Raw genomic sequence first — 57,671 nt, 5'->3', positions numbered from 1 at the left:
CCTGTCGCTATACGGCGGCCAGCGCCATACTGCTGATTTTCGCCACTATACTGCTTGATTACGCACTCGCCATCTATATTGAGATAGTCTCAGTCATGTCTGTGAGCCTGATGCTACTGTTTTTCAGCATATTGCAGGCGATACGCGGCAATAAACTCGCCAAACTCTACACAGTATCCTGGAGCGGGATGACGCTGGGGATCTTCGTCTCCTGTTTCATGTATCTGGGTATTTTAAAGCTACCCCTGATGCCACAAACGCCGGTGCTATTGGGGCTCACCTTCGAAGTCGTATTTATGGCGGCAGTGTTGGCGATACGCTACAACGATGAACGCAAAGCCAAGCAAAGAATTCAACAGGAAGCTCTGAGACAGGCGGAACGGATCCGCGAAGCCAGAGAAGAAACCCTTAGAATGGAAGCCGAGAGTAACGAGAAGCTGGAACGTATGGTACAAGAACGCACTCTGGAGCTGGAAATAGCGCTCAGAGAGCTGAATGAGGCCAACCAGAAGCTCACCGAAAAGGCCACTATAGATAGCCTTACCGGGGTCAAAAACCGCTCCACCTTCGACAAGCGTCTGCAGGCCGAAGGGCGCATCAGCCGCCGACAACAGACGCCGCTGGCACTGCTGATACTGGACATAGACAGATTCAAGACCATTAACGACACCCATGGCCATTTGGCCGGCGATCAAACCCTTAAAAGTATTGCCAATACCCTCAAGAATATCCTCAGGCGCCCAAGTGATCTGGTATCACGTTTTGGTGGTGAGGAGTTTGCTATTATATTGCCTAATACTGATACTATCGGGGCCCTGAGTGTGGCAGAACAGATACGTCACGCCATCTCGGCCTTGGATGTCAGCTGGGATAAACAGACAATCCCTCTGACCGCCAGTATCGGCGTCAGTGTCGCCATTATAGAGTCGGATATGCGCATCACCCAGTTGCTGGAGCAAGCCGACAAGGCACTGTATTGCGCCAAGAATTCAGGCAGGGATCGGGTCTACGCCTTTGATCCCGAGCAAGATACCCTTTCAGATCCAGCCAGGAGCCCAAAGTGAACATAATTACCAGTGCCTACCCACAGCGTCGTATGCGCCGTATGCGCAAGCATGAGTTCAGCCGCCGCCTGATGGCTGAGAACCTGTTGACAGTCAATGATCTCATCTACCCCATGTTTGTGCTCGAAGGTAACAAGCGTACCGAATCTGTAGCCTCCATGCCGGGCGTTGAGCGTTACAGCATAGATCTGCTGCTCAAAGAAGCCGAAGAGCTGGTAGAGCTGGGTATCCCTTTGATTGCCCTCTTCCCGGTAACACCGGCGGAGAAAAAGTCTCTGATGGCCGAAGAAGCCTACAATCCTGACGGTTTGGTGCAACGAGCCGTTCGAGAGCTCAAGGCCGAGTTCCCTCAATTGGGCGTGATGACAGATGTCGCACTGGATCCCTACACCACTCATGGACAAGACGGCATCATAGATGAGACCGGTTACATCATTAATGACATCACCACAGAAATTCTGGTGAAACAGGCACTGTCCCACGCCGCAGCCGGTGCAGATATGGTAGCCCCTTCAGATATGATGGATGGCCGCATAGGTGCCATACGTCAGGCACTCGAAGCCGCAGGCCACGTCAACACTCAGATTATGGCTTACAGCGCCAAGTATTCCTCCAACTACTATGGCCCCTTCCGCGATGCGGTCGGCTCTGCCGGCAACCTCAAAGGCGGTAACAAGCACAGCTATCAAATGGATCCGGCCAACTCGGACGAAGCATTGCATGAAGTCGCCCTGGATATTCAGGAAGGCGCCGATATGGTGATGGTGAAGCCAGGCATGCCTTATCTGGATATAGTGCGCAGAGTCAAAACCGAACTGGGTGTACCGACTTTTGCCTATCAGGTCAGCGGTGAATACGCCATGCATATGGCAGCAATTCAAAACGGCTGGCTGGCAGAAAAAGCCATAGTGATGGAATCTTTGCTGTGCTTCAAACGTGCCGGCGCCGATGGCATTCTCACTTACTTTGCCAAGCAGGCCGCCCAATGGCTGAAAGACGCCAAGTAAATTGAACTCCAAAGCCGCCTTCAAGGCGGCTTTTTGTATTTGTCTCATTCCCGGCAAGAATCCACTCCCTCGTTGAAAAACCTCTTTGTTCAGATCAAAATTATTTAGTGATCTTGCTAACATACATAGTGTTTGTCTCTTTGCGATATCCCTCACCAATGGTTGAATCAAGGTATGGAGTCACCCCACCCGAGGTAGTATGATGCACCAGAATGTAAAAGCGTTACTCGCCACCACCGCGTTATTCTTCAGTTGCCAGGTTATGGCCAATGGCGGTTGTGGTTTCGAAGACAAACAGGAAGGCTTTATCGCCACCTGCAGCGAGGAGAAACAGGAAGTGATCTTAACGGGCGCAGTCGAAGCACAGAAACTGGTGACAGAATTACCCGAATTCAGCAGTGGCTATCAAAGTTATCAGGTAGAAGCAGAGGTATTGGCTCCAGTAAAAGCGGTCAAGAAAGCCACAGAAATTGTCGTCATCATAGGTACATGGTGCCCGGACTGCCACAGAGAAACACCGCGCTTTATCCGCATCATGGAGCAAGTAGCCAACCCTAATATCCAAGTGCGTTATATCGGGGTAGATCGCCAGAAACAGGATCCGGAAGGCTTGGCCGCTCAATATGACTTCCAGCGGATCCCAACCTTTATTGTGCTTCAGGATGGCAAAGAGATTGGCCGTATCGTTGAACGCCCGGAAGTATCTCTGGAGCAGGATCTAGCCAAGATCCTCGAGTAATCTTTCAAGCCACTATGCCGCATAACCTAAGGTGCACTCGGACTGTAGCAACAAAAAAATGAGATAGTAAAAAGGACCTGGTTAAGGTCCTTTTTTAATTGTGCTTATTCTGCAAACTGCCGTTTAGCCAACATCTGCAGCACCCCTTCACGCAAAGCGCCGCCGGATAAATGCAGGCGTTCAATACCCAAAAGTTCAAACAGCGCCAGCAAGATGGCAACTCCGGATGCAAAGGTCGGCGCCCGCTCGGGACAAAGGCCACTTATGCTATCCAAAGTTAGGCTCTCCTGCGCAAGCAACTCCTGTTTCAACGACTCCAGTACCGTCAGGGTCAGGGTTTCCGACTCCTGCCTGTGCTGCAACACTTCAACCACTGACTGCACTGCTCCGGAAGCACCGACCACCGAATGCCAGCCCAGCGCTTTCAAAGTCGATTTGTGTTCAGCCAAGGCCTGCTCCACCTTGGCTCGCACATCGTCAAAGTCCAGCGGTTGCAGGGGGGCAGAGGTGAAAAAGCATTGATTATAGGTGACACAGCCTATGGGCAGACTGGTTTTAAACAGCACCTTTTCACCGTCACCCACAATAAACTCGGTACTGGCGCCACCTATATCTATCACCAGGCGTCGCCCTTCACCATGAGTGGTCGCCACCATGCCTTGATAGATAAGTTCGGCTTCGCGCATACCGCAGATGATCTCTATCGGGTGCCCCAATATTTGCAGGGCACGACGATTGAATTCATCTGAATTACTGATACATCGAAGAGTTGCGGTAGCAATAACAGCCACATTGGCATCACCAACTTGATGCTCGACAAGCATATTGGCGAACATCGCCAGGCAATCGAGGCCTCGTTCGAATGCCGCCTGATTAAGACTGCCATCGGCCTCAATTCCCTCGGCCAACCTCACCTTACGTTTGTATTTGGCAAGAACCTTGGGCTGGCCGCCGACGGTACGGGCAACCAGCATATTGAAGCTATTGGAGCCAAGGGTTATGGCGGCGTAGGCGGGTTTCGGCATTCAGGAATGTCTGCGGGTCCTGTCGTGACGAGGTGGACGACCACCGCTACGATGAGCTCCCTGAGGACGTCCCTGACCGCGATCGCGGGTATTACGCGGTCCGGCATGCTTACGATGGATACGAACCGGTGCAGGAATATCATCGAGCAAGGCTTCGGCATCGTAAGAGGTTACCGGAATCGAGTGCTTGATATAGTCTTCGATAGCCGGCAGGTTGAGGGCGTATTCTTCACAGGCAAAGCTGACTGAAACCCCTTTGGCACCGGCGCGGCCGGTACGACCGATACGGTGAACATAGTCTTCACAGTCATCAGGCAGGTCGAAGTTATAGACATGGGACACATCAGAAATATGCAGGCCACGGGCTGCGACGTCTGTGGCCACCAAAATATCCAGATCACCCTTGGTGAACTGCTCCAGGATCTTAAGACGTTTCTTCTGTGGCACGTCACCGGTCAGCAGACCGACTCTGTGACCATCTCCTTCGAGCCAGCCCCAGAGGTTCTCACACTGATGCTTGGTGTTGGCAAAGACTATCGCCTTATCCGGCCAATCTTCCTCTATCAGGGTAAGCAGCAGTGGGATCTTGTCCTTCATCGAAGGATAGAACAGCTCTTCCTTGATGTTTTTTGAGGTCTTCTCTTCCGGTGCAATTTCGACTTTGACCGGATCATTCATATGGTCATAAGCCAGCTCCTGCACCTTCATCGACAAGGTAGCCGAGAACAGCATGTTGAGCCTGTCTTTGGCATCCGGCATACGGCGGAACAGGAAGCGAATGTCTTTGATAAAGCCCAGATCAAACATGCGATCCGCTTCATCCAACACTACCGCCTGAATGGAACTGAGGTTGACAACCCCTTGACGCACATAATCTATAATGCGTCCTGTAGTACCAATCAGGATATCCACGCCCTTGTCCAGCACCTTGCGCTGGGCATCATAGCCTTCGCCGCCATAGACAATCCCCACCTTGAGTTTGGTGTGTTTGGACAGCAAGGTGGCATCTTTGGCTATCTGAATCGCCAGTTCCCGGGTTGGTGCCATAATGATGGCTCTGGGCTGATTAAGTTGGCGTTCGGCGGGAATATCGGTTGAAAGTAAATGGTTAAAAGTTGCTACCAGAAAGGCCAGGGTCTTGCCCGTACCTGTCTGCGCCTGACCGGCGATATCCTTGCCCTGCAAAAGTACCGGCAGGGAAAGTGCCTGAATAGGCGTACAATATTCGAAACCGTTTTCTGCAAGCGCCTGAATTACTTCAGGATGTAGTGGCAGTTCGGCAAATTTTTGTTGAGATAAATGTGTTTCGCTCATAGCGCAAGCATACCAGTTAGGGTTGCAATAAGATACTCGATCGTTTGAAATAGCGACAAGAAAAAAACGGTGACTTGAATTGCCGTTAATCCAACCCAATATACAGGTTAAGCCATTAACAGACCAGTAATGGCAACCCAACTGGAGAACATCATGAGCGATAAAATTGTGTACCTGAGCGACGACAGCTTTGAAAATGACGTCCTGAAATCAGAACTGCCTGTATTGGTAGACTTCTGGGCCGAGTGGTGTGGCCCATGTAAAATGATCGCTCCCATCCTGGACGATGTTGCCGAAGAATACGCTGGCAAACTGACCATCGCCAAATTAAACATAGATCAGAACAACGCTTCACCTGTTAAATACGGTGTTCGCAGTATTCCTACCCTGTTGCTGTTCAAAAACGGTGAACTGGTTGCCAATCAAGTTGGCGCCCTGTCCAAGACTCAGTTGAAAGAGTTCATCGACGCCCAGATTTGATCACTCAAATCAAATAAGTGACACCCGGCACGCCCTAGAAATAAAAATGTGCCGGGTTCAGTTAAACTTCTGGACGCCCTGTCCTGATAGTGCTACTTTAATAACCAGATTCTTTCTACTAACCCACTTCTCGCTGTTCAATCAACATCCATCAAGTCCAATTTGAGAGATTGAGCGCGTAAGCTTTGTCGCGTGAAACAAGACCCACCAAAAATGAATTTAACTGAATTAAAAAACAAGTCTATTGCAGACTTAGTCGCACTGGCCGAAGAAATGAAGCTGGAGAATATGGCTCGTGCCCGCAAGCAGGATATCATCTTCTCTATATTGAAAGCCCATGCCAAGAGTGGTGAAGACATCTTCGGCGGCGGCGTTCTGGAAATACTTCAGGATGGATTTGGTTTCCTGCGCAGTTCCGATGGTTCGTATCTGGCCGGTCCCGATGATATTTATGTTTCGCCAAGCCAGATCCGTCGTTTCAACATGCGAACGGGTGACACCATTTTCGGCAAAATACGTCCCCCAAAAGAAGGCGAACGCTATTTTGCTCTGTTGAAAGTCAACGAAGTTAACTTCGACAAGCCTGAAAACTCCCGCAACAAGATCCTGTTTGAAAACCTTACCCCACTGCATGCAGAAGAACGTCTGCGTATGGAACGTGGTAACGGTTCCACCGAAGACATCACCGCCCGAATTCTGGACCTCTGCTCACCCGTGGGTAAAGGCCAGCGTGGTCTGATTGTTGCGCCACCCAAAGCCGGTAAGACTCTGCTGCTGCAGAACATTGCCCAGTCCATCACCTATAACAACCCTGAAGTGGTGTTGATGGTACTGCTGATCGACGAACGTCCTGAAGAAGTGACCGAAATGCAGCGTCTGGTTCAAGGTGAAGTGATCGCTTCCACCTTCGATGAGCCTGCAAGCCGTCACGTACAAGTTGCAGAGATGGTTATCGAAAAGGCCAAGCGCCTGGTTGAACACAAGAAAGACGTAGTGATCCTGCTGGACTCTATCACCCGTCTGGCTCGTGCTTACAACACGGTTGTACCTTCATCCGGTAAGGTACTGACAGGTGGTGTAGATGCCAACGCACTGCACAGACCCAAGCGTTTCTTCGGTGCTGCCCGTAATATCGAAAACGGTGGCAGCCTGACTATTATCGCCACTGCGCTTATCGATACCGGCTCCAAGATGGACGAAGTAATTTACGAAGAGTTCAAGGGTACAGGTAACCAGGAACTGCATCTGTCACGCAAGGCCGCTGAGAAGCGAGTATTCCCTGCCATTGATTTCAACCGCAGTGGTACCCGCCGTGAAGAGAAACTGACCACGCCGGATGAGCTGCAGAAAATGTGGATCCTGCGTAAGATCCTCAATCCTATGGATGAAGTCAGCGCGATGGAATTCTTGATCGACAAACTGGCAATGACCAAGACCAATGAAGAGTTCTTCACTGCGATGAAGCGCACCAAGTCTTGATGCAAAAGGCAACGGTCCTCATAGGACCGTTCCTACTCTGAAATCCATTAACACCATTCAGTCAAAGTTTGCTTAACTGAATGGTGTTATGTCAAACAGGTTGAATCTTACAGGTCGAGTGCCAAGATTTTCGAGCGGCGCTGGTAGTTGTAAAGCTGCTTCTTCTTGTTAGGCAAAGCATCCACCTCCACCAATTCAAAACCATGCTCCAGGAACCAGTGAATACTACGGGTCGTCAACGCGAATAACCTGGAGTAACCACGTACCTTGGCCTGGCCTATTATGTTTTGCAGCAGCAAGCTACCGCGATCGGCATCGCGATAGTCAGGGTGTACCACCAAACAGGCAAATTCGCCGGCATTGTCCTCTTCAAAGGGATAAAGCGCCGCGCAGCCTATCACCAAGCCATCACGCTCAATAAGCATAAACTGCTCTACCTCTATCTCCAGTTGTTCGCGGGAGCGACGCACCAGGATACCCTGCTCTTCCAACGGGCGGATCAGGTTGAGTATGCCGCCAATGTCGGCAATGGATGCACGCCGTAAGCGCTCGGCACTCTCAGTGACTATCTGGGTACCTATACCTTCACGAGAAAACAATTCCTGCAACAGGGCGCCATCTTCCAGATAGCTGACCAAATGGCAACGGGGTACGCCACTGCGACAGGCATCAATACTGGCCTTGAGAAACGCCATGGTGCCGACGCAACCTTCACCTTGACCAGCCAGTTTATCGAGAATTTTCTGGGCATCGTTGGGCATCAGCTCGGCAATCACATCACCATTACGGTCCAAAATACCGTTCTGGGAGCTGAAACCTATCATCTTGTCGGCTTTGAGCTTGATTGCTACTTGAGTCGCTACCTCTTCAGCGGTGAGGTTAAAGCTCTCGCCGGTGACCGAAGCAGCTATCGGCCCCATCAGGATGATGCAGTTATTTTCCAATTGCCGCTTAAGCCCTTGAACATCAATACGGCGCACCTTGCCGGAGAGGCAATAGTCAATGCCATTGTCGACCCCCAAAGGCTGGGCGATGACAAAATTACCGCTAACCACATTGATCTGAGCTCCCTGCATAGGTGTGTTCGACAAGCTCATGGACAACCTGGCTGTAATATCAAACTGCAAAGAACCGGCCACCTGCTTAATCAGCTTGAGAGTGGCTTCGTCGGTGATCCGTACACCTTGATGATAGGCGGGCTCAATCTGATGATGAGCCAAGGATTCATCTATCTGCGGCCGGGCGCCATAAACCAATACCACCTTGATCCCCAGGCTATGCAGCAAAGCAACATCATTGATGATGGAACGAAACTTAGGCTGAGCCAGCGCCTCCCCTCCTAACATCACAACAAATGTCTTACCCCTGTGAGCATTGACATAGGGAGCAGAATGACGAAAACCATCAACCAATTCTGTGGTACGCACCTTGGGATTTACCTCACACTCGTTAAAACCGGCAGAAATGAATGCCACACCTGTGGCACGAACAATATGTTAATGCATTTAAATTCACTTAAAAAGCATTTATTTGCACATATGGCTATTTTAAGCCCTAACCATTCACAAGCAGGATAAGCAATCTCCAAATGCTTTTCCCAAAGACCACTATCGAGTCAATATTCGCAGCCAGGGTTCCAGTTACTGCAAAGAAAGGTATAGCAGGGATCTGTTGAGAATGTATGAACCTGTAGCGACCCGGAACCTGCGCCATAAGGTTTGTTATTATCGATGGGCAAATAGACAGAACCTGCAACTCAACCTGCCCCAAACAAGAAGAATTACAGGTAAGAGATATGGATACGGCGAATATAAAGTACAAAGTCAAACCTCGAGTACCGACGTGCTGCCGGCGGGCTCGTAGCTGGGAAGGAGGGTTTCTGCAAATATCGATGCAACTGCCGCCCTATTATCAATTTTGAATTCAAACGCGGATCAAAAATCAGCCTGATTGCTGTACCATATAGCCACAGTTACAGAGGCGATATCGAATAGGGCATCACAGCATCGGCCCGGTCTGATTGACATCGGCGACTGACATCTTTAAAACGTCACCCAACTTGGCGATAGCGCTACGAGACACAGCAAGGACATGGACTGATGGGACAGCTTATAGGAAATTTCTTCTCGGTAGTTTGGCGAGTTCTCGCTGCCGTTTTTGGTCACTGGCAAGCGCCGCCCTGGATGCATTGGTGCATAAAACATCCCTTTAAAGCATTGGGAAGCCTACTGCTGCTATCTGTATTGACTGTGCTTTGCTGGGGCGGCTGGTATTGGTACCAGCATTTACCCAAGCCCTATACCCTGCACTATACGCTCAAGGCGCCGCGGCTGACCGATTACCACCAAGCCAAACCTCAGGTCGCTCCCTTGACCCTGACCTTCAGTGGTTCGGTCGCGCCTTTGGATGTCATAGGCAAACCCGTCTCCAAGGGCGTCAGTCTCAGCCCCCAACTCGCCGGGCAGTGGCGCTGGGCCAGTGACAAGCATCTGCAATTTACTCCGGATAACGACTGGCCGATTGCGGAAAAGTTCGCGGTCAGCCTGGATAAGAAACAGCTGCTGGCAGACCATATCTTACTGGATAAATACCAGAGCGAATTCAGCACAGCCGCCTTCACGACCACCATTTCTGACGGACGCCTGTACCAGGATCCGGCCCAGCCGAGCATTCAAAAGCTGGTCGCCACCCTGGCCTTCAGCCACCCGGTGGACACGGCTTCGGTCAAACCCCAACTGGCGATATTGCTGAGCCCCGGCTTGACCTACAGCGGCAATGGCGATACCGAAGTCACCTTCGATGACAAGCATCTGTTCGCTTACATACATTCTCCTGCGCTCGCCACGCCACTTGAGCAGAGCACTGTAACCCTGGAAGTCAGCAAAGGGATCCAGGCGGCTAAGGGCGGCAACAAGGCGGGCAAGAGCCAATGGCAAGTAGAGGTTCCCGGCCGTTATCAGCTGAGCTTTAAACACCCTCAGGTCAACTTCGCCTACAACGACAAGGATGAACCCGAGCCGGTACTGACAATGGAAAGCTCACGTCCGGTCAACGACGAAGCGCTTCAAGGCAAGGTACATGCCTGGTTGCTGCCGGTGAAAAATCCCAAGGGAAGCCGTCACTGGTATCAGGAAAATGTCACCGAACAGGTATTGGCCAAGGCCGACAAACTGACCTTGACCCAGATCCCCGGTGCCGAAGGCCTCAACCAGTTGCACAGCTTCAAGCTGAAAGCTCCGGTCGATCGCTACGTGGCGGTAATGGTGGATAAGGAAGTCGAAGGCCAAGGGGGTTATCTGTCCCGCGATGCCGTGCTGACTGTGCTGCGAATGCCGCAATACCCCAAGGCGCTCAATTTCCTCGGCGAAGGCTCCTTGCTGACGCTGGACGAAGATCAACGCCTCGGCTATCTGGCCCGTGGGGTGCAAAAGGTACAGATTGAGGTCGCCCAGCTACTACCGGACCAGCTTAATGCCCTGATAGATCAAAGCTCGGGCAGCTTTGCCGAGCCCTACCTCAACAACACAGATTTCGACCGTTTGGTCACCCGCCAGGTGTTCAAGCAACAGCTTGCCGGGCGCGATCCCAGCAAGACGCTCTACGGCAGCGTCGACCTCAAGCCCTTCTTCAAGGACAAGCGTGGCATCTTTGTGGTCAAGCTGACTCCGGCCGATGAAAGAGACAGCCAAACCTTCGACTATTACCAAACCGAGGCCCACGAGCTGCGCTTTGTGGTCGTGACAGATCTGGGCATACTCGCCAAACGCAGCCGTGATGGCAGCCAAGATCTGTTCGTGCAATCACTCGGCAAGGGGACTCCGGTGGCCGGAGCCCGGGTGGCCGTCATCGGCCGCAACGGTTTAGCGGTAGCCGAGGCTTTGACCGATGAACGCGGTCATGCAAGCTTTGCCAAGCTTGGCGATCTGCGCCGGGAAAAGACCCCACTCTACTATCGGGTCGAAAAGGATGGCGATCTCTCCTTCTTGCCGCTGGCTGATTGGCGTCGCCAGCTCAATCTGTCCCGTTTCGATACCGGCGGCAGCTACGAGAGCGACGATCCCGGCGCCCTGAGAGCCTACCTCTTCACCGACCGCGGGCTGTATCGCCCCGGTGAGACGGCCCATATCGCCAGTTTGGTGCGGGGTCAGGACTGGAGTACCGCCCTGGGTGGCCTGCCGGTGAAAATGCAGATCACCGACCCCCGCGGTGTAACCGTGCTGGATCGCACCTTCAAACTCGATGGCAGCGGCTTTGACAGCCTGGATTTCAGCGCCGGTGAAACCGCGGTTGCCGGTGACTATCTCGCCACTCTGTCCCTCATCAAAGACAGATACCGCCTCACGCGCCTGGGAGATGTCACCTTCAAGGTGCGCGACTTCGAGCCGGATCGCATCAAGGTGCGAGTCTCTCTGGGCACCGACAAGCAATTTGAAGGCTGGCGCAAGCCGCAGCAACTCAAGGCCGAGGTCTTGGCCGAGCAACTCTTCGGTGGCCCGGCGAGCGATCGCCGAGTCAGCGGCGAGATGGTGCTGTCACCAACAGATATCAGCTTCAAAGCCTGGCCCGGCTATCGTTTTGGGGTATTGGGCAAGCTCAAGGAATCGTTCCGCGAAGACTTGAGCGAAACCACCACAGACGGCGAAGGCAAGGCCAGCCTGGACTTGGCGCTGGACCGCTTTGCCGGCAGCACTTACAAGCTGCACTTGCTGGCTCGGGTATTTGAAGCCGGCTCAGGCCACGGTGTCAGCGCCCAAGACCAGCTACTGGTATCCGATGCCGACTGGTTACTGGGCTACAAGAGCGATGGCGCTCTGGACTTCATCAGCAAAGACGGCAAGCGTGTGCTCAACCTGCAAGCCGTTGGCCAGAACCTTCAAGGTGTGGCTACTGAGCTCAAAGTCGAGCGTATCGCCCGGCGCTGGGTCTCTGTGTTGGTGAAACAGAATGACGGCACCTACCGCTATGAATCGCGCCGCAAAGACAAACTACTGGGCAGCACTGCCCTGAGTCTGGCCGCAAGCGGTGGCCAATTGGAACTCGACACCAGGGAGCCGGGTGACTACCGCCTGCGGCTGCTGGATGAAAACGGCCGCCAGTTGAACCAAATAGATTACAGCGTTGCCGGCAACGGCAACGCCAGTCGCACGCTGGAGCGCAACGCCGAGCTGGAACTGACGCTAAACAAGGCAGAATATCTGCCGGGTGAAAGCATTCAGGTAGCGATCCAGGCCCCTTACAGCGGCGCCGGACTCATCACCATAGAGAGAGACAAGGTTTACGCCTTCAAATGGTTCAAGGCCGACAGCACCCGTTCGTTGCAGAGCATTACCCTGCCGCAAGGCATTGAGGGCAATGCCTATATCAATGTGCAGTTCCTGCGGGCACCGGACTCGGAAGAAGTCTTTATGAGCCCGCTGTCCTATGCCGTGAAACCCTTTAAGGTGGATCTCGGTGAGCGGCGTCAGCCCATCGCCCTGAGCCTGCCGGAAAAGGTTAAACCCGGGACGCAACTGGATATCGACCTCAAGCTGCCAAGCAAAGCCAGAGTCGTGGTATTCGGGGTTGATGCCGGTATTTTGCAGGTGGCCCGCTATGAAGCGCCGGATCCACTGGCGCACTTCTTCGACAAGAAGGCTCTCAGCGTAGATTCGAGCCAAATTCTCGACCTGCTGCTGCCGGATCTCAAGGTACTGATGCGCCAGGCCGCCCCCGGAGGTGACGCCGCCGCGCTGCTGGCAGCCAACCTCAACCCCTTCAAACGCAAGCGCGCCAAGCCTGTGGTCTACTGGTCGGGTATTCGTGAGTTGGCCGCCGGAGAGCAGCGGCTGCAATATACTGTGCCCGACAGCTTCAACGGCAGTATCCGCTTCTTTGCCGTCAGTGCCACCGAAGGCGGCATAGGCACCAGCGAGGCCAGTGTCGCGGTCAAGGCGCCTGTGGTGATGAGCCCCAATGTGCCGGCTTTCCTGGCACCCGGAGACAGCGCAGATGTTACTGTGGGACTCTATAACACAGAAGCCGAGGTGCAGGATGTTACCCTGACCCTCAGCCTGAGCGGCGCCCTTCGCAGCGACCTGCAACCGCAGCAGTTCCATATCGAACCGGGCCGAGAGGCCACGGCGCACTTTGCCGTCAAGGCAGGCGAAAATCTGGGTCAAGGGGAGCTCCACTGGAAGCTGGCCACCAGCGAAGGCGAGCTCAAGATCAGCGAGAGCATCTCGGTGCGGCCGTTAACGCCCCACCGTTTAACCCTGGCCACGGCGGTGCTCGACCGCTCAGAAGCCAAGCTCAAGCTTGACCGTCAGCTGTTTACGCCGTTCAGCAAGGTGGAAGCGGCTCTTGGCAACAGTCCGCTGGTTTGGGCTCAGGGGCTGAGCCACTATCTGGACAACTATCCTCACGCCTGTACCGAGCAGTTGGTATCCAAAGCCGTACCTGCGCTGCTGCTGGGCAAGCCCCAGGATAATCTCAATGACTTTAACCAACTCATTGGTCAGTTGCGTAGCCGCCAGAACAGCAGCGGCGGCTTCGGTCTCTGGGCCGCCAACCCGATAGTCGAGCCTATGGTGGCCTTGTATGTGGTAGACATGCTGCTGGACGCCAAGGCCCAGGGTTACCCCGTGCCCCAGGATCTACTGGACAAGGCCAACAGCTATCTGTCGAGCGTGAGCTCCGGCCCCAGCAGCGGCTTGGATGAGCTGCGCGAGCGTGCCTATGGCGCGTATCTGCTGGCCCGCCAGGGGGTGCAGGTGAGCGGCGCCCTCGCCGACATCCGCGAGCGTTTGCAGCGCTACTATCCCAAGGATTGGCAAGCGGACATCGCCAGTGCCTGGCTGGCCGCCAGCTTTACCCTGATGCAGCAGCAACAGTTGGCCGAGCCGCTGTGGCAGGCGCAGAAGTGGCAGCTGCTTGAGGACAAGCCCCAGCGCCTAGGCCTCTACCTGGATCCCATGGTGCACGATGCCCAGCTGCTGACACTCATCGCCCGTCAGGCGCCACAGCGCCTGGATGACCTGCCGGAACAGCTGCTGCCGCGCATGGGCCAGTGGCTCAGCGAGCAGCGTTACAGCTCGCTGTCTGCCGGTACTCTGGTGCGGGCACTGACCGCCCTGGATAACTCCCGCGGCGATCAGGGGCTGGCCATGCAAGCCTTGGTCGATAAGGCCTGGCAGGCACTGAGTCTACCCAAGGCCCAGCTGCCCCTCGGCAGTGAAGAGGTGAAATACCAGAAAACCGGCAGCAATGATGCCTTCTATCTTCTCAGCCAGCAGGGATTTGACCAAAGCCCGGCCAAGCCTTTCAGCCAGGGGCTGGAGGTGAGCCGCGACTATCTGACCCAGGAGCTGCAACCTCTTGGCAAGGTCAAGGTCGGGGATGAATTCCTGGTCAGGCTGCGGCTGCGCGCCACAGATATGGACCAGTTGCAGCAGGTGGTAGTAATAGATCTGTTGCCCGGCGGCGTGGAGCCGGTTTATCGTGACAAGGATGACAGCTTCGACGGCTGGCAGCCGCCTGTGGGGATGGCTCAGCACAGCGACTGGTCGCCACAGTGGCTCAATGTTCGTGAAGACCGCCTGGTGCTCTACGGTACCGCCTGGCGCGATGCCAAAACCTTTGTCTACAAGGTTCGGGCCACCAATGTCGGCCAGTTCCAGGTGCCGCCCGCCTACGCCGAGGGGCTGTATGATCCCCTGGTTCAGGCTCAGGGCCCAAGCGGTGAGTTGGTGATCGAAGCGCCATGAAACGCCGCTATTTGTGCCTGCTGGCCCTGGCAGCCTTGCTGCTGGGGCTGAGACTCTGGCCGGCACAACCTTTTTCAAAGCTGGCGCCCAGCTCCCGCATGGTATTGGCCGCCGATGGCAGTCTGCTGCGGCTGACGCTGGCCAGTGATGGCCAGTATCGGCTCTGGCAACCCCTGGAAGGGGTTTCAGACAACATGGTGCAAGCCATCTTGCTCAAGGAAGACCGCTATTTTTACTTCCACCCCGGCATCAACCCGGCGGCCACCGCCAGGGCGACAGTCGCTACCTATCTTAAGGATGATCGCCAGGGCGCTTCGACCCTGACCATGCAGCTGGCCCGGCGGGTTTACAACATCAACAGCCGCCAGGTGGCCGGGAAATTGCAGCAGATGCTGGCGGCGCTCTGGTTGGAGCTGCGTTACTCCAAGCATGATATTCTCGAGGCCTATCTCAATCTGGCGCCCATGGGCGGCAATATTGAAGGTGTCGGCGCTGCCAGCCGCATCTACTTTCATAAAGACGCCGGTGAGCTGTCACTCAGTGAAGCCCTCAGCCTGGCGGTCATGCCGCAAAGCCCGGCGCGCCGCGCCCGTTTCGGCGCCGACTTTCAGGATGCCCGCGACCGTCTGGCGTTGCTCTGGCAACAAAGCTATCGCGACGATCCCCGCAACAACGGCCTGTTGACCCTCACCGCCATCGGCCATGACCGCACTGAGCTGCCATTTCTGGCGCCGCACTTCAGCCGCCGCCTGCTGCGGGACAATAGCGACACCCTAATTCACAGCACCCTGGACGTCAGCCTGCAGACCTTGCTGGAACGGCGCCTTGGGCTGTATATCGAAAGCCAGCGCCATCTGGGGGTCAAGAATGCCGCCGCAATCCTGGTGGACAGCCGCGATCAGAGCATCAAGGCCTGGATAGGCTCGGCAGACTTCTTCGATACCGATATCCAAGGGCAGGTGGACGGCGTCAGCGCCCGCCGCTCGCCGGGTTCAACCCTGAAGCCATTTCTGTTTGGCCTGGGCATAGATCAGGGGCTCATACACCCGCTGAGCATACTCAAGGATGCGCCCACCGCCTTTGGCAGTTTCCAACCGGAGAACTTTGACCACAGATTTACCGGCCCCATCAGCGCCCACGACGCCCTGGTCAAGAGCCGCAATCTGCCGGCCGTGTGGCTGGCAGGACAAGTGAACCAACCCAATCTCTACGGCTTCCTGCGCCAGGCCGGCATTCAGGGGCTCAGGGGTGAAAGTCATTATGGTTTATCCCTGGCGCTGGGCGGCGGCGAGCTGACCATGGCGGAGCTGGCGCGGCTGTACCTGATGCTGGCGAGCCAGGGCCATGACTATCCACTGCGGGATCAACAAAGCCAGCCCATCAGCCCGCAAGGAAAGAGCTTGTTGAGCCCGGCCGCCGCCTTTATGGTGCGGGACATACTCAAGGACAACCCCCGCGCCGACGGCCTGCCCGGCAGCAACTGGACCGTGGCCTGGAAAACAGGCACCTCCTGGGGGTATCGCGATGCCTGGAGCGCCGGTATCACAGGCCCCTATGTGTTGGTGGTCTGGGTGGGCAACTTCGACGCCACTCCCAACCCGGCCTTTGTCGGCGTCCGAACCGCCGGGCCCCTGTTCTTCGCCCTCAGCGATGCCCTGCAGGGCGCGCTGCCGGGCACGGCCGACATGGCCAACACGCCGCCGGATACGGTAAAAAAGGTAGCCTTCTGCGCCGCCTCCGGCGAGCTGCCCAACCCTTGGTGCCCCAAATTGGTCGATGGCTGGTATATCCCGGGAGTTTCTCCCATCAAGGTCTCCAACTTGCATCGCCCGGTGTGGCTGGATAACAAAACCGGCGCCGCCGTCTGCCCACCCTACGACTCGGAAATTCACCACCAGGAGGTGTTTGCCTTCTGGCCATCAGACTTGGCGGCCCTGTTCGAACAGGCAGGTTTACCCCGCAGGAGGCCGCCGGAGCTTCCGGCCGCCTGCAGCCAAAGAGTCGCGGTCAGTTACTCGGCCCCGCTTATCCGCTCCCCCTTGAAGGGTGTCACCTACAGTCTGCGCCAAAGCGTGGCCAATGAACACATAGCCCTCAAGGCCGACGCCGCCTCCGACAGCCAAATACTCTACTGGTTTGCCGGGAACAGCCTGCTCGGCCAGAGCCTGCCAGGCCAAACCCTGGAATGGCGCCCACCCAGAGCCGGACGCTTCCAGTTATCGGTCAGCGACGACAAAGGCCGCAGCGCCAGCAGACTACTTCGAGTAGATATGCTGCCTTGAGCCGGGCCACTATTCAGATCACTTCAGTTTCGGCCTCTTCAGCCCCACAAATGCAGGACGTTCGGATTTTGCTGGGGCCGAGTGATAAATTCGGGGGAAAGGTCATCACCAGAAGAACTTTCTAAGCTGCCTGGGCGGCAGTGAACAATATCGGCCAACATATCAACGTCAATAAGCTTTTCTAAGCTGCCTGGGCGGCAGTGAACGAACAGCAAAAGTAGTGGCAGCTGCTTCCTACTTTCTAAGCTGCCTGGGCGGCAGTGAACACCATGCGACCCAGCGCATGAGCGCCGATAAATTTCTAAGCTGCCTGGGCGGCAGTGAACAAAGGCAGGCCAATTTGTAAGCATTGCGGCGATTTCTAAGCTGCCTGGGCGGCAGTGAACTATCGCAACATAAGCGAGTAAGGGCGGGTAGCTTTCTAAGCTGCCTGGGCGGCAGTGAACAAGCACTGGATTACTATCATCCCTGGCTTTCTTTTCTAAGCTGCCTGGGCGGCAGTGAGCTATTTCGCGATTATTTTACCAATTCTCCTTATTTTCTAAGCTGCCTGGGCGGCAGTGAACAACAAACTCAATGCAGAATTGCACCGCCGGGATTTCTAAGCTGCCTGGGCGGCAGTGAACGGATGCGTCCAGTTAGCCCCAAATCTCCAACATTTCTAAGCTGCCTGGGCGGCAGTGAACGATGGCCAGGTTAGGGCTGTCTCTGACTTGATTTTCTAAGCTGCCTGGGCGGCAGTGAACGAATCTGATGATGAGGATAGCGTGACGCAAAATTTCTAAGCTGCCTGGGCGGCAGTGAACTTCCATTGATCGCCAAACTTGATACCGAGCTTTTTCTAAGCTGCCTGGGCGGCAGTGAACAAGTACATATTCCAGATTGGATGCCTCACAACTTTCTAAGCTGCCTGGGCGGCAGTGAACGCTAATCAGGCTCCTGAGACTGTCAGGGATTTTTTCTAAGCTGCCTGGGCGGCAGTGAACTCCGATATCGTCAGAGACATTCAGCAGCGGCGTTTCTAAGCTGCCTGGGCGGCAGTGAACGCTACCAATCGAGTGGGACGACTGCGCGGCTATTTCTAAGCTGCCTGGGCGGCAGTGAACCGATTGGAGCGTATCACGTAATAGGAGACATTTTTCTAAGCTGCCTGGGCGGCAGTGAACTTAATGGTGCTGGGATGGTAACAACTGGTCGATTTCTAAGCTGCCTGGGCGGCAGTGAACATTTGCAAGGCAAACCCGGCCTCCTGGGCGTATTTCTAAGCTGCCTGGGCGGCAGTGAACGAAAACATCCCTCAGTAAGCGGGCGGCGTAATTTTCTAAGCTGCCTGGGCGGCAGTGAACGAGATCACAGGTTTTCGCGTCGAGCGCTTACATTTCTAAGCTGCCTGGGCGGCAGTGAACTGATTGCCCCAGGGGCGTTTGATGATGTGCTATTTCTAAGCTGCCTGGGCGGCAGTGAACAAGAACGTCCTAGCGTGGCGCGCTGCCAGCCCTTTCTAAGCTGCCTGGGCGGCAGTGAACAAGATGGGCGCGACGGCATACCGGGGCACAGTTTTCTAAGCTGCCTGGGCGGCAGTGAACTATGACGGCATCACCCGCCCCGAGGCCCTAGAGTTTCTAAGCTGCCTGGGCGGCAGTGAACTGGCGGAAGGCGTCCCCGCCTGCGTTAATCACTTTCTAAGCTGCCTGGGCGGCAGTGAACCGCGGTCAACCCTGTGCGCGACATGATAGGCGTTTCTAAGCTGCCTGGGCGGCAGTGAACTACCGGCGCACTGCTGACAGCTTTTGCATGGTTTTCTAAGCTGCCTGGGCGGCAGTGAACTCGGGATTACATGGGGCACCACCCAGCCAACTTTTCTAAGCTGCCTGGGCGGCAGTGAACTTATTGGAGTATCCAGCCTCGACAATTATGGCTTTCTAAGCTGCCTGGGCGGCAGTGAACATTACGCCGCGACAGTGGAAACGCCACGAAGATTTCTAAGCTGCCTGGGCGGCAGTGAACTGTCGGACGCATTCGTGCTGGGCCTCCAGGTCTTTCTAAGCTGCCTGGGCGGCAGTGAACTGGGGTCATGGTATGCAAGGAAGCGGCCCGACTTTCTAAGCTGCCTGGGCGGCAGTGAACATGTCTAGTATTGATTTGCGCTACACGTGTGTTTTCTAAGCTGCCTGGGCGGCAGTGAACCTGGCAGGGCGTCTTTCGATAATCTTCTTCGTTTTCTAAGCTGCCTGGGCGGCAGTGAACTGGCACGATGGGACTCTTGGCCTACGCGCGCATTTCTAAGCTGCCTGGGCGGCAGTGAACCGCACTGTGGGTTGCGGCAGACGGTGGTGTTATTTCTAAGCTGCCTGGGCGGCAGTGAACTTTCCCAAATCTTCTCAGGGATTTTCATAGTCTTTCTAAGCTGCCTGGGCGGCAGTGAACCAGCGAGAGCAACAAAAACAGTTGTCACTACATTTCTAAGCTGCCTGGGCGGCAGTGAACAGCGTAACGCTTCAGTCGTGCTACTTCCAATATTTCTAAGCTGCCTGGGCGGCAGTGAACGATGTAGTTTACGTAAGCCTGAGCGCATATGTTTTCTAAGCTGCCTGGGCGGCAGTGAACCTGGTTCCGTAACGGGTACTTGCTCCGTTACGTTTCTAAGCTGCCTGGGCGGCAGTGAACGGAACGCGATTGGCGGCGTAAACGACACCGACTTTCTAAGCTGCCTGGGCGGCAGTGAACCCTTAACGCGCCGTGCGGGTATCGCTTCAACATTTCTAAGCTGCCTGGGCGGCAGTGAACAATAGAATAAAGCAATAAAAGAAAGTCACAACAGGTGGTTAGGATAAAAAACCTATTTTTACCCTGTTGAATACCACCTGTTGTAACTGATTGTATACAAAGCTTATTTTTAAAGAGCAAAAATAAAGGGTAAAACTCACCCTTTGATGCTTAAAAGTGCGGTACTGTTCCAAGCGATGCAATACCATTAACTTTACGACTCAGCCCGTAGCAATCGAAAAGCCCATCCACAGGTGTACTTTGCGGATATCTTTCGATAAACAGCGGGAACTTGCTGTTTTTGTCCGGCGAACGTTGTTTCGTTTGCTGGCTGTGCAAGAAGATAAATGGCAAATCACACTGCCCAGTCGGTTTGCTTTTTTCAAGATCGGTTAAGCACTCGGCCAGCGGCTTGCCCGACTTTGCCGCCCATAATGCCGCCTTTTGCTGCATAGCCCGCTCAATCCGCTCAGGCGATTTCACCTGTTTGCGTACAAAGCTCACGTAGGAAACATCACTCGGTACGGGTTTGATGCCTTTAATATGCGCATAGTCTTCGAACCGATTCAGCCATTGGTGAATGGCTAGCTTTTCCAATGACGCTTGTTCTTTGGCAAAGAGGCGCAATTTACCGCCCAGGGGAAACTTAGCTCGGAGATAATCAGGAAAGCCAACCGCAACACTAGACTGATTTGCATCCACTTTGTGTTCAACAAGTGCAATATGCACTTGTTGAAACACGTTTTGCCAAAGAAAACCAAGCGAGATATCGACATCCGGTAGTAAGGTAATTTCTTGGTAGTAGTTCATTACCGCCACCTATTTATCACTTTCGCCGAATACCCCACCGCGCACCAACACGGCCACCACATAATGTTCATCTTCTTCACGCGGTAGTGGTTCTCCACGAGCCCACTTGTCAAAGAAGCTGTAAAAATCCTGCTTATCTTTCGGAGTGCGGAATGCTTTACCCAAATTGGTCACTGCGCCATAAGGTTCTATGGCAATCGCCCCTGCACTTTGTTCTGCCAAAGCGTATTCTGGATACCAAGTATCAATAGAACGCAATGCATTACCTATTTTTTGTGAGTGCATTGCTGCATGTTCATTAACGGCATAAAGAATTTTACTTTTCTTGGTTTTGCTATTGCCTTTATCCAACACTAGCTCTTCACTTGGATAAACTTCTTGCGCTTTACCCACTTTTGCATAGCAGTCAATTTGCAGCATCAGGTGTTCGGACTTACTGGCCAAGGCCTTGGCAACGCGTTCAGCCAAACTACTCACTTGTTCATCGTTATGATCGAAATGACGGGTGCTGAACTTTTTGGCGTCAAACGTCCAAGTTTGCTCCGCCCCTTTATTAAGCGCCTTAACTTGCACTTCGATTTCTTCAGCACCCACTCGGTTACGCCATAAGAAACGCGCGTTTGCCAGGTTAGTGGCGTAGCGTTTTGCCAATTCAAAACAACCATGCTTGGCAATGTACTGCTCAACTGCGGCACTATAGCTCTGTTTGAATTGCGCATTATTACAAGCCGAAGGTTGAGCTAAACCACCCAACACTTTTAGGGTGAAATGGAGTTTAAGAGTGTCTTGATCTTGCCCCAGAGCACAGGCATCGACACGTTGTAAGTTTGCTTTCTCCACTTCGGCATTTAACTTAAGTGGATCATTTTTTACTGCCGCTTTTAAACGGTTAGAAATGGTTCCACGTACCGATTTTTCTTGTAACGATAAAGGAGTGACCTGTTCTTTAGCGTCCCAGCTAGTGCCAAATAGATAGCCATCTGATGGGACTAGTTTCTTCTCAAATGCCAATACTGAAGCGGTGTCGTTAATTTTAGCCATGAGATTGTTCCTTATTCATGTTCGTTGATAGCGTTAACTTGCTGACAAAGGTAAAGATCGTTTTCTAAATCGGAGTTGTATTGCCAAAGGGCGTCATCGAGGTTTTTAATTTTGTGCGCCATAACAAACTCACCTAGCGTGACCACGCTTTCGGCAAAACGATGGGGCGTAGTGGGATCTCGTTGATTTTTCGCCTCACCTAATGGTGAAATGCCCTGAAACCCAGTGGCAATCGGCACAATCCAACCATGGGTTTTGCGCTGGCTGTGCCAAACAACACTGCCATCTTCAAGCTGTTCACAATTGTGGTTAACGCTGAGGTAGCCAAGCAGTGCATCTAATGCATCATTGTCTTGCTGCATGGCCTCTATCATTAGATCGCGCCGTTCTAGCAGTACATAGCCCGGCATCAGTTGGCGTAGAACTCGCGTCGTATCCTCTTCTGTCACCACTGAGCCGATTGCGGGCTTTCCTATACAGATGACATCACCACCCGCTACTTTCATGGTGGCGATGACCGCTTGCAATTGCCCTGCAAAATCAGGATATTGCACCTGTTCCTCATCGCCACTCCACTCAATCACTAAAGAGACGTCTAAATGACAGCGTGCTTCTTCTATAAATGCCGAACGCGAACCGTCCTTATCGAGTGGGTTACCTGTACCAATGATTGAATGGACAAAATCGCCCTCACCTTTGTGAGTTTGTACATCACAGCAATGACTGACAACGGCGACACTGTGCAGCATTAACTCAGACAGACCGGCTTGGTTCAATTTGCGCTCCAAAGCGTGGACAAACCCTAACCATGCTGTCATGGCCGGAAAACCTATGGTAAAAGGGCTTGAGAGTGCATTGGCGTTGTGAATTTTAATATGGGGCAAAATCAGCACTCTCATCGAAAGTTCTCCCTATTGCTGGCAACCACTGTCTCAATGGCCAAGAGTTCTTGATCGGCCAGTAATAAGGGGTTGCTGATGACTTTGCTGCGGCTGTAGTGGTTGATTAAACCACGGGCAATTTGACGAGTGATTTTATCGAGCCACTCATTCTCTTGTTCTCGCTGCGACTCAAATTCAGGGTACAACCAAACTTTTTGCTCCAATGGCAATTCGCTTGGTAAGTCGCCTTGATGGTCAGTGAGAAACAGGCGCACTTGCCACATTTTTTCAATAACCAAATCAACGTATTGCTGAATACGGTAATCGCGTCCATCACGGATATTGATGTTGTTATAGTCAGTCTTAAACAGTCGATGCAACGCTTCCAACACCTCCTTGGCTTGCCAAGCAGTAAAACACTCTTTGAAAAAGTCCGTCTTAGGCAAGCGGATTTCTCTGGGTGTTAAATTAGGCGGAATGGATGGAAGAAGATGGGCTTTTCCCGCATTTTGGTTATTGAGCACGCTGATGTTTTGAGGTTTTGTACCGCCAAAGCCAATGGTCGTTAGACCAAATATTTCTTGATAACCCTCTGGGTGAAATCGATTGGCTTTTTTGCACTCTCTGGCCTCTTTGACAAGCTCCCCAAATCGCATTGCATCAAGTCGTTTGCGTAATTCAAAAAGATGGCCTGAATGGGTCAATAGTGACAATAAATGATATTCACCTTCGGCTACCGGGAAATAGACCTGCTTAATCTTCGAGCTGGATACCGAAGCTTGATCGCTATCGATCATTTTTAAAAAACCGTCTCGTAGCGTCTGATAATCACAGGTTGGCACCTCAAGCAACTGGCGAGCCAACTCACTTTCTTGTTCAATATGCACGAGCAGAGAGCGTTGATCGCTCATCGGCAAGCTCAGGAACTTATACACGTCCAATGCCGCTGCATTACCGAGTGCATCAGGCTCTACCGCCACATTGCCTGATCGCAGAAAGCCATCGGCACTCGGTTTATTCTTGGCAATTATCGATGAAACATAGCCATTTTTGTTCTTTCGCGCACTCGGATGACTAAAGGTGCAGGGATGTGAGGCTATTGAGATTTGCCCTGCCCTTTTAGCAGCATCGGGTAACCAATTTGCCAACAGAAAGTTTTGCTCACACTCCCGCTGTTTTTCCAATACTTCTGATTCTTGCATCGAGGTACTGACATTTTTCTTAAGCCAGGCTTCTTTGCGCTCGGCAAAGAAGGTGACTATTGCTGGATCTAACACAGTAAATCCCTCCACTATTTAACCTTAACCAAGCCTAATTGGTCGTTGTAACTGTATTGTTGACTTCCTTCCCGGTAGATAAAACTGATTTCTCCGTATCGTACTGACGTGACAAACTCCTGCTCAGGGCTTGGACTGTATAAACTGACTAACTCACTGTAATCACGCTGTAGCCAAAGCTTCTGTTGTTGGGTTGATGGAAACGGTAGATGTTCAATATTCAAGGTGCGTTCAATCGGGTGTAAGCCGCCCTGATCTTCACGCAAACAAAACTCAATGCTGCGCGCTTTTTTAACTAAGTAGATTTGCACTGAGGGTTCACTTTTACGAAAGCGTTTGAAGTATTGCGGCAATGCCGTAAGCCACCAGTAGCCATGAATATGACCGTGTAAATGCTCACACCAACAAGATTGACGCTGGCTTTCCCGACGGTTGCGGCTGAATCTATCCCGGCGGTTAACTTCGCTTACTTCTGACTTGCCGATTTGATCCGTGCCGCATGTTTTGGCGGTGGCAAAGTGCTCTAAATCCGCCAAGTTTTTTTGTGGCTCCAACGTCGCTCGCTTCTGAATTCGAGCAACCGCATTAACCGATTGCAGCAATGGCTTTTCGTCCACCAACTGGGTTAAGTCATGAGTGACGAGCTGAGTAGTTCGGTCGGTTTCATAGCCAGGACGGTTAAATACTCGCTCTTCTCCCCCCTTGAACCCTTTGAGGTTGTACTGCAACAAGCCAATATTGGGCACAGGAATTTCTCCATCACGGTGCCTGCGTACACGGCCTGCCATTTGAATAATCGAACGAAAAGAAGAGGGCTCTATCACCGCCCAATCAAAGTCATGGTCACGCCCCACTTCTTCCACAGGCGTAGTCACCAAAATAAAGATCATATTTTTTGCAGAACAGGCATTTAAATGACCGCGAATAATGGAATGGCTGAAGGCAAGCGGTAATTCGTTCGCTGCTTCTTTACGCTTAAGCACCTCATCTAGATGCTTTTCTTGCTCGTGGCGCAGCAACAACACTTGCTGACTGTGGTAAGCCATACAACGTACTTCGGTATCTGCAGGCCAATCACAACTGAGCAAGTACTTGGTTAGCTCGACACAGGGTTGAATATTGGCAAGGCGCACCACACCAAAGGAAACTTGAATTTGGCTTTGGGGATCTAAGGTAAAGTGGTGCCGGTGTTTAGCCAGCACCGCTTGCTTTACCGTTGCAAAATACTGAGTATCAAGCGGTAAATCTGGTTGTTTGAGGCAGGGGATAATTTCGGCTTTACGTTTGGCGGTTTGCTGTTTGAGCTTCTCGACCCGTTTATTGATAAAGCCTTGTTGCAAAGCCTGGTAAGCCTCCAAGTCATAATCATTGCTCCCCACCAACTGAGTATGTGCCGTAAATTCATCAATATAAATACAATTAATGCTGGCGTTTCGGTCACGACTGGCGGCAAATATTGCCCACCCCTGGCGATAGGCATTGTACAAACCGAGCGCTAAATCCGGCGGGATGGTGGCAGAGGAAATCATGACTTTTCGCCCCAGCATACCGGCCAAGTGAACGAGTCTGCCAATCGCAATCAGATCGTCGCCAGTAAAATCATCGATTTCATCTATCACCAAATCGGATGACATTAACCGTAAGCAAGGCAATATATAACGCCCACCCCGTTTGGTTTCGGTAGCCGCCATAATATGATCTATGGTGCAAGCCAGTACCGGGGCATACAGCAACTTGCGATCTTTTTCCTTGATTAAAACTGTGGTGAGTTCTTCTTCGGGCAATACGCCCTGCCAATGCAGTTCATCAGTTTCTTCTTGCAAGCTTTCCATCGATTCAGAGCCAAGCTCAGCTTGATTAAGTTCCACTTCCTCCTTATCGACTTGCGCACCAGTCTGGTGATGTAACTCGTAAATCGCCTTAGAGCCAATGAGCACAGCGAGATCTTTATCTTGCAGTTTGAGCCGCTGCTTGTATTCATCGCCGGTTTGCAAAGTAAGAGTGCGCAAACCAAGCGCGAGAATAAACCGCAGACTTTCACCATCCTCCGAGAGCGCCTGCATGATTTTGGCGTTAGCCATAGTTTTCCCGCAGCCAGTACTCGCCATATTGACCACAAAATAACCTTGGCTTTTATCTTCAGTATACTCACGCCACTCGATAATTTTACGTACCGCTTTGTCTTGCCAACGGAACGCTTTTGGGGTGCTGCTTTTGGGTGCCAGCTCGGTAAGTTCAGTCGCTTTTAGCGGCTCAGATTCAAAAAAGGGCAGCAACCTCACCGTATTCACCGCCACCCTGGCGACATTAACCAAATGTTCATCCAGCTTTTGTTTACGCTCTTTGGTCTCGGGATCTGTATTGGCGTACAGCTCGGTTGAAACCTTCCAACTAGGATCATTGGCTTGCGAGGAGTAATAATGGTCGCCCAGCATCAAGCACAACCGTGCATGGTGTAAAACCACGCGCCAGCTGCCGTCATTCATCGCTTGCTCTAACAAAGGCAACTGATGCAATAAATCCTTAGCTCGGCGTTGCAATGCCGTTAGCCAAGTTTGTGATTGGGAAAGTAACCCTAAAGGAAATTCAAAGCATTTGGGTAACAGCCTGTTGTAATCCTCAAATTGGTTTTCATACCCCCATGCCGAAGTAATTCTGGTCAACAAATCACCAAGCGAACTATTATGATTCTCTCGCTGTTCCCGACACATCTCTTCTTTTTTGGGCAGCGGTAATCTGTGATGAGAAACAATTAACCAACTAATCAATGCTGCTGCGTTGGGCAGTTCGCTTAGTGGCTTTTCCGTTTGTAACCTTTGGTAAGTCAATCGCGACTCATCAATGCCTTGGTTGATCAGAAAGTTCAACCATGCTTCATCGTGACTCTCACTCATCTGGCTTGTAACGAACTGATGAAATAACAGGCAAGAGATCCACTCATGGCGCAGTGGGTCGCCTTTATGCTGGGTTTTAATCTCTGGTTTTAATTTTTCCTGAAACAGTAAAGAAGCCTTACCCCAATCGTGCAACAAAGCGGCCATAGCTGCGAGCGCTTTAATCAGTGGCAAATATTTCCAATCACTTTCATAGTCGCTGTTGAGTAAATCTTTCTCAGTACTGTTAACTGGCACCACACCTTCCAAATTAAATTTCTTTTTATTCCCCACCACCCATAAAAACTGGCTGCGGGAGCGAGAGCGGATCCAATGGCAACTGACGGCAGTGCTGCGGCTGGCGGTTTGACGTAGCATTTTTTTCACCGTTAACAATCCCTCTTCGGTGATCAGGGTTTGCCAGGTGTTATCGCCAATCCGGTTGGCGAAAGCATCCAGTACGCGACGGGTTTTCTTAAGCGCGTTTTTTTCACACTGAGAGACAAAGGTGACCATCATAATGGGATTACCTCGCGCTCTTGTTCACCCTGACCTCGCAAGGCAACGCGTTTTACTGTGTCAAACATAAAGTCGAGGGCTTTGTGCTCAATAAAGGCTTGCAATATTTGCTGGCGAAACTCTTGTTCGGTTGCGTTTTCTTTGGCACAAACAAAGGCCCAGGGCAGCACAATGGCGTCTTTGATTAAATCGGCCACATCAAACACCAAAGCACCGCGGCGGGTTTTACCATGCATCACGGCAAAGCCATGCGGAATCCCCAATACCCACAAACAGCTTGCTGCCAAACCATAAGCTAAGTAGTTGCCATGATTTAAAAAGTCGTTGGCTTTGTCGGTACATTTTTTGTCGGGTTGTTGTTGGCGAGAAAAACCCTCTTTGCCGGTATTATTGGCTGCGTATTTGTATAGAACTTTGGTTAATTGCGCTTCGGTAAGCAGCAGCTCTGAAGATTGACTGGCTGCCACTGTGCGCTTGTGGAAGGTTTCAAGTGATTGTTGGATAACCTGATCCTGAACATTGAACTTTTCCAGAGCGAGTTCACGGTCAGTGCGCCACACCTTTTGTAAGTAGTCGATTCGGGCATTTTGAAATTGTTTCGCGGCGGCTAAGCGCTTTTCATCATCAAACCAAAATGAGAGCCAGCCTTGCAGGTATTCGGTAGGCCGATATTCACTTTGCGGTGTAAACCATTCCACTTCAGTCGCCATATGCAACGGTGTGCCGCCACCGCCACAAAACCCTACCAGTACTCCGGCCTGCGAGAGCATACGCATTGCGGCCTGAGTAATTGATGTACCGTTGCCAAGCAGCAAGACTGTGGTGTTGGCGATAGGGATATTGAAGTAGAGGTTTTCTTTATCAGCTTCGGTTAAATAGAGTACTCGGCCATCTTTTTGCATTACGCGACAATATTCGAGGTAATACATGTTGGTGCGTTTTGAGTGCAGAATCACTTTAAGATCAGAGGGTGAGAAATCGTCCATTTAAATACCTCGGCGTTAGATATCAGTTACTTTTACCCAACTTTCCTATTGCCACCAATACTGTACAGACACTCAGGTTAACTGAGTTTACCTTGGCTCAAACCATACTGGTCCTAGCTATTGAATAACCACTGCTTGATGTCATTTCGGTTTACCAGCACCAACTGCTGAGCCTCGGGTGTGCCATCCAGATACTTGGTATTGACCTGCATTTCCCTGAGCAGGTAATCCACCAAAGCTGCCCGGCACTGAATAATGAGTTGTCCCCCTTCCATCTGATAATCTTTGGCCAGCACCTGTTGTTGCTGGGCTGTCAGGCGGGGATCAGGAGCCAGAATTACCGCCAGCATGGTCTGCCAGGCAGAGTCATCTTTTACAGTTTGATGGGCGATGCCCTCCACAACAGGAATTCCCCGAAAACGGCTCAGAACAAGATCGCGAAAAGCCGCTGACTTTTCACAGTAACCCCGAACATGGTAGCGGCTGCCGGCCTTGACTAAGGTATGAGGGGTAAAAATTCGGCCTTCATCTTCGGGATTGGACAGAGAGACATATTCCACCTCAAGCCTGAGGTTTTGCTCGATGGCATTAATCAAACCGGCGAGAACATGGCGGCAAGTGTTGCGCTCCGGCAATGCCATTCGGGTGGCACAGGAGCCATTCAAGGGGCGGGGCTGAGTAAAGTAACCTGTCTCGTACCAGAGGAAAAAATCATCCAGGGAAGCAGATGAGTAGCTGAGACTGGCGTGCTCTGCAAACCCGAAACAGGCCTTATCGAGCTTTATCAAGGCGCCTGGGTGCAATTCCCGGTATTTGGCCAAATCTTTGTGGGCTTGCTGACGGGTAATGGCAAATTGGTGTTCGATATCTTTATTGCGGACTCTCCCTTTCCAAAAGGCCAACATCTCGAGAAAAGCAAATCGCTCTATCGGCAACTTACAATTGCTCACCTTCCCCTCCATGGACATTTAGCTGTCGTCACCAGAACATAAATTCAGTCTGCCATAGCCCCATGTCAACGAGTAGGTCTAATGGCGAAATATTCGACACAGCTCATACAATATATAATTCGGTAAAAATCACTCTGATAAATGCCCTCAACATATTGTTTAGTAAAAGAAGACGGCCGAATGGCCGTCTTGTTAGATACCTCGGCTCTTGGGTATTAAACCTCTGCCGGCTCCAGCATAAAGACCTTCTTCTGCTGTCCCAAAAGTTGTTGCAGCAGTTGATTGGTCTGCTCCAGCGTCAGCTTATTCAGCGTGTTATCCGTCTCAGCCAGCTCCTGAAGTCGCCCTTCATCGGCCATGGTCTGCGCCAGAGCAGCGCTCCAAAAGGCGGCGCTTTGGCGCTGTTGACGCTGCAACACGGCCAGGGTTTGCTTGGCCTGTTTGAACTCGGCCACACTCATGCCTTCGCGCACCAGATGCTGCACTACAGTATCGGCTTCTGCGGCCAGCGCCTCGGCCCGCTCAGGCGCCGCGGTGAAGTTGAGCCGTCCCAGATAATAAGCTGCCGGGTCACGCGCCAATAGCTGCGACATCTGGATCACATAGACACCGGAAGCCTCGGTGCGCAGTTTCTGCCGCAGCCTTTGGTTCAGCACCTGCTCTATCAGTTGCATCGCCATGCTGTTTGCCGCACTCCACTTCGCATCCTGGCTGTATTGGATCTGCACCATGGTTTTCGGGCTACTGCTCCAGGGGTAACGGCGCTCCATAGACTCAGCCTTGGGGCGAATGTTGCGATCAGTCCAGCTCTGCGCCGTTTTGCCCTCCTGTTTGGCAAGATGACCGAGCCAGAGGTTGGCCTGCTCGCCCAATTGCTTGAGCGGCAGATTGCCGCTGATGCTCAGCACCATGGCGCCCGGGTCACCCAGCAGTTGCCTATCTAATTGCTCAAGCCTTGCCAGCTCTGATGCAGGTTCACTGCCCTGCATCAAGAGCAGCTCTCCGTTCTCAAAGGCGGCTTGTGTGATGGCGTCCATAAAGCGCCGCTCGGCGGGCACATGATTCCGCTGTTGCTGAATAGCCTGAAGCTGCCTGCTCAAAGCCTCCTGGCAATACTTGGGCTGAGTCAAACGCAGGGCAAATAATTTGAGCAGCGGCGCCAGGGTATCGGCGGATGCCTGACCACGCAGGCCATGATGCAGCAGCTCGGCATAGGGGGTGATACTGATGCCGTATTGCTTCTGCAAGGCCAGCAGATCCCGGCCCGAATACTCGCCGATACCGCAGGAGGATGGCAGGTAAAGCGCTTGGCTGACATAGCCCTTGGTGTTGTGGTTTTCCAGAGAACGGCCACCGGGAAGGCGCAGATCCAGCTGAATATTATCGGTCAGCATAGGATCGCTGTGCAGCAGCAAGATCAGGCCATTGGCCAGTTGCCAGCGCTCGCTGCGCACCTTGGGCAAGGCGCCAAGCGCCGGCAGTGATACTCTATCCACGACCTTGTTCAACGCAGGCGGCGTTAAGTCCAGTGTCAGTTGCCTAGGTTTGAGCGCAAAGGCGCCTGGCGTGCTCGTCAGCCCCTGTTGCCAGGCGGTCAGTAGGCTATTTTTATTGAGCTTTTCGGCGTCTGTGTCCGGCCCTATGAGAGCAATTTTGACTTCGGCCTGTTGCAGCAAAGACTGTACCGCCGCCTGCAGATGCTCGGGCGTAACCTCTGTGAGGAAGGTCTGGGTCATCTGCCACTCTTGCTGCTTGTTCAGCATAGGCATTTGAAAGCTGACGGCATTAGTCAGTTGCTCGAGCAGATAACCGCTGTCATAGCGCGACTCGCTCAGCGCCTGCTGTTGCAAGCGCGCCAACAAGGGCGCCTTAACGGCATCCAGCTCAGCTTGGCTCACCCCCTGGCTCGCCAAACGTTTAAGCTCGGTGGCAAAGCGCTGCAACGCGGTGCCATAGTCGGCATCGAGCGGGTGCAGAATCGCCAGATGCTGAATTCGCGAGGGCGACAGTACCGCGCTCTGATCGCCGAGCTGCGCCTTGGCAAACAGCTGTTCATCCACCATCAGGCCGAGACGACGATTCAGTACCGCCAGCCAGAGCCTATCGAGCAGATCCCGCCATTGGCCGTTGACGCTATTGAGCGGCGCGGGCAGGGGCTGTTGCAGCATGAGTTGGATGAAACGCTGCGATTGCTCGGGATCCAACACAGTTTGCAGTTGCACCTCGGCAGCGGAGGAATCGAAGCGGCCCCAGTCGGCGGCGACTTTACTGTCGCCCTTCGCCATAGGCCCGAAGAAATGCTCAATATGCTGCCGAGCCTCTTCGACATCGAATTCACCGGCCATCATCAGCACCATATTTTGCGGCTGATACCAGTCCTGATAATACTGCTTGGCCAGGGTCACAGGCGCAGTGCGGATCACCTCGGGTAGACCTATAGGATTACGCTCGGCCAGTTCACTGCCTTGATAACGCAGTTGCTCCAGGGCGCTGTTGATCCTCTGCCCTAGCCCCTGACGCAGACGCCACTCTTCGATAATCACTTCCCGCTCGCGCTCAAACGCCTGGGGATCGAACGTCAACTTATGGCCCCATTGGGATAAGATTTTCAATCCCAACACCACTTGCTGCTCGTCGGCGGCGGGTAAAGACAACTTATAGACGGTGGAAGCAAAGCTGGTGACCGCATTGACATGGCTGCCAAGGCTGATCCCCTGCTGTTCCAGCTGTTTAAAGCTTTGCTGATCCGCAAACGCCTCTGTGCCCTTGAACGCCATATGTTCAACGAAATGGGCCAAGCCTTGCTGGGCGTCGGTTTCCTGCAGCGAGCCGGCCTTGACCAGCAGCCTGAGTTCCACATTTTGCCGCGGATCTTTCCTGGGCAGCAGCATCACCTGCAAACCGTTTTCCAAGGTATAAGTTTGCAGATCCGGCCTCAGTGGCAAGCTGCCCTCGGCGAGTGGTTGCAGTGACGTCGACTGTTGTTGTGACTGTGGTTTCGGCTCAGTAGTGCTTTGGCAAGCCAGCAGCAAACCGGCCAGCAAACATACTATCAAGGGTTTCATTTCAGACCTCCCTCAGGCGGGTGATGTTGGCAGGTTGAGATTGTTCATCCTGCTCCAGGGAAATAATCTCATCGGCCAGCTGATGCAGTGGCAATTGATGGCTGACCAACACTATGCAGGCCTTGGGCAACTCGGCGCGCAAGAGTTGCAGCAGCGAAGTGGCGGCGGCTATGTCCAGTGCCGAGGTGGTTTCATCCAGCAGGATCAGCTCAGGGGCGTTGAGCAGCAACCGGGCAAACATTACTCTTTGCTGCTCACCGCCCGATAGCCGCTGCAGCCAGTTATCTGTGTGTTCGAGCGTGTCCTGCAGCTCCCCTAACCCCACCTGCTGCAACACCTGGCGGCAACGTTCGTCGCTAAACTTCTGAGTGGCAGCCGGATAACAGATGAGCGATTTGAGTGAACCCTCCGGCAGATAAAGGCGCTGGGATATCCAGCAGGGGCTGACCCGAGTTGCCAGTTTCCCGCAATAGCCATCCCAGAAGCCTGCCAGGGTTCGCAGTAAACTGGTTTTCCCGATACCGGAGCGGCCGTGCAGTACCAGCAGCTTTCCCGGTGTGAGTGAAAGGCGCAGTCTTTGCAGCAGCGGCCGACCATCCGGCAACAAGAGATCCAGACTGGCCTGCAACAGCGGCACTGCCTGAGGTTCAAGCACATTGACTCTTTTATCTGGGACACTATCGGTTGCAACTGAGGGCTTGGCGGCGACTGCCGCCTCGGGCCGCGGCGTATCGGCAAACAGACTGGCTTCAAAATGACTCAGACGCTCGACCGTAGCGCTCCAGCGCGCCAGGTCTTTATAGGCGTAGATAAACCAGCTGAGGGCACTGGCCACCTGGGTGAAAGCCATCTTTATCTGCATTAAACCGCCGAGCTGAATTGCCCCGGCAAGAAACTTGGGCAGAGCAAAGAATATCGGCGCTAGCATGGTGACCTGGCTGTACCCTGTTGTGAAGAAGGCCAGATTACGCTCCTTGGACATCAAGGCATACCAGTTACCGGCTACCCGGGAAAAGCTTTGCGCCAATGCCTGCTGCTCGCAGTCCTCACCTCGCTGACCGGCAATGGCCTCACTATGGTTACGACGCTGCACCAGAGCGATACGGAAATCCGCCTCGCGCTTTTGCTGCTGAAAGTTAAGCCGGTGCAATGGCCTACCCACCTTGTGGGTGATCAGGGTGCCTATCAGGGTGTAGAGCAGGCAGACCCACACCATGTAGCCAGGTATGGTCAGCTCAGCTGACCCCAAGGGAATGCTGATCTCGCCGGACAGCGTCCAGAGGATCACCACAAAGGAGCCTATGGTGAGTACAGAACGCAGGAAGGATAACAGCAGATCCAGCGAAGTCTCCACCAGCAGGAAAACATCCTCGGCGATGCGTTGATCCGGGTTGTCAGGCTCCTGCTGCCCAAGCTGGATTCGGTAATGGCGACTATCCGGCGACAGCCAACGGCTACAGAGATCCCGGGTCATCCATTCACGCCACTGAATGATCAATTTTTTCTTCAGGTAGTCGGCGTACACCAACACCAGCACCAAGGCGACTATGATCAGCATAAACTGCTGCAACAGGGGGTAAATCAGGCTGCCATCCAACTGCTGCAGCGCGTTGAAGAAGTCGCCGTTCCACTGGTTGAGCTGTACGCTGAACCACACCGAGGAGAGGCTTAAGGTCAACACCACCAGCAGTAATGCCAACGCCGGCAGCCGTTGCCGATTACACCAAAAGGGTTTTATCAAATGCCAGAACATGGCCAGATGTTTCATATCGGAAAATCCATCAATAGCAACGGGCGGCCGCTGGGCCGCCCGCCGAAGGGTCAGCTTAGTATTCGTAGTTCAACTGCAACCAGAACTGACGCCCCGGTTCATAGTTGAAATAGAGTTGATCCTGGTGAACAAAGGAGTCGTTGGCATTTTTACGGTTGAGCAGGTTATAGATCTCTACCGACACTGAAGCGCCTTTGGCAAATTCGGGCTGCCATTGCAGCTTGGTATCCCAACGGAAGGTCGAGGCAAAATCCACTTTGCTGTACTTGACCAGATCCTTGCCGGTCTCGGGATCGCGGAAATAACCATTCTGATCGCGACTGGCCTGCTCACGGCTGGAGGTCCAATGCAGCAGGTTATACCAGGTGAGGCCGTAGTCATCGAACTCGTGGGTCAGTTCCAGATCTATCTTCCAGGGCGCATTGAAATCTGTGGCCGGTAAATCGGCCGCAGCAATGACCTTGCCGTCATACCAAACCTTGTCGGCATCCACATTGAGACCGGATTCGAAATAGCTGTAACCCTGATCTTTTGGGGTGTTGCTCTTGGTTTCCTGCCAAGCGACCGAGAACTTGGCCTGGTGGTTCGCGCCCAAGAATTGAAGGGTTTCCCGATTCATCAGGGTGAAGATCACGCTGTCATGACTGGTGCTGCCGCTGTTGTCGAAGGTTCGAATGGCGCGCTGTTCATAATCATCAGTGCCGGGATACTTGTAACGGCTGCGCACTTCATCGCGGCCGTTACGGTGCACATAATTCAGCTTCCAGATACTGTTGTCCCAAATCTGTTGAACGCCGACGGTAAACTCGTCGTTATAGGGCGTTTGCAGATCTTCCATCCCCTCATAATCCCGGGTCGGCATCCAGTCGTTGTCGGCAGAGTTGGGTTTACAGTCAAAGTAGCAATGCACCAGGCCACCGTTTTGGCCACTGTAGAGAGCATAAGTCAACATGGAGCGACCATAGTAACGGTTGGCCCCGGCGGTCAGCAGGGTGTTGCCGTCGCCAAACAGGTTCCAACTGCTACTGAGCCTCGGAGCCAGATTATTGCGATTGACAAAGCCGTCGTGATCCAGCCTTAGACCAGGCCTGAAGCTGAAATCGCCCCAGTTGATCACATCTTCAACATAGAGAGCATACTGGCTGTGAGTGCTCTTGTATCTGCCTTCAAGAAAGGCATCGAGACGCAGTTGTGACCAGCCCATCATCTCCAGGCTGCCGTCGTAGTTGTTGCGGTAGTAAGTCTTGTCCCGGTTGAACTCGGCGTCGGTGTAACTGGCTTCGCCCCCCAGGGTAAAGGTGTGGCTCATACCGGCCCATTTGAGGGGATCCCATTTCCACTTCAACTTGGCGGTACTGGTTTCCTGGGTAGAGTCCAGATCGCCCGGGCCTCCTGAAGAGTAGGAGCGATTGCTCTGCCAATCCATCAATTGCACCCAGTAAGTTTGCTCGCCGGCACGCTTGTCTGTCATGCGGTTATAGTTGAGCGACAACTCCAGTGTCGAAGCGTCAAAACCGTGCTCTATCTCCAGGGTAGAACTGTAGCCCTTGTGTTCATCGCGGTAGTCTGAATTGGCCACTCCGTTGAAGAACATCTCCGCCTCATAAGCCGAATAGGCCAACGACAGATGCGCCGTGGTGCGTGGTGAAGCGTACCAGGAAAACTTGCTGAACAGATTGTCTGAGGTGCGCCGTTGATGCTTGAGGCCGCCGCCTGTCTTGAAGGCCACCAGCTCACCGTTGGCATCCAGTCCCACTGCGGTAGCAGGTACATTCATCATAGGGATTTTCGACTCACGCCGGGAAACCGAAGCCACAAAACCCAAGTCGTCGGTAATGCCGGTTTCAAAACTCAGGCCATAGTTGCGCTTGCTGTAATCCGTCTGGAATCTGGCCGGTTGTGACAGATCATTATTAGCCGAGTCGAACTGCAATTTGTCATCTATATGCACCTTGTTCCAACTGGCATCCGTTTGGCGGAAATAAACACTGGCGGCAGTTTCCCCTTGCCAACTGCGGGTTGTAGCATCCACTACCCCGCCGGTAAAACCACCGAATTCCACCGGAATATTGGCATCATAGAGGGTCACGCTGTCTATCAGGCGGCTGTCGACATACAGGCCCTGCTCATCGCTGGACAGGCGGGCATTGGTGACCACGCTGCCATCGACCGGATCCAGATCGTTATTGATGCTCATGCCATCGAGCAGGAAAGCATTTTGGTAGGCATTACTGCCGTGAATGGAAATGTCGGCGGGTTTGATCTCCCCTTGATTCAAACTGCTGTTGGCGCTGTTGGAAAACTGCACCGCTGGATTAGACCTGAGCAAGTCGGTCAGGTTACCGTCACCTGTTGGGCGTTTTTTAATATCTTCCCGGGTCAGGGTTTCATGTTGAGTCAGGCCATTGTCGGCCTGCTCTCTGACGATTATCTCCTGTTGATCAGCCACATCAACCTGTTGCGCCTGAGCTACCGGCACTAATGCCAGACCACAGACTGCAGCCGCGTGTTTCTTCATCCTCAATCCCTTTATTGTTAAAAACAGCGATGCCGGAGTTGAACCCGCACCACTAAAGTGTGAGGTTGGCCAAAATAACTTGATCAAATGCAAATGACAATTGTTATCATTACCATTTGCTGGTAATGTCTCAAACCATGTCAACATTCTGGTGATGATGTGCGCAAAACCACAGCATTCCAGACAAAAAATATTTTCATTCAGATGTTTACTAAAACAGCAGTATCTGTCTTGGCCGCCTGGGTATTACAGGTAACGGCCACGCCAAGTGACCTCAACGAGATCCACAAGGCCGACCGTCAGGGATTAAAGGCCAGCCAACACGCCCAGCAAGTCATAGAGAAACTCGATGATGAGCAGCAATCCCTGATCCAGGAAAACCGCCAACTCAAGCATGAAATCCAACTGGCCAGCCATTACCAAAAGCAATTACAGCAGCAGATAGGGCAACTGCACTCTGCTCTGGAGGAGCTTGGCGAGCAGCGCCAGCAACTGCGCCAGACCCGGATGCAGCTGGCCCCGATGATGGACGAAATGCTGCTTTCACTTACGCAACTGGTGCGGGCCGATCTGCCATTTCAGCAACAGGAACGGCAGCAGCGTCTCGATAATTTGCAACTCCTGCTGCAAAGCGCCGAGCTGAACCAGGGCGAGAAACTGACCCGGCTGTTGGATGCCTACCAGGTTGAGCTCAGCTATGGCTACAGTGTGGAAAGCTGGCAGGGCAAACTCGGCGACGGTCGGCTGGTGAATTTTCTGCGCGCCGGGCGCCTGGGGTATTTTTTCCTCACCCTGGATGGCAAGGCCGGTGGCCGCTGGCAGGGAGATAATTGGCAGGCGCTGGCGCCTGAGCAGCTTGGCAATGTCGCCGCGGCCATCCGAGTCGCCTCCGGAGATGGCATACCGACACTGCTGCAACTGCCTCTGATAGTGGAGGCATCATGAGCTTTTTGTCTTCCCTCACTCGCCAGAGCATGATGCGTCCCGCATTACTGTGGTCGCTATCGCTGTTGTCGCTCTCATTGTCCCTCCCCTGCCAGGCCGAAAGTCTGCAACAGGTGTTGGAACAGGTTCGCAGTGGCAGTCGCCAGGAACAAGTGGCCGCCGAGCGGCAAGAGAACCAAAGCCGTCAGAGCCTGGAGCAGGTGCGCAGCAACCATAAGAAACTGCAACAGCAACTCACCCGGACTCAGGCAAATAACCTGGAACTTGAAGACCAACTGCTGGCACTGCAGCAAAGCCTTAAGGACAAACAGGCGCAGCTCAACGCCGAGAAAGCCAGTCTCGACGGGGTGTTTCGCGCCATCCAGGAACATGAGCAGTTGCTGCTCACCACAGTGGCACCCCACAGCCTCTGGCGCCACGACAGCAGCGGCCTTGCCGAGATACCCACTGACCAACTTGGCCTGCAGCGACTGCAGGCGCTTTGGACCGCATTGACAGAACAAAGCGTATTGGCAGCCAAACCCATAGTGCAAAGCAGCGAAGGCCTCAATGCCGATGGCACCCCAGTGCTATTGAATGTCACCGAATATGGGCCTTTCAATGCCCTCAGCGACAAAGGCTGGGTACGCTACTTGCCGGCGCAGCAAAGCTGGCAACTGCTGGCAGAGCAGCCAAAGCTATCGACCACCCAGGGGAGTGTCTGGCTCGACCCCTCATTTGGCAAGTTGCTGCAACAGGCGGCAAACGCTAACGGCTGGTTCGACAAGCTCAAACCGGCAGGGATAGTCGGCATCTTTATCGGCCTGATAGCCCTGATAGCCTCAGGCATAGCCCTGAACCGCCTGTGGATACTGCGCCGCGAAAAACGGCGGCTGACCCAACAGCAGGCCAGCCAGCAAGTCAAGAGTGACAATGCCCTCGGCCGGGTGATGTTGGCGGCAACCGACTGCCCCGAGGAGCAACTCGAAGCGCGGCTCAACGCCGCCGTACTCAGCGAAGTCCCCCGCCTGACCCGTGGTACTGGCACCCTGGCGGTATTGGCGGGGATCCCGCCGCTGCTGGGGCTTCTGGGCACGGTTGGCGGCATGATTGAAACTTTCGATGTGATCACCCGTTTCGGCAGCAATAATACTGAACTGCTCTCGGGTGGTATTGCCGAGGCGCTGCTGACCACCCAACTGGGACTGATGACAGCCATTCCGCTGCTGTTGCTGCACTGCGCAGTCAAGAGCCAGAGTCGGCAACTGACCCAGATACTTGAGCAGGAAACGGCCGCTCTGGTGATATTGCAGCGCTTTGGTGGCACAGGTAACCCCGGGCAATGAGCGCCTTCTATGACTTTGTGCTGCAGGCCGGCGTCATTGTTTGGCTGATACTGCTGCTCTCTTGTCTGATGTGGTATCTGCTGCTGAAGGGCTTTAGCCGTATTCGCCGCCTGAGCCCCCGCTGGCGGGATGATGCAAATCAGCTGAGCGTCAGGCTTGCGCATTATGGCCTCTGGCAAAAGGCGCAGTTGCAACAAGCTTTTCTCAGCCGCGCCGCCCTGAGTCTAAGCGGCGGACTCGACTGGATAGATTCACTGATAAAGATACTGCCGCTGCTGGGGCTCTTGGGCACTGTCGATGGGATGATCAGCAGTTTTGCCGAACTTGGGCAACTCGATGTCCAAAAACAGCTGTCATCCGGGATCAGCTCGGCACTGCTGACCACACTGGCAGGCTTGGTGACCTCCTTGTCCGGGCTCTATCTGGCCTATCAGCTCAAGCAGAGCAATCAGCGGTTGCTGGCGGAGCTGCGCCGGACACTTTCGGAGTAAAAGATGCAATTCAAACACACAGATGATCAAGGTACAGAAGCCAATGTCGATCTCACTCCCTTGATCGACGTGGTATTTATCCTGTTGATCTTCTTTATCTTATCGGCGTCATTTCAGAAGAACCAGTCGCTGGAACTGGAACGTCCCACGGCTCAGGTGCAAGACAATCAGGATAAGCGCGCCATCTTAATCAGCATAGACAAACACAATGTGATCTGGCTGGAGCAGCAAGCCGTCAAGGCGGTTGAACTGCCTGCCAGGCTGAAACACACGCTGGCAAGTTCAGAGCAGAGTTCGGCCATTATCGAAGTGGATAAGCATGTCACCAGCGGCAAGCTCATCGAAGTGGTCGACAAAGTACGCATCGCAGGAGTCAATAATGTGGCCGTCGCAACCCAAGACCCCAGCTAACCAAACAGGACTGATTTTCACCAGTGCCATACTGATCAATCTGGCATTGGCCAGCCTGATCTATGCCCTGACGCTGGGACAGGGCGCGGCGCCGGTTAAACAGGTTACATTGGGCGGAGTCTACTTTCCCGAGCGGCAGGATAGCAAACCGCAAGAGCCCTTGCCTGAGGTTCGTCTCAGCGCTGCGCCGCTGACATCCTCGCCACCGCCTCCGCCCATAACACTGGATCTCAGCGCGCTAGACGCCAACACAGGTATTCCTGTGCCGGATCCCCTGTGGCCTACGCCGGATGATATTCAGCAAATCCAACCACCGACGCTGAATTTCAGTCAAAGCGGCAGCGCTCCCGGCAGTACCATGCAGGCCAGTATAGCCATGGCGCAGGTGGTGTTTCAAATGCCGCCAGAATACCCGCTGCAGGCCAAACAGCGGGGCATTGAAGGACAGGTGACTCTGGATTTGGCGATCAACCCGGACGGCCGAGTAGAAGATATCAAGTTGGTGGATGAAGCCCCCAGCGGCGTGTTTTACCGCTCGGCTTCCAGAGCCGTACTCAGGTGGCGCTTCGCGGCGCCCAAGCAGACCCAATGGCAACGGATAGTGATCAGATATGAACTTGAAAAATAGCTTGTTGTTTTGCTGCATTCTGTTCAGCGCGCCGCTGCTGGCGAGCAATGCCCTGCAACGTTACCAACAACTGCAGTTTCAATTGCAGCGGGATCCTGCTGCGGCACTCAAGGCGATTGAAAGCTTTCAGCGTCGGTATGCCGAAGGCAGCGACAGTGAGCAACAGATGGCGGCCTACCTGCATCTGCAGGCCTGCATCAACCTCAAGAACTACCCGTGCGCCGCGCAGCAAACCCGGCTGTTGCTGGCTTTACCCGTCACACCATTGCAGCAGCGGGATCTCTATAAGCTGGGTGCCCAGTTGAACTACCAGCAAAGCGAATACCGCCAAAGCCTGGAATACAGTAAGCAGTGGCTGCAACTGGCGGCCAAGCTCCAAGAGCAACAACAGGAACAAGAACTCAAACCCGGCGCCACTGAATTTGCCACCATGCACTCGCTGGCCTCCTACGCCGAATTTCAGTTGCAGCAACTGCCAAAGGCCACGGAGCAGATGCGTCTGGCATTGGATTGGGAAGTCACCGAAACCCGGCAACACTTTCTGCAGTCCCTATATCAAAGGCAGCAGCGTTTGCCGGAAGAAGAGCAACTGCTGAGGCAGATGATCGCCGCCTATCCGGATCGCCCACTATATTGGGAACGCCTGGGCCATAACCTGCAGCAACAGGGGCAAGAGCAGGAATCACTCAATGTCCTCAGCTCGGCCTATAAGGCCGGGCAGTTGCCCACTCGCAGTATTCCACTGCTGGCACAGTTATTGATGCTGCATCAGGCCCCCGGCCGAGCGGCAGATCTGCTGGAGCAACACAGCGAGGCACTGGCACAACACTCCAGCTATAAGCCGCTGTTATCTCAGGCCTATCTGTTGTCACGTCAAAGAGACAAGGCGCTGAGCCTGCTGCAGAAATCAAGCCAAACCCAAGGGCAGAAATCGCTGCCGCTACGGGCACAATTGGCTTACAGCCTGGGGCAATGGCCGCTGGCACAACAACTGTTATCACAGCTACGGCAGCAAGATGCAGATAACCGCTACTGGCAGCTGTTGCTGGCCCTGAGCCACTACGAAGCCGGGCAGTTACAACAAGCCAAAACCTTGCTTAAAGCGATAAATCAGGGAGAGTACCAGACGACGGCGGCTCAGTGGCTGAATCAAATAAACTACCTCACGGACGGCCCCTGAGGCTCTATCAGGTTTGCTGCAAAATGTGATTAACCAAGCAAAACAGTCAAGTTTTATTTGCCTAAGCTTGGCTAAATCTAAAGATGCTTTTATTATGCATGTAAATAGATAACACAGAGAGCATCCTATGTCAGCGCAAATCTCCCTCGAACGCAGAGTCGGCGAACTGGTCGCCGAAGACTTCCGTAACGCCCATGTTTTCAGCCGTTTTGGTATCGACTTTTGCTGTGGCGGTGGCCGTTCATTGGCATCGGCCTGCGAGCGAGCCGGCGCCGAGCCTACCGAGGTGTTGCACGCCTTGAGCCAACTGGCCGCAGAGGGCACACCGGACGATGCCTTGGCCAAATTGCCACTTGGTGAGCTTATCGAGCATATCGAAGCGACCCACCACAAGTACATACGCGATACCGCACCGCTGCTGCTGGAATATGCCCAGAAGATGGTGCGAGCCCACGGTGAGCATTATGAAGAGATCAAGCCCTTGGCCGGTTGGATCCGCGCCCTGATGGACGACCTCTTACCCCACCTGCAAAAAGAAGAACAGATACTGTTTCCGGCCATTCGCGCCCTGAGTCAGGGGCAAGAGTTCAACGCCTGTTTCGGCCATATAGGCAATCCTATCCGGGCAATGGAATATGAGCATGATGAGGCGGGACAAATTCTGGCCAAGCTGCAGCAGTTGACCAATCACTACCAGGCTCCTGAACATGCCTGTACTACCTGGCGGGTATGCTATGCCACCTTGGCCGAGTTTGAAGCCGATCTGCACCGTCACATCCACCTGGAAAATAACCTCTTGTTTCCCAAGGCTCTGGCACTGGTGAACTGAGGGCTGTTCAAATCCCGGCTGACTTGCTACAACTGCAGTAACAGCAGTAAACAAGGGGTCAGTCATGCCGGTTACAGGTTTCATTCTGGACGATATTGAAAATCTGCGTGAGTCTGCCGCAGTGGAGTTCAAGCTCGCCGCCGGACGCCACGGCAAGGGCGCACTGCCACAGGCGCTGTGGGAAAGCTACAGCGCCTTTGCCAATACCAATGGTGGCGAGATCATTCTCGGTGTCAGGGAGGAAAAGGGCGAGTTTTTTATCGAAGGGATAGCCGAGCCCAGGCCCCTTATCGATGAAGCCTGGAAGATCCTCAATAATTCGCAAAAGATCAGTGCCAATATTCTTGGCCCGGCCGACATTCAGCTGATAGAACTGGCCGGTAAGCAGTTGCTCCGCTTTCGGGTGCCTCAAGCAGACTACAGCCAGCAGCCAGTCTATCTGGGGACTGAAGCGATTGGCGGCACCTATATCAGGGTTGGAGATGCTGATATGCGCGCCAGCCCGGCGCAGGTAAAACGTATGTTAAGACGCAAACAAAGACACAATACTCAAGCCAGCCAGAGTTCCAGGGTCAAATAACTTCCCACCAAGGCAATAGCCGAGCCCATGAGCTGCACCGCCCGTTTGCGCTTGCCATCCGGGTTTATCAAACTGCCAATGGTCACTCCAGCGACATGAATCGCCGCCGTCCCCAGTATAAAGCCCATGGCATAAATACCAGGCCTTGCCAATTCAGGCATTTCGGCGCCGTGGACATAACCGTGAAACAAAGCAAAAACACCGACAAAAGCCATGCCAAAAGAGATAGGCATTTCTCGATTGAGGGCTATAACCAGCCCCAGCAACAATACCGACAGCGCTATGCCGGGCTCAACGAAGGGTATAGGGGTAGCGAGCATCCCCGTGATAGCACTCAAAGTCATAAAAAACAGAAATGCCAACGGCACTGACCAGATGGCGCTGCGCCCGAGCTGAGTGCTGAAAATACCGACACTGAGCATAGCTAATAGATGATCAAATCCCAACAGGGGATGATTGAATCCATCCCAGAAACTCCCATCCGCATGCAGCTCGTGAGCTGAAACCGGCAGGCTCAGCAGCAACAAAAACAGCATGATTATTCGAGATGGCATAGGTTAAATCTCAGGCGCTAACTGTAAATTATTATACACTAGCATCAAGCCGGTGTTGTTAAAATGATAAGAAATAAGTTAATGCGCGCCTTAATGGCAAACAATTGTTTCAATAAGTTGCATTCAGTGAATGTACCCTGGATATACAGACCTAGCCAATCAAAAACAACCTATTGATTATAAATAATATATTGTCAAATCCACAGATGGACTACAGCAAAAGTGTCAATTCACTTAGGGAACTAAACTGTATGTGAGGCAGTAAGGTATTAGCCGCTCTGCAGTTGTCAGCGGCAAAAGCCGGATTGAGCCAAGCAGCCTGACAGCCTGCCTTACGGGCACCTTCGACATCAGTCAGCGGGTGGTCACCGACATGCAGCAACGCCTCAGAGGGTAAGGCCAGGCGCTCAGCGGCAAGCTGGAACATATCTCCCCAAGGTTTGCGTCTGATGCCATTGCCCGGATGCAGCACAAACTCAAACATCTCTCCCAGACCAATTCTGCCGGCATCCACATTGCCATTGGTGATCCCAACCAGGCGAAAACGCTCAGCCAATTGCGCAAGTAAGGCGAGCACTTCCTGTGACACCCTAAAGTCGCTGCGCCGCTCAAGGAACAAGGCCAGACCCGCTTTCGCGCCCAGTTTTGCCTTGTGCTTATCATATCCCAGTATCTCCAGCCCGGTTTGCAATAGCGCCAATCGCGCGGCACTGGTGTCATGGGTCAGCTCGGCTCGCTGCTGCAACAGCTGGCGCTTCAATGCCCGCCAGTCTGCGGCCTGCCAATTGCCGCTTCGGGGGTATTCTTTGGCCAGCCACTCGAGCAATGTGCCTTCAGCGGCAGCGATAATGGGCCGGTTATCATAGAGGGTATCGTCGAGATCAAAACTGATGGCTTTGATAGCGCCGGGGCGAAGAAACACCTGCATCACTTGTCCTTTTTGGCTCTGGGGTGAGCGCCGTCATACACCTTGGCCAGATGCTGAAAGTCCAGACTGGTATATATTTGGGTGGTCGCCAGATTGGCGTGTCCCAGCAGTTCCTGCACCGCCCGCAAGTCGCCGCTGGATTCCAGCATATGGGTCGCGAAGGAATGCCTCAGCTTGTGGGGATGCACCCTGGCGGATAGCACCTGCTCCCGCCCCCAGCGCGCCATGCGCGCCTGAATACTGCGATGCGCCAAGCGCTTGCCCTTGGCGGTCACGAACAGCGCCTGATCTTCACAGGGAATATCCCGGCGGTAATCCAGCCATTGTTGCAATGCGGCAATGGCGACCGAGCCCACAGGCAGCAGCCGTTCCTTGCCACCTTTACCCATCACCCTGATTTGCTGCTGGGCGAAATCCAGTTGCGGCACATCCAGCGAAGCCAACTCGGCCAGACGTAACCCGGAGGAGTAACACAGCTCCATCATCGCCTTGTCACGGGCACTGAGGGGATCTGTCACCTCAATATCCAGCAGATGACTGATGCTATCGGCGTCGAGATTCTTGGGCAGCGGCTTATTCTGTTTCGGTGCACTCAGTTGCCGGGCGGGATTACTCTTGACCAGCTCTTCGAGCAGCAGAAATTCGTAGAACTGCTTGACCGCCGACAGGCACAGAGACAAAGAACGCGGGCTGAGCCCCTGACGATGTAACTTGGCCAACACAGCACTCAACTGGGGATCGGTTACCTGATCCCAATCAATATCCTGCGGCAGCAGCCCGGCAACCCGCTGCAGTTCACGCAGATAGTTGCGGGCTGTGTAAGGAGACAGCTGCCGCTCGGCACTGAGATGGCGCTCGAAGCGGCCAAGCCAGGGAGAATCCTGTTTAACGGCCATCAGAGCTTGGGCAGCAGATGGTCCAACAGCTGCCGCAACTGATCCAGCAGCATATTGTCCATCTCCGGATGGAAGTGGGTCACATCGGCACTGGCGATAGCAAAGATCACCTGGCCATTTTGCTCCGACAGCCGTGCCAGTGACACTGAGCCGACTTCAGAGCCGAACAAACGCTTGGACTCCTCCTTGGTCAAGCGACCAAAGTAATAGCCGTGCTGCAGGCGCTTACGCCAGATGGCCGAGAGTTCTGAGTCGATATCATGCACGGTAATCAGGCGGACATGGCTGAAGTTAAAGGCCTCTTTAAGCTCGGCGCACAGCACCTGCCTAAGCTCGCCCATATCTTCGCAATCGAGCAGCTTCAATGAAAGCTGAGTGTTGAAGCGGAAGATTTTCTCATTGCGGCTAGCCATACCAAGCAGCGCGGTGATCTCCTCTTCCAGCTGTTGTACCCGGCTGCGCAGCAGCTCCTGCCGCCGCTCCACCAGAGAAACTGTGCCACGCTCGCCGTGGGGCAGACGCATAGCCAACAGCAGCTCGGGGTGACGGCAGAAAAACTCCGGATTATCCAACAGATATTCACGGATGATCTGCTCATCAAAAGGTGGATTGAGCTTAGCTTTGGCGTCTGTCATATCTGTATCTGTCCGTCGTATACCTGTTCGGCCGGGCCTGTCATCCACAGCGGCTTGCCCTCACCGTCCCATTTGATTGTCAGAGTGCCGCCGGGCAGGTCGACCCGCACTGTATTGCCCAGCTTGCCCTGCAGTTGGCCCACCACAGCAGCCGCGCAGGCACCACTGCCACAGGCCAGGGTTTCAGCGGCGCCGCGCTCATAAACCCTGAGCTTGATATGACCCTTGTTGAGCACCTGCATAAAGCCGACATTGACCCCTTTGGGGAAGCGTTCGTGGTTGGTCAGTTGCGCGCCGATAACATCGACATCCGTGGCAGCCACATCCTCGACTTCCAGCACACAATGAGGGTTACCCATGGAGACGGCACCGCAGAGGAAGGTTTGCCCTTCGGTAGGCAACAGGTAGGTCTTTTCGGCCTTTTTGGCCTTGAAGGGGATCCGCGCCGGATCCAAGATAGGTACGCCCATATTGACGGTGACATTGCCATCGCGCTCCAGGCGCAGGGTCATCTTGCCGGATGAAGTGCTGACCTTGATTTTGTATTTCTGGGTCAGGCCCTTGTTGCGAACAAAGCGGGCGAAGCAGCGGGCGCCGTTGCCGCACTGTTCGACCTCGCTGCCATCGGCATTGAAGATACGATAATGAAAGTCCAGATCCGGATCATAGGGCGGCTCAACCAGCAGCAGTTGATCGAAACCGATACCGAAGTTGCGGTCGGCCAGGCGCCGGATCTGCTCCGGCGAAAAGTACACATTCTGGGTCACGCCATCGACGACCATAAAGTCGTTGCCCAGACCATGCATCTTAGTGAAGTGGATCAAGATTACTCCTAGGTTCCAACGCCTACAGCGGGAAAGTACTCACACTAGTTTACGGCAGCAAGTGCTCACCTTGCCACAGTTGTTCCAGCTTTTCCCGTTCACGCACCAGATAATGTTCACTGCCATCGACCATGACTTCGGCCGCTCGCGGACGGGTGTTGTAGTTGGAGGACATCACAAAGCCATAAGCACCGCTGGAACGCACCGCCAGCAGGTCGTTGGCTTGCAGCACCAAGGCGCGCGATTTACCCAGAAAATCCCCGGTTTCACACACTGGGCCGACAATGTCGTATTCCCGGCTTTCACCCTCTCTTGGCTGCACCGGGATAATCTGCTGCCAGGCGCTGTAGAGTGACGGCCGGATAAGGTCATTCATGGCACCGTCCACTATCGCAAAATGCTTGCCGGCATTCTCTTTCTGGAACAATACCTGGGTGACAAAGATCCCGGCATTGGCGGCAATCGCCCTGCCCGGTTCGAAAATTAGCTTCAGTGGTCGTTCACCCAGACGCTCGAGCAATGCGGCGGCATACTTGTCCGGTTGTGGCGGGGTTTCTTCATCATAAGTGACTCCCAGACCGCCGCCCACGTCCAGATGCTCAATCACTATGCCTTTTTCTGCCAGCCTATCGATCAATGCCAGCATTCTATCTATAGCATCGAGAAACGGCCTGAGTTCAGTAAGCTGTGAGCCGATATGGCAGTCGGCGCCCTTGATGGCCAGGTGCGGCAAGGATTGCACCTGCAGGAAGGCTTCCTCGGCTTCATCCATGGCGATGCCGAACTTGTTTTCTTTCAGGCCGGTGGAGATATAGGGGTGAGTACCGGCATCCACATCTGGGTTGATCCGCAACGAAACCGGCGCCTGTTTACCCAAAGAGCCTGCCACTTCGTTGAGCAGTTCAAGCTCGGCGCGGGACTCGACGTTGAAGCAATATATGCCCAGCTCCAGTGCCAGTTTCATTTCTGCCGCTGTCTTGCCAACACCGGAAAACACCACCTTGGCCGGATCGCCACCTGCGGTGATTACCCGGGTCAGTTCTCCGCCTGAGACAATATCAAAGCCACTGCCAAGACGCGCCAACACATTGAGCACCGCCAGATTGGAGTTGGCCTTGACCGCATAGCAGATAAGGTGTGGATGAGTGGCCACGGCTCTGTCAAAGGCATGCCAATGGCGCTCCAATGTTGCCCGCGAATAGACATACAAAGGCGTACCATATTGAGCCGCCAAATCGGCTACGGCGCAGTCTTCGGCATACAGAGCCTGAGCTTGATATTGAAAATGATCCAATTAGTTTTCCTCTGTCGATTGCTGGGGTTGCTCGGTTTGTTCCGTCTGGGATTGGTTGTCCGGCAGATCCGGGCTCTTGTAAAGCACGCCTTTTTGACCACAACCAAGCAGCAACAGGCTAGCAAGCATCAGGGATAAAAACAGTCTCATTTTACTCAACATCTGGGCAGCAGGATTACATTAGCCTTATAATCGCATTCATCTTGATGAAAGCAAAGGACAGATATTCCATGGCCATGACAGATACCGAATATCATCAGCTCGCCGATGAAATGTTCGACCGGATAGAAACCGCAATTGAAAATGCAATAGATGAGCAGGATGCCGATGTTGATATCGACGCTTCAGGCAATGTACTGCAGCTCGAGTTCGCCGACAGCTCCAAAATCGTGATTAACAAACAGGAGCCGCTGCACCAGATCTGGGTAGCAACCCGTTTCGGTGGTTATCACTTTGGCTATGTCGACGGTAAATGGATAGATGAGCGCAACGGCGGCGAGTTTATGCCCTTCGTCAGAGAGTCCATCAGCCGCCAGGGTGGTATAGAACTGTCGTTCTGATGATTTAGGGGCGGTCAGAACTCTGTCTGCGCCGCCCTTGCCGTGACCCCAAAAGGCACCACATCCAGATTACCGCTCTGGCGCACCAGGCGGAAAAACTGCGGAAAGTTGAACTGATTTTTAAGGTTCAGTACTTCACCGAAGGCGTAATGCTGGGTGACAGTATTAACCAATTCACTGACATCCGGATTGCTGTGCACATAGTGGCTCAAGCCATTTCCTTCATCCAGTACAAACACATCCAACTCATCTTCCCGGCTGCGCAGGAAATACTGGATCACTCCTTTCACCGCATAGTTCTGGATAACCTCGGGCACCTTGACCCAAGGATCGTTGGCAAGCTCGGGCCTTGGCAGACTCTGTAGCTCGCCCCTGGCCAACTGACGATAGAGGGACTTCACATCGCTGAGATCCCGGTAACTCATGCCCTTGGCATCGAAAAACAGGCCATATTTCTTTTCACCCAGCTGTAATGGCTGCACTAAAGTCTTGGACGGACAGGCGTCTTTTATCAGTCGGTGCACCTGCTTGAGAATATCCACTACAGTTTGTTCCAGCTGGGACTGCAGCTTTTGCGAGGCGCTGACGACATCGAAGGCCACCTGTTGTGGCGCCCTTCTCATACCTGGAGTGGCAAAGGCAATGGCCTCCAATAGCGCCTGCTCACCGCTAAAGCTATGACAATGCCATTCCCCCCAAGAATTAAGGCTCATCAGTTGCACCGAACCCAGCAAACTGGCTGCCGGTTTTCCTGTCGCCAGCAGGTTGCTGCCCATGAGTTCCAGCATCAAGCTTTGACCCTGCCAATGCTCGCTGGGGTCCTGCTCCAGATTAAGAATCCACACCAACTTGCGATAATGCCAAGGCTGACACAGATCCAGTTTCGACACCCGCCATTGCTTGTCTTCGGTATAAGGCAATAGCCGTTCGGCAACCTGGTTAAGACGCCGACACCGTAGACGACCCGCGCGATACTCAAACCAGCGGCTGTTGGCGGTAGCCACCCCGTTGAGGCAAGCCCAAATCATCAAAGAGGCGGCATCATCGGCCTGATAGATGGCCACCTCGCCCATAAACTGTCGCGGCTCCGGCGATAGACGATAGAGATGACAGCGGCCATCCTGCTCGCTGCGAACTATGGTCAGATTCGGCTCAGCCAGCGACTGACTCCAAAGCCGGTTGAGCCGCAGGATCTGCTGCTTGTCCTCGCTGAAATAGGTGTGTAACTTGCGGGTCAACAGCCCCAAGTCTTCTACTTTAAAGTACTCGCTCAGCCTGTGAGTCGAAGCGAAATGCAAAAGAGTTTGGTAGCTGGCCAGCATCAACTCGTTAAGTTGAGCGTTGAACCACTGCAACTGCCCACTGTGCCAATGTTCGCAATCATCCAGAGTAATCAGCAGACTCTGGGGCCATTCCCACTGCTCCACCAATTGCTTGAGTTTGTGGTAGCGCCAATCGTGACACTGCTCGACATCACTGAGCCTGATACCACATTTGAGGTAAAAACAGCGGCGCACTATCTCCAACCGACGCTCGTCTCCCACTTTAAGCAGATAAGACTCTATATATTGATACAGGAGCAGATAGGCGTCGTTGGCGTTGGAAAAGTCACCGGCCAGAGTTCTCAACCACACCCATTCACTGACCAGGTTGGTTTGTGGATAGTTGCTGGCATAAGCTTCCAACAGCAGTACCTTGAGCAAGGCCTTGTGCGGCTTGTCCAAGCCTTTGTAGAGCTGCCATAAAGAGGCACCAAAATACTCATTGGCGGGTAGTTGGTGCATATCACCAAGAAACAGAAAATCGCTGCAAGGCTCGGCATTGGGCCACCAGGCGACCGTCTTGCCGGCCAGGCGGATATGGCTGCGGTAGAACTCTTCCAGCAGCAACCAATGTTGGGCGCTGCCGCTGTGTTCATGCCCCAGCAGCTCCCACTCGGCATCCTGATTGCAAGTGTCGTCACGGCAAAACTGCCGCGGGTGTACCAGATAAAAGTTCACTTCAAATTGAAAGCCGGCAAACCAGCGGGTGAGTTTGAGGCTCTTGTCCCGCAGCAACTCTACTTCCTCTTGTGTCAGCCCGGCGTCATAGACTAACCAGACATCCACATCGCTCTTGGGATTCTGGCCAAAACTGGCGGTACTGCCCATTACGTAAACCCCTTCCAGCACAGGACTGGCATGCAGGGTATCCTCGAACTGGGGTAACGTGAGGGTAGCGAGCGATTCCTTGAGCTCAACTGAGAGTTGGAACCCCTTGACTCCGCATGGCGTCAAAGGGCTGTTATATCCTGGCAGTCGGCTGTGGTGCTGATGCAGCAACAGGGGGATCAGGTTAAACAGATGCCTTTGCAATGGGGAAAACAGCGCCTGAGCACGAGCCAAACGCACTCGATTGAGGCGCTCGGCGTATTCGGCGTATTGTCGCTGACGCTCGGTCATCCAAATTTCACTATCCCTGAACCAGTTGGATGATCATGCTAACACTTTTGCGGTAGCAGGCAAGTAATGAGATCAAGATCACACTATTTGGCAAAAATTTAACGTGCCCACTTCAAAGATTGAGCAGCGTTCGGTGCCATTCTCCAATGGGCAATGTTAGCATTGGCGCATTTAACGTACTCTCACGGAAAAGATTGGCATGTCAGAAAATCGCATTCGCATAGCAACACGTAAAAGCCCTCTCGCCATGTGGCAGGCAGAATTTGTCAAAGCCGAGCTGGAACGCATTCACCCCGGGCTGACAGTAGAACTGCTGCCAATGAGCACCAAGGGTGATGTCATCCTGGATACTCCTCTGGCCAAAGTAGGCGGCAAGGGGTTGTTCGTTAAAGAGCTGGAAGTCGCCATGCTGGAAGACCAGGCGGATATCGCAGTGCACTCCATGAAAGATGTGCCGGTTGAATTCCCGGAAGGGCTGGGGCTGGAAGTGATCTGCGAACGTGAAGATCCCCGTGATGCCTTCGTTTCCAACAGCTACAAGAGTATAGATGAACTGCCTCAAGGCGCGGTTGTCGGTACTTCAAGCCTGCGCCGTCAATGTCAGCTCAGAGCCCGTCGCCCGGACCTTATCATCAAAGATCTGCGCGGTAATGTGGGAACCCGTCTGGGTAAGCTGGATGCCGGTGAATATGATGCCATCATTCTGGCTGCCGCCGGGCTTATCCGCTTGAAACTGTCAGAGCGTATTGCCAGTTTTATCAGCGCCGAAGAATCACTGCCGGCCAACGGCCAGGGTGCTGTCGGCATCGAATGCCGCACTAATGATGAGCGGGTAAAAGCCTTGCTGGCACCGCTTGAACATAAAGAAACTCGCTACAGGGTATTGGCCGAAAGAGCGATGAATACGCGTCTTGAAGGAGGTTGCCAGGTACCTATCGGTGCCTATGCCGAGATCCAGGGCGAACAACTAACCTTGAGAGGTTTGGTAGGTAATCCTGACGGTTCTGAAGTCATTTCAGGAGTGGTAAGTGGTCATCAAGACGAAGCGGTAGCCTTGGGTAACGCCCTGGCAGAAGAACTGCTGAGCAAAGGCGCCAAAACCATATTGGATGCCGTTTACGGCAAATAACAAGGCGGCACTATGAAAGTGTTGTTGACGCGCCCTGAGGGGCGCAATCACGCCATGGAACAGGCGCTGGCAGAAAGGGGCATACCTTTTATGGTGACCCCTCTCTTGGCAGTCGAGGCCATGGAAGACAAAAGTATCTCCCCTACCGAGGTGCAGGATGCCGACATCATTGTATTTGTCAGCACCAATGCGGTGCATTTCGGCACTCAGGCGCTGAATGCCTCATGGCCGTCACACATTCAATATTTTGCCGTCGGCGAAGCCACTTTTGAGGCCTTTGCACATTATGGCATTCAGGGGCATAAGGCTCCGGATGACAATCAACAGACCGAAGGCCTGTTAACCCTGCCAGGACTGCAACCCGAAGTAGTAAAACACAAGAAAGTGGTCATAATTCGGGGCAACGGTGGCCGGGAAGTACTGGGAAAAACACTTCAGCAATATGGCGCTGTAGTCAAGTTCTGGGAGGTCTATCGCCGCACCTGCCCTTCCTATGATGCAGTACAACTGGTCAAGGAATGGCAAGCCTTCGGGATAGACACCATAGTGATCAGCAGTGCAGAAAGCCTGACGAACCTTATCCGGCTGCTGCCAAAAGAGTATTTTGCTTGGCTGCAAGCATGTCATATTATAGTTCCCAGCATTCGGGTGGTAGATAAGGCCGTCGTCGCCGGATTAACTCAGGTGACTGATGCTACGGCGGCCAACAGTAAGGCCGTACTCAAGGCATTGAGGCTTTAGTTTCCCCCCTCCCGATTTCCAGCCCTATTGTCGCGTTAAAGGACTGCATTAATGGATAACAGCAAGCCAGAAGTCGGGAGCGATACCCCCGCACTGCCTACCCAGCCCCAGGATCTCACAGAGCAAGATACCCCTGTGGCGACAGCCAAGCACAGCTCATTGCTCCTGAAACTAACCCTACTATTGAGCCTGTTGCTGGCACTGCTGGCCTGCGCCACAGGTGCTTATCTCTTTTGGCAACTGCAGCAACAGCAAACCGCCAATGCACAGCTGGCAACGACCCTCGAACAAGTCAAACAAGCTCCGGAGGCCAGATTGCAGGCACTGGAGCAGCAACTGAGAAGCGACCTGCAACAAAATCAACAGCAACAAGGTGCCATAGAACAACTGCGCGATGCTCAACAACAGATGCAAACCCGTATCGCTACCCTTGCACAACGTAGTCCCAACCATTGGATGGCGGCTGAAGCCGAATACTTGGTGCGGATGGCGGGACGTAAACTGTGGCTGGAGAAAGATCCGCAAACGGCAACTGGCCTGTTACAGGCCGCCGATGAGCGTATTGCTGCCATGCAGGAGCCATCTCTTATGCCGCTGCGTCGCGCCCTCGCCAACGATATGGCGGCGGTAAGCGCCATCAAGAATACCGACATCGCAGGTACTGTTTTCACCCTGGATGGCATTATCACCAAGCTGGACAAGCTGCCGCTTAACCGTGTCGGCAGTCAACAAATAGAGCCGGAAACTGAAAGTAAAATGTCTGACTCTATTGGTGACTGGCAGAGCAACCTGGCCAAGACCTGGAGCGCGCTGAAGGAAGACTTCTTCACTATTCGCAAAATAAGCTCAGATATCACACCTCTGCTATCTCCCCAGCAGGAATGGTACCTACTCGAGAATATCCGCAATAAACTACTGCAGTCACAGCTGGCCCTCTACCAATATGATGAGCTCAACTACCGCCAATCATTGGCCATGGCCCGCAAATGGATCCAACAATATTTCGACCTTGATGATCCGCGCACCGAAGAAGTGCTGACTGCAATTAATGCTTTGTCCAGTCTGCAGCTGGATCCTATCAGTCTGACTAAATTTGAATCCAGCGCCCAGCTCAAGCAGTTGGTCACCTATGGCGAACTCATGCCGGGGGCCGAACTATGATAAGAGTACTCATCTATCTGGTGATTATTCTGGCAGGCGCCTGTCTGAGCCCACTCTTAGCCGGTAAGACGGGTTATGTTTATATCGCCTTCCTGGACTGGCAACTGGAAACTAACCTGCTGTTTGCCGTTATGGCACTCATCATATTCTTTGCCCTGTTGCAGCTACTGGAATGGCTGCTTGTCACTGTGCTGAATCTGGTGCTTAACAGTCGCTACCTGCCGCGGCGCTGGCGCCGCAATGCTGCTCGTAAGCACACGCTCACTGGCGCCCTAGCACTGGCAGAAGAAGATTGGCCTGCGGCCGAAAAGGCGATGCAAAAAGGCGCCGAAGCCGGTGAACTGCCCGCTCTTAATTATCTGGCAGCCGCCAGAGCGGCCCAACGACAGTTCAAGAATGAAGAGCGGGATGAATACCTGAATAAGGCGGCCCAATTGCCACTGGCAACCCAAGCGGTCACCACCACCAGAGTGCGCTACTACATGCAGCAAGGCGAGCTGGAAAAAGCCCGCGAGCAGCTGGATAAACTACAACCCAGCAGCAAGAGTAAAGCGCCGGTACTGCAACTGGCCTTGGAGCTTTATCAGAGCCAGTTAGACTGGCAGGCCCTAAAACTACTACTGCCGACGTTACGTAAAAAACAACTCCTGGATAATGAAGAGTATGACCTCCTGAACCAAAGAGTAAATAATGCTCTGCTGGCCCAGGCAGCCCTTCGCAGCGAACAGGAACTGGAAAAATGTTGGCACTGGCTTAGCCGTCAGGAACGCAGCCAACAAGCCAATATGGCACAATATGCTTTGGGTCTGGCCGGCTTCAACCGCCGTGACGAAGCCCTAAAACTGCTGAATAAGGCGCTGAAAAAAGAACCTTGCGCTGCGGTTTTGGGAGTGTTGCCGAAAATTTTTGAGCCGCAGGACAACGAAACCCTGAAACTGCTGAAAAATTTGGAGCCCAAGCTCGAAAATCATGCCGACTACCAACACTGTATGGCCCAAATCCATGAGCTCTGCCGTGAATTCAGCCTGGCCCGCACGGCATGGGAACGCTTGTGTCATTTACTGCCCCGCAAAGAGTACTGGCTGGCCTTAGCCAAACTTCAGGAACAGTTAGCCGATCATCAAGGGGCTTTCAAGAGCTATAAGCAAGCCGCCAAGTGCGACTAATCGATAGATCTTTTCGTAATAAAAAAGCCACTTATTTAGTGGCTTTTTTATTAATCATCACAAGATTATCCGCACACATACTGTAACCGCATGAATGCGAGACAGATTCTAAGATGTGGACATTTTGTCCCACCCTCATATAACTTTACAACCATTAACGTCACATATTTGACAGTCTTTGTTTCAACCCCAGACTTAATAATTAATACCTTTAACTGACGCTCATGGGCACAAAGTGACCTTGCCGTCAGTATATGCGTGCAAAGGAGTATGAGTTATGGGCGTCGCAATCAGTAAGCAAGACGCGGTTGTCACCAATCTGGTTGGACAACTCAAGGCCAAGGACGAAAATGGCAATATCCGCGATCTGAGTATCGGGGATGTCATTCGCAATGGTGAAGAGATCATCTTCACTGCAAATGATACTTTCACCATAGAATATGCTGACGGTACCCAGCTGACAGAGCAAAATGCCCAGCCCAACACTCAACCTCAGTCAGACAGCGCCGCTGTTGATGGCGCCCAATTTGCCAATGAAGGGGTCGATGCCGAAATAGCTGCATTACAGGCACAGATACTTGCAGGTGATGACCCTACCGCTAACCTGCCCGCTACAGCTGCCGGTGCCGGGACAGCTGGAAACCAGGGCGGATTCGACTATATATCCGTAGCCAGGGATGGTTCTGAAGTATTGGCGAGCGCAGGTTACGATACCAGTGGCTTTGAGCAAGCCACCATCACCACCCAAGAAGAAATATTACTTGATGATCTTCCCCTGACTGGCCCTACACTCACCAGTAGCGCAGCCACACTCTCAGATGCCAACCTACCGACAGGAACCACGCCATCACCCGCGCCCTTGACCCAAACCGGTAACTTGAGCTTCAGTGCCGCGGCTGGCGTAGCCAGCTTGACCCTGGATGGGATTGCCATTGTCTCTGGCGGCGTATTTAACGGCCCTGTCAGTATCAATACCGAATATGGCGTGCTCACCATCAATGCCGTTGACCTGATAAACGGCAATATCAGCTATAGCTTTACCCTCAATTCTGCAGTTGACCACAGCCTCAGCGATGACTTCTCTGAGGCCTTCAACCTGATATTGACCGATCTAGAAGGAAACAGTGTCGGGAATACCCTTACCATCTCGGTACTGGATGACGCTCCAAGTGGCCAGGATGACGTAAACAGTGTAAATGAAGACTCACTGCCGGCCATTAGTGGCAACCTGCTCGATAACGATGTTCAGGGCGGCGACACCGCACAGGTGACAGCCGCCGGCAGTGGCGGCAACCTCGATAATACCGTGTCCAATCAAAGCCCTGTTTCCGGCAACTACGGCCTGCTGACCCTCAATACCGATGGTAGTTACAGCTATCAAATAAACTCTGCAGCACAAGCAGTTCAGGCGCTCGCTCAGGGAGAATCCCTGACGGAAGTCTTCTCCTATCTGTTGACAGATGCCGATGGCGATACCAGTGTCCAAACCTTAACGATCACCATAACGGGTACCAATGATATACCTGTGATCAGCACGCCCCAGCCAGGTGAAGCCGATGGTACAGTGCGAGAAGCCGGTCAATTTGATGATGGTAGCATAGACCCCGGAACCCCAGGCGTCAGTGGTCAGCTCAGTGCCAGCGATGTGGATAATGGTGCCGTGCTTGTTTGGTCCGGCAGTGCCGACAGCCCCTTTGGCAACTTCAACATAGATGCCGCCAGTGGTGCCTGGAATTATCAGCTAGATAACACCGCAGCCGATGGGCTGCTGGAAGGTGAAATTCGCACTGAAACCTTCTCTGTTACTGTGACGGATGAGTTTGGCGCCAGCGCCGAACAACTGGTCACTATTACTATCATAGGTACCAATGACGCCCCCATTCTTACCGCTGACACAAGTGGTGCCGTCATTGAAGACGTGGATGTTATTGATAGCATGCTCAGCGACAGCGGTGCCTTGAGCTTCACCGATGTCGATATTGGTGACAGCCATGTTGTCAGCAGTAGCTACAATGGCGATGCAAGCTGGAGTGGCGGCGCTCTGGATCAAGCCACCCAGGATGCTCTCGCCCAGGGCTTTAGTGCAGACAATTCCGGTTGGAACTATGAGATCGCCAACAGTCTGGTACAGTTCCTCGCCGTCGGTGAGACCATCACCTTAAGCTTCACGCTGACGGTCACCGACGACTTTGGCGCCAGTGATTCACAACAAGTCACTCTGACCATTACCGGCACCAATGATGCGCCTGTGCTGAACATCGACATGAGCGGCGCGGTCACCGAGGATGTCGATGTCATCAATGGCATGCTCAGCGACAGCGGCGACTTGAGCTTCACCGATGTCGATATCAACGACAGCCACAG

General features: G+C 53.4%; 42 protein-coding genes and 1 CRISPR repeat array (1 of these 43 running past the window's edge). Of the genes, 21 read left to right on the top strand and 21 right to left on the bottom strand.

Annotation, left to right across the window (positions count from 1 at the left end; genetic code table 11):
* From AYI96_RS15975 to AYI96_RS15965, 3 genes are all read left to right on the top strand, one after another.
* Positions 1–1,064 carry the 3' portion of a diguanylate cyclase gene (locus AYI96_RS15975; protein ID WP_144361973.1) on the top strand. 838 nt of this gene lie to the left of the window's left edge, so the window shows 1,064 of its 1,902 coding nt (coding positions 839–1,902); its start codon lies off the left edge, out of view; its stop codon occupies positions 1,062–1,064.
* Entirely contained in the window at positions 1,061–2,071 is a 1,011-nt protein-coding gene (gene hemB, locus AYI96_RS15970; protein ID WP_039034053.1) for a porphobilinogen synthase, read from the top strand. Before AYI96_RS15975 ends, hemB begins: the two co-directional genes overlap by 4 nt.
* 202 nt (positions 2,072–2,273) lie before the next feature.
* Positions 2,274–2,810: a thioredoxin family protein gene (locus tag AYI96_RS15965; RefSeq protein ID WP_071475694.1), complete on the top strand. Its 537-nt coding sequence runs from the start codon at positions 2,274–2,276 to the stop codon at positions 2,808–2,810.
* Between the two features lie 104 nt (positions 2,811–2,914).
* Here AYI96_RS15965 and AYI96_RS15960 read toward each other — a convergent pair whose 3' ends face one another.
* Both AYI96_RS15960 and rhlB read right to left on the bottom strand, forming a co-directional pair.
* Positions 2,915–3,835 carry an exopolyphosphatase gene (locus AYI96_RS15960; RefSeq protein ID WP_039034051.1) on the bottom strand — a complete coding sequence of 307 codons (921 nt, stop codon included), beginning with the start codon at positions 3,833–3,835 and terminating at the stop codon, positions 2,915–2,917.
* Positions 3,836–5,149, bottom strand: coding sequence for an ATP-dependent RNA helicase RhlB (rhlB, locus tag AYI96_RS15955; protein ID WP_144361972.1), 1,314 nt, complete (start codon positions 5,147–5,149; stop codon positions 3,836–3,838).
* A gap of 153 nt (positions 5,150–5,302) precedes the next feature.
* Between rhlB and trxA the strand changes: the two genes are divergently transcribed.
* Both trxA and rho read left to right on the top strand, forming a co-directional pair.
* Positions 5,303–5,629 (top strand): thioredoxin TrxA, encoded by a 327-nt coding sequence (trxA, locus tag AYI96_RS15950; RefSeq protein WP_025011563.1) that lies wholly within the window; start codon positions 5,303–5,305, stop codon positions 5,627–5,629.
* 213 nt (positions 5,630–5,842) lie between these two features.
* Positions 5,843–7,108: a transcription termination factor Rho gene (gene rho / locus AYI96_RS15945; RefSeq protein WP_039034049.1), complete on the top strand. Its 1,266-nt coding sequence runs from the start codon at positions 5,843–5,845 to the stop codon at positions 7,106–7,108.
* A gap of 107 nt (positions 7,109–7,215) precedes the next feature.
* On the opposite strand, the gene argA is transcribed toward rho, so the two are convergent.
* Positions 7,216–8,535: an amino-acid N-acetyltransferase gene (gene argA / locus AYI96_RS15940; protein ID WP_039034102.1), complete on the bottom strand. Its 1,320-nt coding sequence runs from the start codon at positions 8,533–8,535 to the stop codon at positions 7,216–7,218.
* 672 nt (positions 8,536–9,207) lie between these two features.
* On the opposite strand from argA, the gene AYI96_RS15935 reads away from it, so the two are divergent.
* Together AYI96_RS15935 and pbpC are read left to right on the top strand one after the other, a co-directional pair.
* Positions 9,208–14,850, top strand: a complete 5,643-nt coding sequence (locus AYI96_RS15935) for an alpha-2-macroglobulin family protein (RefSeq protein WP_144361971.1) — start codon at positions 9,208–9,210, stop codon at positions 14,848–14,850.
* Complete coding sequence (gene pbpC, locus AYI96_RS15930) at positions 14,847–17,132, top strand: penicillin-binding protein 1C (protein ID WP_144361970.1); 2,286 nt, start codon at positions 14,847–14,849, stop codon at positions 17,130–17,132. The genes AYI96_RS15935 and pbpC overlap by 4 nt, the downstream gene beginning before the upstream one ends.
* Positions 17,133–17,250: 118 nt before the next feature.
* Positions 17,251–19,919: a CRISPR direct-repeat array (repeat unit 28 nt; unit sequence TTTCTAAGCTGCCTGGGCGGCAGTGAAC).
* Positions 19,920–20,069: 150 nt separating this feature from the next.
* Here the strand turns inward: pbpC and cas6f are convergent.
* The 10 genes from cas6f to AYI96_RS15880 all read right to left on the bottom strand — a co-directional run bounded on the left by cas6f (position 20,070) and on the right by AYI96_RS15880 (position 36,589).
* Positions 20,070–20,708: a type I-F CRISPR-associated endoribonuclease Cas6/Csy4 gene (gene cas6f / locus AYI96_RS15925; RefSeq protein ID WP_093981939.1), complete on the bottom strand. Its 639-nt coding sequence runs from the start codon at positions 20,706–20,708 to the stop codon at positions 20,070–20,072.
* A 9-nt stretch (positions 20,709–20,717) separates the two neighbouring features.
* On the bottom strand, positions 20,718–21,749 hold the full coding sequence (csy3, locus tag AYI96_RS15920) for a type I-F CRISPR-associated protein Csy3 (RefSeq protein WP_144361969.1): 1,032 nt from the start codon (positions 21,747–21,749) through the stop codon (positions 20,718–20,720).
* 11 nt (positions 21,750–21,760) lie between these two features.
* The gene (gene csy2, locus AYI96_RS15915; protein ID WP_071475680.1) at positions 21,761–22,648 is read right to left on the bottom strand and encodes a type I-F CRISPR-associated protein Csy2; all 888 of its coding nucleotides are present in this window, start codon (positions 22,646–22,648) and stop codon (positions 21,761–21,763) included.
* Positions 22,645–23,907, bottom strand: coding sequence for a type I-F CRISPR-associated protein Csy1 (gene csy1 / locus AYI96_RS15910; RefSeq protein WP_071475695.1), 1,263 nt, complete (start codon positions 23,905–23,907; stop codon positions 22,645–22,647). The genes csy2 and csy1 overlap by 4 nt, the downstream gene beginning before the upstream one ends.
* Positions 23,908–23,921: 14 nt before the next feature.
* Positions 23,922–27,299 (bottom strand): type I-F CRISPR-associated helicase Cas3f, encoded by a 3,378-nt coding sequence (cas3f, locus tag AYI96_RS15905; protein WP_144361968.1) that lies wholly within the window; start codon positions 27,297–27,299, stop codon positions 23,922–23,924.
* Positions 27,296–28,285 carry a type I-F CRISPR-associated endonuclease Cas1f gene (cas1f, locus tag AYI96_RS15900; protein WP_144361967.1) on the bottom strand — a complete coding sequence of 330 codons (990 nt, stop codon included), beginning with the start codon at positions 28,283–28,285 and terminating at the stop codon, positions 27,296–27,298. The genes cas3f and cas1f overlap by 4 nt, the downstream gene beginning before the upstream one ends.
* A 113-nt stretch (positions 28,286–28,398) precedes the next feature.
* Positions 28,399–29,235, bottom strand: coding sequence for a WYL domain-containing protein (locus AYI96_RS15895; RefSeq protein ID WP_202932885.1), 837 nt, complete (start codon positions 29,233–29,235; stop codon positions 28,399–28,401).
* Positions 29,236–29,450: 215 nt separating this feature from the next.
* The gene (locus AYI96_RS15890; RefSeq protein WP_144361966.1) at positions 29,451–32,300 is read right to left on the bottom strand and encodes a M16 family metallopeptidase; all 2,850 of its coding nucleotides are present in this window, start codon (positions 32,298–32,300) and stop codon (positions 29,451–29,453) included.
* A gap of 1 nt (position 32,301) precedes the next feature.
* Positions 32,302–34,068 carry an ABC transporter ATP-binding protein/permease gene (locus AYI96_RS15885; RefSeq protein WP_071475683.1) on the bottom strand — a complete coding sequence of 589 codons (1,767 nt, stop codon included), beginning with the start codon at positions 34,066–34,068 and terminating at the stop codon, positions 32,302–32,304.
* Positions 34,069–34,126: 58 nt separating this feature from the next.
* Positions 34,127–36,589: a TonB-dependent receptor plug domain-containing protein gene (locus tag AYI96_RS15880; RefSeq protein WP_177192577.1), complete on the bottom strand. Its 2,463-nt coding sequence runs from the start codon at positions 36,587–36,589 to the stop codon at positions 34,127–34,129.
* A 204-nt stretch (positions 36,590–36,793) separates the two neighbouring features.
* On the opposite strand from AYI96_RS15880, the gene AYI96_RS15875 reads away from it, so the two are divergent.
* The 8 genes from AYI96_RS15875 to AYI96_RS15840 all read left to right on the top strand — a co-directional run bounded on the left by AYI96_RS15875 (position 36,794) and on the right by AYI96_RS15840 (position 42,978).
* A complete protein-coding gene (locus tag AYI96_RS15875; RefSeq protein ID WP_144361964.1) occupies positions 36,794–37,534 on the top strand; it encodes a DUF3450 domain-containing protein in 741 nt (246 codons plus the stop codon).
* The gene (locus tag AYI96_RS15870) at positions 37,531–38,859 is read left to right on the top strand and encodes a MotA/TolQ/ExbB proton channel family protein (protein ID WP_039034037.1); all 1,329 of its coding nucleotides are present in this window, start codon (positions 37,531–37,533) and stop codon (positions 38,857–38,859) included. Before AYI96_RS15875 ends, AYI96_RS15870 begins: the two co-directional genes overlap by 4 nt.
* Positions 38,856–39,350, top strand: coding sequence for a MotA/TolQ/ExbB proton channel family protein (locus AYI96_RS15865; RefSeq protein ID WP_052248049.1), 495 nt, complete (start codon positions 38,856–38,858; stop codon positions 39,348–39,350). Before AYI96_RS15870 ends, AYI96_RS15865 begins: the two co-directional genes overlap by 4 nt.
* Before the next feature lie 3 nt (positions 39,351–39,353).
* Positions 39,354–39,761 (top strand): ExbD/TolR family protein, encoded by a 408-nt coding sequence (locus tag AYI96_RS15860; RefSeq protein WP_039034036.1) that lies wholly within the window; start codon positions 39,354–39,356, stop codon positions 39,759–39,761.
* Positions 39,730–40,389: an energy transducer TonB gene (locus tag AYI96_RS15855; RefSeq protein WP_071475685.1), complete on the top strand. Its 660-nt coding sequence runs from the start codon at positions 39,730–39,732 to the stop codon at positions 40,387–40,389. Before AYI96_RS15860 ends, AYI96_RS15855 begins: the two co-directional genes overlap by 32 nt.
* The gene (locus AYI96_RS15850) at positions 40,373–41,569 is read left to right on the top strand and encodes a hypothetical protein (RefSeq protein ID WP_071475686.1); all 1,197 of its coding nucleotides are present in this window, start codon (positions 40,373–40,375) and stop codon (positions 41,567–41,569) included. The genes AYI96_RS15855 and AYI96_RS15850 overlap by 17 nt, the downstream gene beginning before the upstream one ends.
* A 127-nt stretch (positions 41,570–41,696) precedes the next feature.
* Entirely contained in the window at positions 41,697–42,398 is a 702-nt protein-coding gene (ric, locus tag AYI96_RS15845; protein ID WP_039034033.1) for an iron-sulfur cluster repair di-iron protein, read from the top strand.
* Between the two features lie 64 nt (positions 42,399–42,462).
* Complete coding sequence (locus AYI96_RS15840) at positions 42,463–42,978, top strand: helix-turn-helix domain-containing protein (RefSeq protein ID WP_039034032.1); 516 nt, start codon at positions 42,463–42,465, stop codon at positions 42,976–42,978.
* Here AYI96_RS15840 and AYI96_RS15835 read toward each other — a convergent pair.
* The 7 genes from AYI96_RS15835 to lptM all read right to left on the bottom strand — a co-directional run bounded on the left by AYI96_RS15835 (position 42,948) and on the right by lptM (position 48,259).
* Entirely contained in the window at positions 42,948–43,532 is a 585-nt protein-coding gene (locus tag AYI96_RS15835) for a HupE/UreJ family protein (RefSeq protein WP_039034031.1), read from the bottom strand. The genes AYI96_RS15840 and AYI96_RS15835 overlap by 31 nt on opposite strands.
* 211 nt (positions 43,533–43,743) lie before the next feature.
* Positions 43,744–44,460, bottom strand: a complete 717-nt coding sequence (locus AYI96_RS15830; RefSeq protein WP_144361963.1) for an HAD-IA family hydrolase — start codon at positions 44,458–44,460, stop codon at positions 43,744–43,746.
* On the bottom strand, positions 44,460–45,356 hold the full coding sequence (gene xerC / locus AYI96_RS15825) for a tyrosine recombinase XerC (RefSeq protein WP_144361962.1): 897 nt from the start codon (positions 45,354–45,356) through the stop codon (positions 44,460–44,462). The genes AYI96_RS15830 and xerC overlap by 1 nt, the downstream gene beginning before the upstream one ends.
* Positions 45,356–45,991 carry a DUF484 family protein gene (locus AYI96_RS15820; protein WP_025011355.1) on the bottom strand — a complete coding sequence of 212 codons (636 nt, stop codon included), beginning with the start codon at positions 45,989–45,991 and terminating at the stop codon, positions 45,356–45,358. The genes xerC and AYI96_RS15820 overlap by 1 nt, the downstream gene beginning before the upstream one ends.
* Positions 45,988–46,815, bottom strand: coding sequence for a diaminopimelate epimerase (gene dapF, locus AYI96_RS15815; protein ID WP_039034028.1), 828 nt, complete (start codon positions 46,813–46,815; stop codon positions 45,988–45,990). Before dapF ends, AYI96_RS15820 begins: the two co-directional genes overlap by 4 nt.
* A 49-nt stretch (positions 46,816–46,864) precedes the next feature.
* Complete coding sequence (gene lysA / locus AYI96_RS15810; RefSeq protein WP_144361961.1) at positions 46,865–48,109, bottom strand: diaminopimelate decarboxylase; 1,245 nt, start codon at positions 48,107–48,109, stop codon at positions 46,865–46,867.
* Complete coding sequence (gene lptM / locus AYI96_RS20685; protein WP_162206859.1) at positions 48,110–48,259, bottom strand: LPS translocon maturation chaperone LptM; 150 nt, start codon at positions 48,257–48,259, stop codon at positions 48,110–48,112. It lies immediately after the preceding gene.
* 80 nt (positions 48,260–48,339) lie between these two features.
* Here lptM and cyaY point away from each other — a divergent pair, with 80 nt between their 5' ends.
* Positions 48,340–48,669, top strand: a complete 330-nt coding sequence (cyaY, locus tag AYI96_RS15805; RefSeq protein WP_025011356.1) for an iron donor protein CyaY — start codon at positions 48,340–48,342, stop codon at positions 48,667–48,669.
* A gap of 14 nt (positions 48,670–48,683) precedes the next feature.
* On the opposite strand, the gene AYI96_RS15800 is transcribed toward cyaY, so the two are convergent.
* The gene (locus AYI96_RS15800) at positions 48,684–51,110 is read right to left on the bottom strand and encodes a class I adenylate cyclase (RefSeq protein ID WP_071475690.1); all 2,427 of its coding nucleotides are present in this window, start codon (positions 51,108–51,110) and stop codon (positions 48,684–48,686) included.
* 199 nt (positions 51,111–51,309) lie between these two features.
* Between AYI96_RS15800 and hemC the strand changes: the two genes are divergently transcribed.
* The 5 genes from hemC to AYI96_RS15775 form a co-directional block, all read left to right on the top strand.
* Positions 51,310–52,239 carry a hydroxymethylbilane synthase gene (hemC, locus tag AYI96_RS15795; RefSeq protein ID WP_071475691.1) on the top strand — a complete coding sequence of 310 codons (930 nt, stop codon included), beginning with the start codon at positions 51,310–51,312 and terminating at the stop codon, positions 52,237–52,239.
* Positions 52,240–52,251: 12 nt separating this feature from the next.
* Positions 52,252–52,980 carry a uroporphyrinogen-III synthase gene (locus tag AYI96_RS15790; RefSeq protein ID WP_039034024.1) on the top strand — a complete coding sequence of 243 codons (729 nt, stop codon included), beginning with the start codon at positions 52,252–52,254 and terminating at the stop codon, positions 52,978–52,980.
* 51 nt (positions 52,981–53,031) lie between these two features.
* Positions 53,032–54,141 carry a uroporphyrinogen-III C-methyltransferase gene (locus AYI96_RS15785; protein ID WP_052248048.1) on the top strand — a complete coding sequence of 370 codons (1,110 nt, stop codon included), beginning with the start codon at positions 53,032–53,034 and terminating at the stop codon, positions 54,139–54,141.
* On the top strand, positions 54,138–55,307 hold the full coding sequence (locus AYI96_RS15780; RefSeq protein ID WP_039034023.1) for a heme biosynthesis HemY N-terminal domain-containing protein: 1,170 nt from the start codon (positions 54,138–54,140) through the stop codon (positions 55,305–55,307). The genes AYI96_RS15785 and AYI96_RS15780 overlap by 4 nt, the downstream gene beginning before the upstream one ends.
* Before the next feature lie 277 nt (positions 55,308–55,584).
* Positions 55,585–57,671 (top strand): retention module-containing protein (locus tag AYI96_RS15775; RefSeq protein WP_144361960.1); only part of this gene is annotated, 2,087 nt, incomplete at its 3' end.

Origin of the sequence: Shewanella sp. MSW (genome assembly GCF_007636515.1) — a bacterium.
In the GTDB taxonomy this organism is placed as follows: Bacteria; Pseudomonadota; Gammaproteobacteria; order Enterobacterales; family Shewanellaceae; genus Shewanella; species Shewanella indica.
This window is presented reverse-complemented; position numbering and strand designations above follow the sequence as displayed.

What these genes read in the sequence shown, in the direction of transcription:
- AYI96_RS15965 (WP_071475694.1), top strand. Translation starts at nt 2,274, where the DNA reads ATGCACCAGAATGTAAAAGCGTTACTCGCCACCACCGCGTTATTCTTC.
- AYI96_RS15960 (WP_039034051.1), bottom strand. Translation starts at nt 3,835, where the DNA reads ATGCCGAAACCCGCCTACGCCGCCATAACCCTTGGCTCCAATAGCTTC.
- rhlB (WP_144361972.1), bottom strand. Translation starts at nt 5,149, where the DNA reads ATGAGCGAAACACATTTATCTCAACAAAAATTTGCCGAACTGCCACTA.
- trxA (WP_025011563.1), top strand. Translation starts at nt 5,303, where the DNA reads ATGAGCGATAAAATTGTGTACCTGAGCGACGACAGCTTTGAAAATGAC.
- rho (WP_039034049.1), top strand. Translation starts at nt 5,843, where the DNA reads ATGAATTTAACTGAATTAAAAAACAAGTCTATTGCAGACTTAGTCGCA.
- AYI96_RS15935 (WP_144361971.1), top strand. Translation starts at nt 9,208, where the DNA reads ATGGGACAGCTTATAGGAAATTTCTTCTCGGTAGTTTGGCGAGTTCTC.
- pbpC (WP_144361970.1), top strand. Translation starts at nt 14,847, where the DNA reads ATGAAACGCCGCTATTTGTGCCTGCTGGCCCTGGCAGCCTTGCTGCTG.
- cas6f (WP_093981939.1), bottom strand. Translation starts at nt 20,708, where the DNA reads ATGAACTACTACCAAGAAATTACCTTACTACCGGATGTCGATATCTCG.
- csy3 (WP_144361969.1), bottom strand. Translation starts at nt 21,749, where the DNA reads ATGGCTAAAATTAACGACACCGCTTCAGTATTGGCATTTGAGAAGAAA.
- csy2 (WP_071475680.1), bottom strand. Translation starts at nt 22,648, where the DNA reads ATGAGAGTGCTGATTTTGCCCCATATTAAAATTCACAACGCCAATGCA.
- cas3f (WP_144361968.1), bottom strand. Translation starts at nt 27,299, where the DNA reads ATGATGGTCACCTTTGTCTCTCAGTGTGAAAAAAACGCGCTTAAGAAA.
- cas1f (WP_144361967.1), bottom strand. Translation starts at nt 28,285, where the DNA reads ATGGACGATTTCTCACCCTCTGATCTTAAAGTGATTCTGCACTCAAAA.
- AYI96_RS15890 (WP_144361966.1), bottom strand. Translation starts at nt 32,300, where the DNA reads ATGAAACCCTTGATAGTATGTTTGCTGGCCGGTTTGCTGCTGGCTTGC.
- AYI96_RS15885 (WP_071475683.1), bottom strand. Translation starts at nt 34,068, where the DNA reads ATGAAACATCTGGCCATGTTCTGGCATTTGATAAAACCCTTTTGGTGT.
- AYI96_RS15880 (WP_177192577.1), bottom strand. Translation starts at nt 36,589, where the DNA reads ATGAAGAAACACGCGGCTGCAGTCTGTGGTCTGGCATTAGTGCCGGTA.
- AYI96_RS15875 (WP_144361964.1), top strand. Translation starts at nt 36,794, where the DNA reads ATGTTTACTAAAACAGCAGTATCTGTCTTGGCCGCCTGGGTATTACAG.
- AYI96_RS15870 (WP_039034037.1), top strand. Translation starts at nt 37,531, where the DNA reads ATGAGCTTTTTGTCTTCCCTCACTCGCCAGAGCATGATGCGTCCCGCA.
- AYI96_RS15865 (WP_052248049.1), top strand. Translation starts at nt 38,856, where the DNA reads ATGAGCGCCTTCTATGACTTTGTGCTGCAGGCCGGCGTCATTGTTTGG.
- AYI96_RS15860 (WP_039034036.1), top strand. Translation starts at nt 39,354, where the DNA reads ATGCAATTCAAACACACAGATGATCAAGGTACAGAAGCCAATGTCGAT.
- AYI96_RS15855 (WP_071475685.1), top strand. Translation starts at nt 39,730, where the DNA reads ATGTGGCCGTCGCAACCCAAGACCCCAGCTAACCAAACAGGACTGATT.
- AYI96_RS15850 (WP_071475686.1), top strand. Translation starts at nt 40,373, where the DNA reads ATGAACTTGAAAAATAGCTTGTTGTTTTGCTGCATTCTGTTCAGCGCG.
- ric (WP_039034033.1), top strand. Translation starts at nt 41,697, where the DNA reads ATGTCAGCGCAAATCTCCCTCGAACGCAGAGTCGGCGAACTGGTCGCC.
- AYI96_RS15840 (WP_039034032.1), top strand. Translation starts at nt 42,463, where the DNA reads ATGCCGGTTACAGGTTTCATTCTGGACGATATTGAAAATCTGCGTGAG.
- AYI96_RS15835 (WP_039034031.1), bottom strand. Translation starts at nt 43,532, where the DNA reads ATGCCATCTCGAATAATCATGCTGTTTTTGTTGCTGCTGAGCCTGCCG.
- AYI96_RS15830 (WP_144361963.1), bottom strand. Translation starts at nt 44,460, where the DNA reads ATGCAGGTGTTTCTTCGCCCCGGCGCTATCAAAGCCATCAGTTTTGAT.
- xerC (WP_144361962.1), bottom strand. Translation starts at nt 45,356, where the DNA reads ATGGCCGTTAAACAGGATTCTCCCTGGCTTGGCCGCTTCGAGCGCCAT.
- AYI96_RS15820 (WP_025011355.1), bottom strand. Translation starts at nt 45,991, where the DNA reads ATGACAGACGCCAAAGCTAAGCTCAATCCACCTTTTGATGAGCAGATC.
- lptM (WP_162206859.1), bottom strand. Translation starts at nt 48,259, where the DNA reads ATGAGACTGTTTTTATCCCTGATGCTTGCTAGCCTGTTGCTGCTTGGT.
- cyaY (WP_025011356.1), top strand. Translation starts at nt 48,340, where the DNA reads ATGGCCATGACAGATACCGAATATCATCAGCTCGCCGATGAAATGTTC.
- AYI96_RS15800 (WP_071475690.1), bottom strand. Translation starts at nt 51,110, where the DNA reads ATGACCGAGCGTCAGCGACAATACGCCGAATACGCCGAGCGCCTCAAT.
- hemC (WP_071475691.1), top strand. Translation starts at nt 51,310, where the DNA reads ATGTCAGAAAATCGCATTCGCATAGCAACACGTAAAAGCCCTCTCGCC.
- AYI96_RS15790 (WP_039034024.1), top strand. Translation starts at nt 52,252, where the DNA reads ATGAAAGTGTTGTTGACGCGCCCTGAGGGGCGCAATCACGCCATGGAA.
- AYI96_RS15785 (WP_052248048.1), top strand. Translation starts at nt 53,032, where the DNA reads ATGGATAACAGCAAGCCAGAAGTCGGGAGCGATACCCCCGCACTGCCT.
- AYI96_RS15780 (WP_039034023.1), top strand. Translation starts at nt 54,138, where the DNA reads ATGATAAGAGTACTCATCTATCTGGTGATTATTCTGGCAGGCGCCTGT.